A 57671-nucleotide genomic window follows, 5' to 3' on the forward strand; every position below is an offset into this window, starting at 1 on the left:
CAAAGTGGCGCCGATGTATCAAATTCACCACTAAATACTCGTTTTACGATCGGTTCACCTTGCGGGTCCTGCAATTCAATACGTTGGTAGTGCCCTGTATCAAAAGTAGCAGAAATAAGTAGCTCTAATTCAACATGATCTTTATGCAGCTGACTGAGCATTAAAGCCAAGCCATTAGCATTATCAATATTTTTTAAATACAACTGAGAAGAAAAATACTGTTTAGCCGAATACGTACTAATGAGTACACTACTGACGAAACCAATAATTATGACCACTAAAATAGCCAACCACAGTTCTTGGCGTAAAGTGATCTTACTTTCACGTTTAAATAAGGACATAAATGACATCACCAGATAATTCCTTCTTGTTGTGTTTGTTCAATAATTCGTCGCCAGCGAGATAACCTAGCAGTTGGATTGGCAACACTTTGGGTTGAGTTGTTCGCCCACAAGCCTTGGCTGTTAAAACTAAAAACGGGGCTTAGATCGGTGCGTTTAGCGGCAGGCAGTACTTTTGTTATTAAACTATCTAATATCAGCGGTTGTGCATTAGGAGTAACAAAATACCCCAACACCATATGCGCCTGAGTTTGTTTTGAGTTAGGACCGCCGATCTGTGCTTTAACGTAGATCAAACGTAACTTATCATCTTCAATGCCTAGTACTCGCAGACTAATATATTTAGCAATCGCATAATCTTCGCAGTCACCAAGGCCTTTGCCTAATGTTTCAAGTGGCGTTGCCCAGTAATCATTTTGCTGCCATAGCTCAATATCAGTACGATAGCGTAAGTTGCGAGCAAAAAAATCATTTACGATTAAGATTTTTTGTTGCTCAGTTTGATTCTGTGACTGAACCAACATCGTTTGCCAATTACGTGCTACCGCTACGCGCGTTGGTCCAAATTGCAGGTTCATTTTTTCTAAAAAGACATTAAACTGGATGGGGAGACGATCGGCAAAAACCACACTGGTAACTAATATAAACAATAGCGCAAAATGCAGTAACGGGCAGTTACTAAACTTTCGCAAAAGCACGCAGCCAAAGTGCAAAACGCTCACTGACGCGACCATAAGTATATTAATAAAAACCGAGTTATTTTTTTACGTGCCACAAGCTTTATTCAATAAAAAACATTAAATAAAGCATAGCACTGAAGTATTCACTGTGAGATATTTTAGCGTGTCTTTTGTTAGTTACTAACATAACTAACAACTAATTTATTAGATCAAGCGTTTTAGTAATAAGTTACTTTTTTAACTTCGCGTGGTTTAATTTCACCTATGTACAAGTCATGCACCCGCTTCATATCAAGTTGTAACTCAGTGGCATAGGTATCACCTACGGCATAGGTTTTAATTACTTGTGCGCCTTTAATAATCCCTTGTACTTGCCCTTGCAAGTGATCGTTTTGTGCAATACTGCCTTGCACTGTGGTGCCTGCGGTAATTTTTTGCCCATATACTTGCTCTGCCAGCTCACGATACGCTTCTAGTTTTGATGCTTTAATCGCCATTAATGAGCGTTGTGATTGGTTATCACCCGGTTGCGCACTGATCGGCGCATAACCCACGGCTTTTAGAATTGGGTAGTTATCTGGCTCAATATACTTATATTCCACATGTTTATCAAAAATACTGCTACAGCCAGCTAGACCTAAGCTTGCTAATATACAAATTGAAATCACAATACGCATGGCTTCTCTCACGCTTTAAAAGAGTCATTAATAACTAAATCAATGCACGATCAATGCCATAATTAACTGCTATGACGGTTTTAAAGCAACCTTGCAAAACAATTGGTACAGTCCTTGCTCTGTCACTGTTAATAGCAAATGTATATTCATGGGGTTAGGGTAATGAAGCGAATTTTATCAGTGGTAGTAATCGCCAGCAGTTGGCTAAGTATTAGTCTATTTTCCTCCCATACAGTTGCCCAATGGTATGAATCAACCGGCCATGCAAGCATTAAAAATAATGATATCAGTGCGGCAAAATCGGCGGCAATAAAAGATGCTATCACCCAAGCTTTAGTGTTCTCAGGGGCACGCGTCAGCTCAATGCAGACCTTAGTAGATGGGGTGTTAACCCAAGATCAGCTAAAAATAAACAGCCATGGCGAAATTCAAAAGATAGAGATGATCAGCGAAGATCGTAAAGCCGATCAATTTGCAATTACTTTGCGCTTGGATATCTTCCCTCAACAAGAACACTGCCCTGCGAACCAATTTACTAAATTTGTTGCGATCACCCAAACACAATTAAATAATCGCGAACAAGCGAAGATGGGTCAAATATTTGACATTAATAAAGCCACCAGCGAAGCACTCTACAAAACGTTAAATCAATCGGCTATGAATGCTAAACCAACGGCTTATTTTAATTTTCCGATCCGCGTTGGCGAATTTTTTAATCAACAATACGATTACAGTAATGCCCTATTAGAAGAAATATCGAGCCGCAGTAATTCTCAGTATGTATTGTTAAGTCAAATTGTTGATATCTCAAATGGCGATAAACTCAATAACAGTTATGCTTTTTGGCAGGACGAAACCTACCAACGTTCATATAAAATAGATTTTGCCTTATTTGATGGCACCACTTACGAGCGAATGTGGCAAAAAAGTTATCGCAGTCAAGCTATCTGGCCATTTGAAAAAACTGCAATTATTGACGTGTTTAGTGATAAATTTTGGAGTTCAGATTACGGCCAAAATATAGCCGACATAAACCAAACCGTTAGTTACGACTTACAAGCCGCAATGGCTTGCCTTGAAACCCAAGGTAAAATATTACATATAGAAAACAATAAGCTAATCATTAATTTAGGCAAAGCCCATGGTATTGAAAAAGGCCAACGCTTAAATATTGCACATCATAACTATTTAACGGATGCAGCGGGAAATAAAATGCCACACCTGATCACCACGCTCAATCAAATACAAGTTGAGCAGGTATATCAACAAAGTGCGGTTGCCGTCAGTATTGACCAACAACCACTGCCTAATATTCAAATAAATGATGTAGTAGAACTGACTAATTTAGAGCCTTAGTCAATTGTTGGTGTAAGCTTGGGTGCTCAATAAGCCAATTAGCAAGTAATTCAATGCCCGCTAAATGCGGGTAATGTTTACGACAGGCCAACACTACACTTCGCTGTTGAGTTGGGAAGATTGGCAAGTAGCTAATACCTGCGCGCTCTGTGCACGCAAGCTTAGGCACGAAGGTTACCCCATCATCCATAGCCACCAATGCTAATAAGGTTTCTAAGCTATTACCTCGGTACTCATTGGACACATCAACCCCAGCGGCAAAACAAAATTGCTGGGCTTGATCTTTAAAACAATGACCATCGCTGAGCATCAATAAACTGCACTCTTGTAGCTCATCTAACGCTATTTTACTGCGTTTTGCTAAACTATTTTGCGCTGACATAGCGACCAGAAAGTCTTCTTTATATAATTTAACTGTATGATAAAGTTTAAGTTCAGGCACATCTGCTAATATAGCAATATCTAACTCACCGTTATCCAGTGCGCTTAATATAGTCGCGGTTTGCATCTCAACAAAAGCAAATTGGCTATCAGCAAACGCTTCTTTCATCGAGGTGAGTAAGGTGGGTAATAAATACGGTGCAATCGTTGGAATAATGCCTATTCTTACTTTACCTTGTAGTGGCGACGATGACGTTGCTGCTAGCTCTTTTAATATTTGGGTTTGCTCTAAGATCACTTTGATCTGTGTCAACAAACGTTCACCTTGAGCCGTTAAAGTAACCTGCTTAGTAGAGCGGTCAAATAAAGTAACACCCAGCTCTTGTTCAAGTTTTTTAACCTGTCCACTGAGAGTGGGTTGACTGACAAAACATGCATCGGCGGCTTTACGAAAATGCTTAAAGTGCGCAATCGCTTTTACGTATTCAAGATCTTTTAAATTCACTGCAAACTCACAATTAATCGGTAATACCTATCATACTAATATAAACAAACGATTGGAGCTATTATAACTTTCACGACATAATGGCTATCAACAAATCAAGAGGAACTAAAAAACATGTTAAAGAATATTGAAGGTCAAACAATTCCACAGGTTACATTTGCAACACGTCAAAATGACGAATGGAAATCAGTAACTACCGATGACATTTTTAAAGGTAAAACAGTGGTTGTGTTTTCACTACCCGGTGCATTTACACCAACCTGTTCATCAACTCACTTACCACGCTACAACGAATTAGCTGGTGTACTTAAACAAAACGGCGTTGACGACATTGTGTGTGTATCAGTAAACGATACCTTTGTAATGAATGCATGGGCTGAGCATCAAGAAGCACAAAACATTACCTTATTACCAGACGGTAACGGCGAATTCACTGACGGCATGGGCATGTTAGTTGATAAAAACGATTTAGGTTTTGGCAAACGCAGCTGGAGATACTCTATGCTGGTTAAAGATGGCGTAATTGAAAAAATGTTCATCGAACCAGATTTACCTGGCGACCCGTTTGAAGTATCAGATGCAGACACTATGCTTGATTACATCAACCCTAAACAAGTTAAACCAGAGCCGGTGAGCATTTTCACTAAACCTGGCTGCCCTTTCTGTAAAAAAGCGAAAGCATTATTAACAGAGAAAGGCCTAGTATACGAAGAGATCACTATGGGTGCTGGCGCATCACTGACTAGCCTAAAAGCAATTTCAGGCCGTGAGACCGTACCACAAGTATTTATCGGCGGTAAGCACATTGGTGGCTCTGACGATTTAGAAAAATACTTTGCTTAATTAAGTAAATACCTTAAGCAAATAATAAGGGGCAGCAATGCCCCTATCCATACCCTTTTTAAATACCCATTTTAAATACCTATTTTATTAACTAATTTAAAAACCAGTTTTTTAATAAAATTGGTATTGAGGACATCACCATGAAAGAACTAAACACAGACGTTGTTGTAATCGGTGCTGGCACCGCAGGTTTAAGCGCTTACCGCAATGCAAAACAACACACGTCTAACGTATTAATGATTGAAGCAGGCCCATACGGTACAACCTGTGCGCGTGTTGGCTGTATGCCAAGTAAATTACTTATTGCCGCCGCAGAAGCCGCCCATGCAATTGAAGCCGCGCCAGCCTTTGGTGTGCACAGCTCAAAACCAAGCATAAACGGTGTTGAAGTAATGGCACGCGTGCGCAATGAGCGTGACCGCTTCGTAGGTTTTGTAGTAGAAGCCGTCGATGACATTCCAAGCGATGATAAAATAGTAGGCTACGCAAAATTTTTAGATGCCAATCGCGTACAGATTGACGACCATACAATTATTACCGCTAAGCGCTTTGTAATTGCTACCGGCTCTCGCCCTTCATACCCTGGGGTATTTAATAACTTTGGCGACAGACTGATCATTAACGATGACGTTTTCGATTGGCAAGACTTGCCAGAGTCAGTTGCTGTATTTGGCCCTGGTGTTATTGGTCTCGAAATTGGCCAAGCGCTACACCGCTTAGGTGTTAAGGTAAAACTATTTGGTGTGGGTGGCGCGATTGGCCCAATTACCGACCCAGTTATAAAAGACTACGCAAATACTGTATTTGCTGAAGAGTTTTTTGTCGATACCGATTCAAACGTATCCGATATGAAACAAGTAGGCGATAAAGCGCAGCTTACCTATGTCGACAAAAACGGCAACAAACAAACCGAGCAATTTGATTACGTACTTGCCGCGACGGGCCGCGTACCAAACACCGATAAACTCGGTCTTGAAAACACCGGCATTGAGCTTGATGAACGTGGCGTACCAATCGCTGATAAACACACAATGCAATGTGGCGACTCCAATATATTTATTGCTGGGGACGCCAGTAACATGATCCCACTACTGCACGAAGCGAGCGACCAAGGCTCCATCGCAGGGCAAAACGCGGGGCGTTTCCCTGATGTACGTATTGGCCTGCGCCGAGCGCCAATTGCAGCCGTTTTCAGCGACCCACAAATTGCTATGGTCGGTGAAACGTACAAGCAAATAACGGCTCGTTATGGTGAGTGTGGTTGTTTTGAAATTGGCGAGGTCAGCTTTGAAAACCAAGGCCGCAGCCGCGTGATGCTGAAAAATAAAGGTCATATGCGTTTATACGCAGAGCAAGGCACAGGCTTATTTTTAGGTGCTGAGTTTATTGGCCCACAAGCTGAGCATATCGCCCACCTACTGGCATGGGCTGTACAAAACAAAATGACTGTACCACAAATGCTCGACATGCCATTTTATCACCCAGTGATAGAAGAAGGCCTACGTACCGCACTGCGTGATTTAAACGCTAAGCTGAAATTTGGCCCAGATATCATTAACCAATGTATGGAATGTGGCCCTGGGGCATAAATAATAAAAAGCCAGTTAATTTAATTAATTGGCTTTATTACGTATGATAAACTGCCAAATTATTAATTTTTTACAAGGAATGATTACATGGGAACTGACTTTTCTACTTTTGAAGAAGCGTTATATTTAGATAGTAAAAAAGCATTCAAGCAAATTTTAGCTGACTTGGGTGATGATATTTATGTAATCGGTTTTTATCACTCTGGTAGCTGTTCATTTTTACCTATGTTCAATACTCATACTGATTTTCAAAGCACATTTGAAGACGAATATGACTGCGAAGAAGATGACCGTTTACTCGCTAAATGGAACGTCAGTGACTTTCCATCATTAGAAGATTACTCAGAATATTTTGAACACAGTAGTGAAATTCTACAAACACTCGACAATGACGATAGCTATGAAATAGTCAGTGATGAAGAAATCCAAAAATATTGGCAAGCATGGTTATCAACCTTAGAGCGCGTGTTAATTCGCTTAGATAACGAAGGTGTATTTTCAGAAGGTGTAGAGCGAAACTCAATCACGCTTGCCATACTCGCTTACGATGAAACTGAAGATGAGCAATTTTCACGCATTAAACGCATGAATCCGCCCGCTGTTTTAGCAACTATTGAAACCGATTTTGAAACAATGATTGCCAGCCGTAACGAAGCAGAGCAATTAGCGATGGCAGAATTTGAGCGTATGTTACAAGAGCGTTAGTTTTTAATAAATAGCTCTATATTGGCGCATAGTAAGTAATTGAGTAAAGACGAATTCAGCTATGGCTGCATTTCAATAAAATACATTAAAGCGAGCCTTTTTATAGGCTCGCCAAGTAGCTAAAAGGAATTTTATATGTGGTTTGAAAAACTGACAGGCTTTAGTGAAGAATCCCCGTTACAAGTGCATAAAAATTTATCAGTTAACGGTAATATTTTAAAATCTCATATTAATGCAAAGGAATATCATTGCGGCTTGTTAGAAACACCATCATTAGCCGAATTAAGAAATCGCGTTAATTATAATAAAGCGCTAGATACAAAAAACTCTATTCGTGAAATCGTTGCGAATGTTCAAGACCTTCATACTGATAAGAACAATGTCGGCGCATTATTTCAAGTTGCCTCACAATTCAACCTCTTAGAAATGGTTTCTCCTGATGTTACACCTGAGCATGGTGTCGATGGCTATGAGTATGATCGTACTCAAGGACCTGCTTGCGCTATAGCTGCAGGTGCCGGAACTATTTATCGAAACTATTTTGCAAACGTAAATGGTGAAATTGGTCAAACGGCTAATAATCAGATCGATTGCCTGAGTGACATTGGTGCCGCATTAGGAAATAAAAATAACCGTCTTTGGCAAATGAAAAATGGTTATGCTTTGGCATCTGAACAGGGGTTGACAGAAATAAATGAAAAAATTAACTCAACGACTGAATCTGAACTCGACAAATTAAAAGCTTTGTTACGCATTGGCATCCAATGGGATACAGAGGTGACACTAAATACTCAAAAGCAAACAGTCAGCCAAGTTTATTGTTCAGCGCTTCCTGTTGCATATTCACAAATACCTTCAAAGTTATGGGCTAATTTTGCCAAACTGATATTAGAGGCTTGTTACGAAGCAACAATATGCTCTGCTATTTTGAACTATCAAAAAACAGGAAACAATAAAGTATACCTAACACTTATTGGTGGTGGCGTATTTGGTAATGATAGACAATGGATTTTACAAGCCATTGAGCGCGCCTTGAAACTATACGAGTACGCAGACCTTGATATATTTATTGTAAGTTACGGCTCTTGTGATCCTTATGTTCAAAAATTCATAGATAATTTTTCAAAAAATAAATGATAACTACAGTAAAAAGCTAGCGTCATTAATAACGAAACCTTACCAACATAAGCTTTAAGAGCGTTGGTAAGGCGCTAGTCTTTTCATTATTAATCCAACGGCTTTTTATTTCATTAAAAATTGTTAAGGCTAATGAGCAGCACTCTAGGGAAATTAATCAGAGTAAGCATTACAACTTAAAAATATGTGAGTAGGTCAGTATTAAAAACTAACCCAGATAAATTATTATCATTAACTAATTCTTTAAAATCATCGGTGCAGTAAAGTGACAAGCCTGATTGCAATTTCGATTTAAAAATAAGTTTATTTCTTACATCCTCCTTATCGAATGCAAGTGACTTTAATTCATCTTCATAGCCATCCAGATAGGCTTTTTCTGTCAAGCTCAAATCTTCTTGAGCAAAAGTAAGTGGGTTGAATAAATATAATTTATCGCCATCAGTCTTTAAGTTAATAAATTCGCCAAATTCACTTAAAGGAGCGCTTAAATATGTGTAGGCAGTTTTGTTTAACACTAAAAAAGAGCTGTATAAATTAATGTCATAATTCTGCTTTTTTGCTCTTTCGAGATGCTTACATGTAAACCCACGAGGAGATAATGCTGTTAATGTGACGTTTCCTTGAGGAACATCGCTCATAACTGTACGAATAATAGCATCACTCATAGGCTCATTAGCGTTTTTAACTATCTGCTTTGCCATTTCCATTATATCGAGATCAATTACATCATAGGTATTTGTCGGTTTTCTAAGCTGGTACACATTCATTATAGGTCCTTTCCTAGCTATTTCTAAAAGCTAACGGTTAACTTAATTTAATTTAATTTAAAGGCATATTTAGGTATTTACGGTGGAAGATCAAAATGAATGATACGAAAATCTGACACTTATTTGCTTATTCCTGGTATTTTTAAACACTCCTCACTAATAAAGTCAATCAATGCTCTTACCCTCAGTAACTCAGCTTTTTGCGGCACATATAACAAACTTAGCTGCACAGCTGGTAGCGAATAGTCTTTAACAATTTCAAGCAAAGAGTTTGATAACAGATAATCGTTTACAAGCCAGTTATGCACCGGCGCAATCCCTCTCCCATCAGCTACTAACTGTTTGACTGCCAATCCGTTATCAACTTTTAAGTTTCCAGTTAATTTTATATCAATAACTTCGTCATTGCCTCTATTCGTTACACTCAGCTTTTCGCTATTGATAATATTTTTCATTAGCACGCAATCAAGCTTTGCTAAATCATTAATTTTTGGGCTGTACCCTAAGTCGTTTAGATAACTAGGCGAACTTACAAATAGTCGTTCACTATAACCCAACACCTTTAATTTAAGTGAACTATCCGATAAAGGCCCCAACCGAATTGCAATGTCCACATCGTCTTTAACCAAATCAATGCGCTCGTCAGTCAAACTCAATTCAATATTCGTATTTGGATTCATCGACTGAAATTTATTAATGATTTTACAAAAATAAAGAACCCCCAACGACACAGTACAAGAAACTTTTATTTTTCCTTCTGTAGAGCTGTTTTTACCTACCGTTTGCGTTAGATTCTCTACTAAGTTTAGAATTTCAATACACTTATCGTAAAACATCTTTCCTTCAGAAGTTAAAGTTAAACTGCGTGTAGTTCTGGTAATTAATGGGGAGTGCAACTCTTCTTCAAGTTCAGCAATATGCCTTGTCACACTTGGCTGTGCAATACCTAGTTCTTTTGCCGCTTTTGAAAACTTCCCAGACTCAGCAACCCTAACGAATGTACGCATTCTATCTAGTGATAAATTCTTTTTATTCATATTTCAAATAATTAATATACATAAATCCATAATTATAATTTATATGAAACCTCATATAATGTCATTTTTAACTTAGAGTATTTGTATGAACGTTTTAATTATTTACGCACACCCAGAACCAAAATCGCTTAATGGATCTATTTTAAACATACTTAAAGAGCAACTTAACTTAGCCAAATACAATATAAAAATTTCAGATTTATATGCACAAAACTGGAAATCAGAAGTCTCTAGAGAAGATTTTAGCGAGCTTGATGCAGGCTCTCGATTAAAAGTGCCCCATGCGTCGGGAATATCAACGGCTAATGGCAGCCTTAGCGCTGATGTGATACTCGAACAAGAAAAGTTACTATGGGCCGATACTGTTATTTTTTTATTTCCGCTTTGGTGGTATTCGATGCCAGCGATTTTAAAAGGTTGGTTTGATAGAGTTTATTCTTATGGTTTTGCCTATGGTGTTGGTGAACATAATGATACTAAATGGGGAGAGAGGTTTGGCGAAGGCAAACTTCAAGGTAAAAAAGCCATGCTTATTGTCACTGCCGGTGGATGGCAAGAGCACTATTCGAGTATGGGGATAAATGGCTCAATCGATGACTTGTTGTTTCCAATTAACCACAATATGCTTTTTTATCCAGGGTTTGATGTTTTGCCTCCCTTGGTTTTCTACCAAGCAGATAGAACAGCAAAGACTGAATTTGAGATGATCAAGCAAGCCATTATCGAAAGAGTAAATACCTTAGAGGTAACCCAAGCCATAAACTACAGAAAACAGAACTTTGGAGATTACACCATTCCACAAATGCAATTAAAGCCCCATTTAGTTAATGGTAAAAAAGGCTTTAGTATTCATACTAAAGAATAATACAAAACTAAGTCATTGATAGCCTGTGGAAATAACATGTACTGACGGTTAAATCATCAACACAGATAATAACTTTCCTGAGGTGGTGAACCGCTCCTTGATATTAGACCAAGATGCTGCACCACTCCAGGTTTTCAAGAAAAACACCATATAACTGAGCACTTACCAATAGTATTCGCTTACATAATTATACTGAGCCAAAGGTGCATATTCTCCCCAGCGTTGAGGTAACAATAAAACCAGCTCGTCCGCAGCGTAGTTGCATAACTAATGCACTAACCCCGCTGGCACATGTAGGCCTTGTTGCGGGCTTTATATCGGTAACAAAGTCGCCTGCCCATTAAGTACAAAAAAGAACTGCTCTGCAAACTCATGCTTATGCGACTGCTCCCCGTCGGCACTCGCTCTTGGATCACATTCAATGCACTACTCTTCACCAAATGCCAACCATCACAATTATCACCCTTATGCCCCCAGTTATAATGTTCAGCGTTATCGACTGAAATAGGCATTGCCATATCTTCGCTATCCCTTAAAAGCTACTGCACAACAAAGTAAAACATCACCGTTTAAAATAGTAGTCAATTTAATTTATACAAGGAAACCACACTTATTCGCGCATAAAAGTGTGAAAAAACACATTTATTAGCGCGTAAAAGTGTAAAAACTTGCATTTATTCGCGCAATAAAGTGTAATTAATCATCTAGTGAGTAATACGAGACCTGCCATGCAACGATTAATTTTAGAAAAGTTATTAGATTGGAAATCTAAGCCAGCACGAAAACCCTTATTAATTGATGGCGCTCGCCAAACAGGTAAAACTTATTTATTACAAACTCTATTAGGCAGTACCTTTGCAAACGTGATTCGAATCGATTTTTTAGAGTCCCCGCAAATGAGTGAAGCATTCGCAGATTCGTTATCCCCCGAAAACGTACTATCTAATATAGAGCTACTTACAGGAAAAACGTTTGACCCTAATACAGATCTACTGATCCTTGATGAAATAGGCGAATGCCCTAAAGCAGTCACGTCCCTCAAATACTTTGCTGAACAAGCGCCGCATATGCATATTGCCGCCAGTGGTTCTAATATCGGATTATTAAACTCCTTTCCTGTAGGTAAAGTGGAGCAACATAATCTGCGCCCTCTCACATTTCGTGAGTTTCTGATCGCCTCGAAAGAAACCGCTCTAATTAAGGCATTTGCAGCACAAACAAACTCAAGTGCAGCACATAGTAAATTATTCTCAAAACTCACTGATTATTACTTTACGGGTGGTATGCCAGAGGCTGTAAGTACATGGTTCGATTTATCTGATCACAGTATCATTGACCGCGTTCAAGCTGTAACAGACATTCATAAAAATTTAGTACTGGGCTATCAACGAGACTTCAGCAAATACTCAGGAAAAGTAGATGCAGGTTTAATCGAAGCTGTATTTAATAATGTTCCAGCACAGCTATCATCAGTGATAGATGAATCGATTAATCGCTTTAAATTTAAAGGGATGCACGATAAAAAATCTCGCTATAGTGATTTTGAAAGCGCTATTTCTTGGTTAAATAAGTGCCGCTTGATACTCAAAAACCACCCTATTGACGGTACACCTAAAAGCCCATTAGCAGCATATAAAAAAGACAATATAGTTAAATTATTTCTTTTTGATGTGGGCTTATTAAATCATATGCTAAACATTGGGTATAAAGAGATAAAACAACAAGGCTATGAATACAAAGGCTTTGTGGCCGAAAACTTTGTACAACAAGAGCTCGCTGCACAAGGCATTGACCCAACATATTCATGGGGTGATGCAAGAGCGGAGATCGAATTTGTGGTCTCTGATGACGAAGGCAACATACTGCCTATCGAAGTAAAAAGTGGTAAACGCACCAAAGCAAAATCACTACAATCGTACATAAATAAATGCCAGCCCATCAAAACAATTAAACTCACAGGCACGCAAGGCTCATCACCACTGGAAAAGGAGTATATTGTCCTCCCGCTCTACTACAGTGAATATGTAGTAAGCAAACACCTGAGGCTGATGAATTGATAAAAGATAGACCTATCAAACTAGGCAGCAATTTAAACATCGTTGAGGAAACCGCCGAGTGCTTACAAAGCTACTATGATGGTGAACTCATACTCAAAGTAAAGGGCTTATGGTTCGCGGGTAAATTCAGAGGCAATGAGCCACTGTTTAAATTAATTGTTGGAACACCAGGCCTATGGGAAGTCAGATTCAGTGCCTTTTCAGGAGGAGCGATTAGGATGCTTTATAGAACTTACAATAATAAGAATATTCTCTTAGTAGGTTTCATTAAAAAATCTGACAATGAAGGATACAAACAAAATATACAACAAGCTGAAGATATATTTATCAAAACATACGCAGCTTGAGCTACATATGTGCTACACAGAAAGATGAGAAGCAAGGGTTAAAACCGTAACTCATTGATTTAATTGGTAGCCCCTGCAGGAATCGAACCTGCAACTGCCCCTTAGGAGGGGGCCGTTATATCCATTTAACTAAGAGGCCACTCTGATAGCTGATAGCTGATAGCTGATAGCTGATAGCTGATAGCTGATAGCTGATAGCTGATAGCTGATAGCTGATAGCTGATAGCAAAATTATAACGGTTTATCCTATTTACAATCAAGCAGTTAAATGGATTTTATAACGATGCTAGTTAATACTCGCGCGTTGTAGGTGAATATCGGCGTTGTTGAGTACGTAATAAGGCAGTATTTTGTTGCTGCTGGCAACTACGCGTTTGCTGGTGATATCAATAATACGGGCGTTTACTTCAACACCGTTGCTGCGGTAGATCAAGGTGCCTGATAACACATGACTGGCGATGCGTTGATCCGCTAACTGCTCTATATCGCGTGAAAATACAAAGTCACCACGTGGGTTCATAGTTATTTGATCGGTGGTTTTAAAGTCAACAATACCATAACCAAATTTTTGCAGTTGATGAATAAAACTCTCTGATAACTGGTTGCCTAATTGGCTGCTGTTATTAAGGCTGGCATCTAAATCTACAAATGAAGTAACGGCAATCGAAGTATCAAGCTCTGTTTGCATTGTGTCGACTAAGTCTAACGCCATTTGCTCTACGTAATTAACCAGTGTTTTATGATGCTTGTTAGGAAAAAACTGCGCACCACTATCTAATGGCTCGGCACTATTCATTTGTACTTGTTTTAGCATTTGAGTAAGGTCATATCGGCTAGTCGTGCTTTGGACTGGCTCAACTGGCGCTGCATCATTAGTCATACTGCATGCGCTGAGGATGCTGATCACCCCCCCTACGGTTAATAACTTAGTGCTGTGGATTAGCTTACCCATCATTGGCCTCACTTACTCGCTTGTTTTAGCATTACGCCATCAGTGCGATAGCTGCTGTCGAGTGCATCAACAACGGATTGCGGAATAAACCCTTGTGCAGAGCCAACCACAGCCTTACTAGCTAAACCAATAATTCGGGCATTGACTAGTACACCACCTTGGTGATTTACCATAGTGCCCGCCAGTACGTAGTTGAAGTTTTGATCTTGGCTTAGCTCTAAATAGTCGCGACTAAATACAAAGTCGCCAGAGGGAGTAACACGCATGTAGTCGGTGGTTTTAAAGTCGATCACCGGTACGCCAAAACTGTGTAGCTCGTGCATAAAACTTTCGGCGATTTGATTACCTAACAATGTGCCGTCGTTGTAATCATCATCTAAAAAGATAAAGCTTGATACGGCCAGCGGCGTTTTGGTATTTACGTATTGTAAATTTTCAGCCATATCTTGCATTATGCCACGTACATAATGATTAATATTTTTACGTGTTGGGACTGTGACTTGGCTGCTATCGTTCATCACTGGAATATTGTTTTGATAAAATGTATTATTTTGCCCAGGAGCAGCAACCATTCTTTGATCACCCTCTAACTGCGCAGAGTTATCAGTTTGTGCTGTTTTGCCCGGTTCCATCATTTGCGCGCAACCAAAACCCAGTGGCAAACATAAAGTTAATATTAAGCGTTTCATGAGAGCTCCTAATTAGTATTCGCTGCGGTAAATATAACCGTCGCGCTGTTGTATTTTTTCATCGCCCCACATCACATTTATGGGGATCTCTGTACTGGCGGCAGATACAACGCGGCTATCTTGCGTATTTACCATACGGGCGTTAACTATATAGGCATGTTGTTGCCGTGTTAAGGTACCCGTGATAACAAAGTCAATATTCTGACGTTGGCGTAATTTGCTTATGTCGCGACTTAATATACCATCTGCGTTGCTGGCTAAATTAAGGTGTTTTTCAAGGCGATATTCAATAGTGTTATAGCCAAGTTGGGTAAACTGAGTAAGTAAGCTTTCTTGAATTTGCTGACTCAACCCTGCGCCCTGCCCTTGTGCCAGCTCACTGTCTAGCGCGTTGGCTAAGTAAAAGCTAGTAACGGCAATCCGTGCAGAGCTTTTAAACGGCCCTTGCACATGGCTCAATTGACTACTCAAGTCGCTCACATACTGATGCACAGTATAAGGTGCCATTGTTGCTTTTGGGGCATTGGTACTTGGTGCTGGCGGTTTTTCTTGCGTTAAACTACACGCAGTTAGACTCAGCAATAATAAACATAACAAAAGGCGCATAATTGCCATCCTCACTAAACATGGCAATAACAAAGCAAGTATTATGCCTATTTATAATTTTATTGGGTTATCGGTGTAGTGAGTCACCATGCAGTTGAGCTGTTGTAGCTTTAATTTATCACAATCAGCTTGGGCGTTTTTTTGATATTGGTATGCCCCGATTTTTAAGCGGTAATAAGTCATGCCTTTTACCTGAGCAGTTTCGACATTGGTGGTAAATTTATCTGACAATAAACTCGGTACTTTTTGTTGAATTGTTTGCCAGCTTGGAGCTAATTGCGATTGTTGAGTGACCGCAATAATTTGCAGCGCAAAAAGCGCGTTGTTAGTTATGTTTGACTGTGCTGCTATAGATTGCGCAGGCCTATCTGACGGTACTTGCTGTGATGCCAAGGCAGCAGATGAATGGCTATTGTTACCTGTATTCTCGTCATCATTTGCTATCGCGGTTAACTGTGCTATCAATAAATTCAAATCACTTTCAATCAGTAATAATCGTTCAAGATCGGGTTTAATTGCTTGCCACTGTGCAGAGCTAGTTTGTAACTGTTGTAGCTCTTGTTGCGTGATCTGCACATAGGTTTCATGATTAGTTTCAGCTGTGCTGCTGGTACTTTTTTGCGCGCTATCCGTCGTACTGGTACAGCCAGATAATATAATTAAACTCATTATTAATACGGCTGATTGCATTACACTAAACGATTGTTTGATATTCATTGCTATTCCTTTAATGAAGTATTGTTCGTTGTTCAATATCACACTTCAATCTTTGTTTTATTAATGACTGACAAAGCTCCGTAAATTCAGGCTGTGCTTGCTTAGCGTATGCTAAGGCGAGTATATACTTATTTTGCTGTTGATCATGAATGTAAAACACGTCTTGCGGTTGTAATTTTAAGCGTGGGCTTATCAAGCGTAAGTATGCCTTTAACATCATTAACGATGAAAAATTCCCCGCATTCACAATAGTACCCGACACTTCTTCAAGTGATTTTAAAGTAAAATCAACCCCAACCAACACATCCCCTTTTGCTGATAAATCAACTGTTACCTGCTGGGTGTTTTTTAATGCTTTACGTTCTTTAAAGCTATCGTCAACCACAGCCCGATACTGCCCTGGCCGTAGGTCGGTAAACAAATAATAGCCATCATAAGCCGCTTGGGTGTTGGCAACTTCTTTATCATTTTGATCTAATAAGGTTATTTTTGCATAAGGCTGCACATAAGTGTGCTCCCCTTGCTGCTGATACACCACCCCTTCAATTTCGCTGGCGTTATTTAGCGGGTAATCCATGTATTCAATAAATCCTGCTCTTGGCGTGATTGAAAAGCCCTCATTGGCAGGCACAAAAAACGGATCGGGGAAGCTGTCTCTATCGAGCACAATATCTGTGGTGCGATTAGCTGGCATTGAGGTTAACAATGCAATGCCATTTTCATCGGTTATTGCTTGGCGGTAATTTTGCAGCCCTTTTACTTTTATACCAGCAACACCTTGCTCGTCAGGATCCATAATGCCGTTGTTATTTTGATCTAAAAATACCCGTAACATTAATGTGCCGGTCGTTGTTAAGCTTTGCTTGGACACAAAATAGTGATTGTTTTGTGTGTCATAACCAAGGCTGAATCGGCTATATACGCTAAGCTGCCAGTTATCTTCACTGTCGTAGTTTAGATTACTAGTGAGACTAAATTTATTGCTTTGCCAACTTAAGCCTAAATCAGCCGATTGAATATCATTAATACGAGAATCACGTAAGGTGACTTCAGCTTGCAGTTGATTGGTAATACTACGGTTAAACTCAGCCTCGTAGCTGGTGACTTCATTGATAGGAGATAATGTGTAATCAACACTAAAACGGCTATAAATACGACCCAAACGCCCTTGCAAACGTGTTGAGCCATACACTGATCCAACATTATTACTTTGTTGCCATTGTAATTGGTTGCTCAACGCTAAGCCAGCAATCGCATAATTCAAACGGTTTTGTGCTTGCTTATAGATGCCTCGGTTATCTGATGTTTGATACAATAAATTGTTTTGGTAGTTTAGCCGCCCGTAACTGTTTTGCATCAACTCGCCAGCCATATCAAACTGATAACTGTCGTATTTTTGTTTTAATTCATCGGTTCGATTCGTTGCGCTGAAAAGTAAAGATTGATCAGCAAATTGCGTGCGTGCTGTAAGCTCAAGCTCTTGTTCATGTTGATTATTTTTCTGGTAATCTAAGTTTAATAACAGGCGGCTAAATAAGCTAAGGTTAGTCCCCAGTGACATGTGTTGTAGGTCGTCATGTGTTCTTTTTTGTGCCAATGCAGCGGTATATATCGAGAAGTCGTCTGTAATACCTTGCTCGTAGCGCCCTGCTATTTGCCAGCCCGTGCTGTCATTATTGAAGGCAGTATTGCCAAGCAATTTTTTACCCTGCTCAGAGACTGATAGTTCATAAAATCCTTCACCTTGTGCTAATTGGTTACTATCAATAAAATAATATTCGCTTTTTCGCTCGACCTGCCCTTGAGGACCATAAAAAATAAGCTCGAAGTTATTCTCACCATAAAACAAATCAACATTATCAAAAATATAACGACCATCTGATAAGCTTAATTGCTGCGCAATCAATACGCCGTTACGATAAAGCTCAACGTCCCAGCCTAACTGAATCGGACCACTTAAATTAATACGGTTACTATCAAATTGTTGAGTCAGTCCGCGGTTTGAAAACTTAATACCACGACCATACTGACTGTTGTAACGGCTGCCAACTTGTGTGGCCGTTACATCACCAAACTCAACTTCACTGGCTGCTAACACTCCAAGTAATGAGCTTTGCGGGTCTTGCTTAGTAAATGTTAAACGCGAATCGCTGAGTAAATCGCCCTCGCGACCAGATAAAAAGTATTCGGCAGATAAATAAGCAAAGTCTTGTGCACCTAATAATGAGTAACTTGTTCTATTTTGATTTTTATCAGCACTGTAGTTTAATTGTAAATCAGCAACAGGTGATGAAAGCGCTTGATACGGGCTGGCTTTCCAAGGCAAGGTGGGCTTGGCATTACGATTCGAGGGGTTAAGCCTTCTACCATGGCGTTCTCGCTGTTGTTCAATTGGTAATAAGATGGCCGAACTTAACTCTATTTCTAAATCACCATAATCGACTGTAAATTGCAGCCCAAAAACCTCTTTTAACTGCGCCATTTCAATATACATGTCATCATCAATGCTAACATCAGCAGCCGTTAGTTCAAGCATACCTGCGTCAGTTATCAGTGTTGCAGGCAGGGTGCTGGCATCTAAAATGAAAGGCTGTTGATCTCGATACCAGCCTTGAGCAGAACGAGTTGCAAGATCAACTTCTATTCCAAATTGCAATATATCAGCTAGGCTACTAAGGCCAAGTTGAATACCCTGATCACTTTTTAAAGCGAACACTTCGCCTAAGTAGTAATCATTTAAAGACAACGAAAATAATAAAAACTCACCGCTTGCGATCCGCGGTTGGTTTGACGTAACAGGGCTGTTAACGTTAGGCTGAGAAGCTGTTGGTAAGTCGGTTAATTTAGCTTCAATCTTGCGAAGTGTTTTTAATGCATCATTCACAGTTACGTTATTAGTCGCGAATGCATTGTTACTAAGGCATAAACTTAGCCATAGTGTGATGCACTTTAGCCCTGTATTCTTGGTCATGAAGAGTTAAAGTTGCAGCATTTTTGGACTAATCGCTAAAGCATACTCGGCAAAATTTATGTCTTGATATTCATCTGCACCGATATATTTAAAAATAACAGTACCAGGCTTATCTAGGGTTTTATCACTAAATAAACTCAACATTACCTCGGCATTTTTTACATCCGAGTAAATACTTAAATTGCCAATTTCAGCGATAGCTTCCAGCTTAGCATTAGCATTTTGTTGATAAAACGCGGTTAATTTACCATAACTGCTAAAGTGAGTTTCACGATTGAGTTTTAATTTAAATTGTAGTCGTTGGTTGCCCTGGTTTTTAATCACTTGCGCTTGCTCAATGAATACTTTTGGTACTTCAGCATGTTCACGAAGGATGACTGGAATACTGTAGCTCATGATCATATTAATTTTTATTGAACTCGTACTATTTGGGTTTTCATTTGGCAACGCCTGAAATAATAAATGCGAACGATATTCACCATTTGCTAACTGTTTTGGTTTTCGAATTGCAATTTTAACGGTTTGCTTTTCACCAGGCGCCAAACGCATTTGCTTTGGTGATAAGCGCGTCATCGGGCTTAAACTTGTCGCCGTCGGCTCAAGTAAGGTTACATACCCTCCGGTTGATGTGGATTGCTTTTCGCTCCAATGCACTCGGTAAGTTTTGTACTCGTCACTGGTGTTGATCACTGTGACCTTTGCAGTACGTTGACGCTCATCAAAACTAATACGAGTAGGAGAAATAAGTAAATTCGCCATTACCGCCTGGCTAAAAAAACAAAAGCTTAAAAGCAGTATCACGGTTAATTTATTAAACATTTAAATCCTTAATAATCCACTGAAATTTCTAAGTTTGTGGTTGTTGAATAGTCGCCGTCAACATATTGTTTGCTGCTTGTATTTATTTCTAATTTACCACCAATAAATACATGCACTTCGCTAAACTCATCGCTTGTTGCGTCTTTAGGAAAGCCATTTAAGGTCACTCTAAAGTCGGCACTACTACTTCCTTTAGTATTGTGTTGCATAGTTGCAGGAGCCACTAAATTCATAGAGACTCGAGTGCCAGGGGGGATGTCAGTGAGTATCAGCTCAGCTGGGCGACCTTCTTTAAGGATATAGATTTCGCCAGAAGTGCTAATCGAACCATCATCCTTGATAATTACAGAACCTATTTGATCACTTTTAAGAATAACTAAGGTGCCAAAATCAAGCGCTTGTTGCTCTATACTCGCGGCTCTTGTTGACTGTGAATACAGTATTGAAAGCATCGCAAATAACAAGAAAAAACGCATGATTAAATTAATAAGCAACTTCTAATTGAAAAGTGCCTGTGTACTCAGTATCTCGGTACGCTTCGCTAGAAGTTGTTGATGCTGTAGAAAGAGTTGCACCAATATTAAACGATACACTGCCATCACCGTCAGCAGTTAAATTAGGCGTCACTGATGAATAATAAGCGTTTGCATTTGGACCGCTAGTGATAAAGTATGTCCAAGTACCAACCGTAAAGTTTGGCTCATTCAAACCTTGGCCATTAGAGCTCAGGGTTGTTGCTGTTGGGTTAGTAATTGATAAACGAGCATTTGGCACAACTTCCGATACTGTAAAAGATGCAGGCGAACCTTGCTCTATTATTGAAATAATAGCAGGTACGTTATCAGTTCTAGACGATACAGGACTTGCTGTAGGCTCAGGGTTGATAACCAATGTAGCTTGGTTAACACCGTCTGGATCTGCAACCGCTCGAATTGTACCAAAATCTAAGTCAGGTCCTTTTGTCAATACAACTGTATTTTGTACTTTAACTTTCGCATCAAAGCTTTCAGTTGTAGCATAAGTCGCGAATGAGCTTGCTGTAACTGCTGCTGCCAGAAGAGTTGAAAATAATTTCATATTAAATCCTTATAAGAGATGGGACATTACCCTATGTTGCCCCTATCTTAGATATTATCGACACTCAGAACAATTACTTTAAGCTTAATTACTGAAAAATCAGATAAATAGCTTATTTAATTACAAAGGCTGACCAACAAATGGGGCACTCAGGCATTTTTGGCCTAAATTTTGTGCTAATGAACAAAATAGATTGGCCTCGGTATAATTTTGAAATGGCCCAACTCGTAACCCATACAAGGTAACGCCTTTATTGTGACGCTCTGTCATTACAAAATCTAATTGGCTAAATGCCTGCGGATATTGTTGCTGCAACCTTGCTATTTGCGTTCTCACTCTCTGTGGTTTTAAATATAGCCCAAGTTGGGCTCCTGGCAGTGAGTTGCCATACAGTGGCAGAGGGCGGTTTTCGATAGTTTTTGAGGAGTTAGCAGTATCAGGAGTCTGTATTTTTTCAGCATAATGAGCCACCGTAACATTATCTTCGCGAAGCACCGCTGGGTTTTCTGCAATATCAGTTTGAGAGGAAAGTGCCATTATTAATAGTTGCAAGTCTTCCTCCATCGCAGCTAAACGAGTAATACTCTCTTGTTGCGAGTGCCATTGCTGAACATACTCTTTAACTTGTTGATCAGAAATTAATGCAGGCTGCTGTTCCACCGGGTTAGCATTAATACTACTGCACCCACTAAGCCAGACAGTTGCTGTAACCAACACTGTGGTATACCAAGCTTGCTTTTTAAAACACATCATCTGTTAGCATCACAAAATAAATAATGCCATATTATAAGCAAAGTCAGTGCCAGTTTCAGGATTTTTAAGCAATAAAAAAGTGCCACTAAGGCACTTTTATAAGTTAGGCTCAATAAATGAGCTTAAACTAAGGTTTTAATAAACGATTTAAGCTCATCTTTAAATTCATCACGACGCAGTGCAAATTCAATAGTGGCTTTTAAATAGCCCAACTTACTACCGCAATCATGACTACGCCCTTTTATCGCATAAGCAGCAACAGATTCTTTTTCCATTAGCATCGCAATTGCATCTGTTAACTGAATTTCGTCGCAGGCGCCTGCGGGAGTTTTTGCAAGTAATGGCCAAATATTTTTACTTAGCACATAACGACCTACCACAGCCAAATTTGATGGTGCGCTATGCACAGGAGGTTTTTCAACCATATTAAGGATCGCTGCGCTTTGCCCTTGTTCAAGCTTTACGTCGCCTAAATCGACCACACCAAACTTATCAACATCCTGCATAGGCACAGGCTCAACCATAATTTGGCTTTCGCCGTTTGTATTAAAGCGAGTAATCATTTCAGCTAAATTATCTTTTTTAAGATTACTTTCAACATCATCTATGATCACATCAGGTAAAATAACCACAAACGGTTCGTTACCAATAATTGGCGCTGCACAGTTGATTGCGTGCCCTAAGCCTTTTGCTTCACCTTGGCGAACGTGAATAATTGTCACATCTTTAGGGCAAATAGCTTGTACTTCAGCAAGTAACTGACGCTTTACCCGCTTCTCTAGCGTTGCTTCTAGCTCAAAACTGGTATCAAAATGGTTTTCAATCGAGTTTTTACTCGAGTGAGTCACTAATACAATTTCTTTAATACCCGCAGCAACCGCTTCATTAACTACATATTGAATCAAGGGTTTATCTACAACAGGTAACATCTCTTTTGGAATAGCTTTAGTAGCTGGCAACATACGGGTGCCAAGTCCTGCGACTGGGATCACTGCTTTCATTATTCTCTCCTTAAAACTATGATGCTTATTAATTGTTACACTGAAAACGGGTATTTAATTGCTTCATGGCATTGATAGCCATTTACCTCAAAGTCATCACGGGTGACCCACGTTTCGATATCTTCGAGTGATTTAATATTTGGATTAATCGTCAACGTCGGTGATGCAAATGGCTCACGCTGTAACTGCACATCACGCATTAATTCCAGTTGGTTCTCATAAATATGGGCATTAACGATTTTATGGTATGCCTTACCTGCTTTGTGGCCAGTGATCTGCGCGACCAGTGCAAGCAATACAAAACATTGAATTTGATTGAAATTCAAACCAAGTGGCACATCACAACTGCGCTGATACGAGGTTAAATAAAGCGTATCGCCAAGAAGCGAAAAAGTATGCGTGTGCATACATGGGCGCAAACACCCTAACTCAAACTCACCCGGATTATAAAAAGTGATGATCTCGCCTCTGTCATCCACACCATTTTTAAGATTATCAATGACCTTTTTTAGCTGATCTAACGGTGTGCCATCAGGGCGTCGCCAATTACGAGCTTGTACGCCATATACACGGCCCATGTCATCCTCACCTTGGCGGTTCGGATTACTTAACCATGCTTGGTTTTCATTAGCGTTAGCATCCCAAGTCATACAACCTATGTCGCGAAATTGCGCAGCACTGCTATAACCACGTAAATAACCCAACAGCTCTGCGATTGCCGCTTTGTAATAACTTTTTCGGGTGGTGATCATTGGGAACTTGTTGTTCGCAACGTCGTATTCAAGCTCCGCATTAATGACTGTTAAACAACGCGTTCCCGTACGTTTATTCTCAACCCAGATACCTTCATCAACAATGCGCTGACATAACTCTAAATATTGTTTCATTATTCGCTTCTTTTTTATGCTTTACTGGCAACAGCAGGCTGTGGCTTTTTGTATGCCCATATTATCAAACCAAGACCAGCAATGACCATTGGCAATGACAATATTTGACCCATTGATATAAAATCAGCAAACAATCCTAGTTGTGCATCTGGTTCGCGCACATATTCAACGCAGAATCTAAATACCCCATAGCATAGTAAAAATAATCCGCCGACACTACCCGCTGGACGTGGCTTTTTAGTAAACACATACAAAATAATAAACAGCACGAAGCCTTCTAAAAAGGCTTCATACAACTGTGAAGGATGACGCGCCAATGGCCCACCATTTGGGAATACCATAGCCCAAGGCACATCGGTAGTTCTGCCCCATAATTCTCCGTTAATAAAGTTACCAATACGTCCAGCTAAAAGGCCAACAGGCACTAGCGGTGCAACAAAATCACCCACTGCAAGTAACTGTTTTTTACGTGTCCAGGCAAACACACAAATAGCGGTTATCACCCCTAAAGTGCCACCGTGGAAAGACATACCACCTTGATCGATTCTAAATAAATACAGTGGATTTTCTAAAAAATAACTAAATTGATAAAACAGTACATAGCCAATCCGACCACCCAGAATAACCCCTAACATACCGTAGAACAGTAAATCACTGACCTCTTCTTTCGTCCAACCCGAGCCTGGTTTGGTTGCTTGCCTATTTGCCCACCACATCGCAAAAGCAAAACCAATTAAATACATTAAACCGTACCAACGTACGCTAAGAGGACCGACAGTGAAAATGATCGGATCGATCTCTGGAAATTCAAGAGCCATAAAATTAAACCTTAACTAAAAACCATTTGAAGCGCGATGATAATCAGTAACACCGCGAACACTTTTTTTATCGTTGAAACGGGTAAATAATGCGTTGCTTTGGCTCCTATTGGTGCCATAAACCACGAGGTTATTACTATACCTAATAATGCCGGTAAATACACAAAACCTGCAAAGCCATGTTGTAAATCGGTTACTTGCCAACCGGCGCTGATATATCCCACAGAGCCAAATAGCGCAATCACAATGCCACATGCTGCCGCGCAGCCTATAGCTTTTTTAATATCAACTGAAAAATAATGCAGTAGCGGCACAATTAATGCGCCGCCACCAATGCCTATTAAACCAGAAAGTCCGCCCATTATGGCGCTAACGGCTCCAATAATAGGACCGCTTGGCATAGGTTTAGTTGCTACAGGCTTATTACGAGCAGACAACACCATACGAGCAGCAATAAACACCACACTAACAGCAAATACAATACGTAATAACTGTTCTGGAATTAAGCTCGCGGCAAAACCACTGATCAGAGCACCAAGTCCAACGCCAGACATAACCCAAGGCGCAATTTCCCATGGCACATTTTGATTTTTATGGTGTGCTAATGCAGATGACGTTGAAGTGAATAAAATAGAGGCAAGCGAGGTAGCAATAGCAATAACCAGTACATGATCAACCGCAACAACATTAAAATGCACTAATAATGAACTCAGTACTGGCACAATAATCAACCCACCGCCAATGCCTAATAACCCAGCTAAAAATCCAACCACACAACCTAATAACGCGCAGCTGATAATCAGGATGACTAAATCATGCATCGTATACTCTTATAAATTGGATTTATTATATGCATATACTAATCGATTATATCGAATCTTTACAGCACTCGTTTTGGTAATACCAATCGTGTTAAGTTATTAGCCATTTATAGCGACAGATAAATAGAGTGATAACAAGGCATAAATTTCGACATGTAGTTGTCCTACTTGAGAAATTTATAACGCAGTTAGCGCTTTATTTGGCACGCTAGAATGGTTAAATATTTAAGTCGATTGGTATAACTAAGAAGCCTGATTTTGGGTATAAAATAATTCACCAAGTTGATGCTCAATCATAAAATTACGCGTTAACCTAAGCACTTGTTTTGCAGTAGATTGTGCTAAACACTCCGCCAGTAATGCTTCCATATCGCTGGCTTTTAAACGTCTTAATACCCATTTAACTTTACTTAATGATGAGTAGTTCATACTCAAGCGACGATACCCCATCGCAATCAGCAGTATTGCACCTTCAGGATCGCCACCTAATTCACCACATAAACTAAAGGACATCTCATATTGCTGACACTCTTTCGCAACTTTTTGCAATACTCTTAATACCGCTGGATGATAGGGATTAAATAAATCAGCAACACGCGCATTCGAACGATCGACGGCAAGTAAGTATTGCGTCAAATCGTTACTACCTACAGAACAAAAATCTACTTTCTTAGACCATTCAGGGAGCATAAATACACTTGAAGGGACTTCTAACATTACGCCAATCTCTGGGCGTTCAATGGCTTGCTCTGGGTATTTTTCTTCCAGTTCAAAATAGGCTTGCTCTAACAATGCTAAAGATTCATCAACCTCTTCGGTACCGCTTATCATTGGCAGCATAATTTTTAAATTACCTAAACCAATGTTTGCTTTAACCATGGCTTTGAGCTGGTCTAAAAAGATCTCTGGGTGGTCCAATGTGACACGAATACCCCGCCAGCCTAAAAATGGGTTTTCTTCTGTAATATCAAAGTAATCAAGTGCTTTATCACCACCAATATCAAGCGTACGCATCACTACAGGTTCTGGATGATAACTGGCTAATACTTCGCGATACCAATTCTCTTGTTCTATTTGTGATGGAAACTGGCCTTTTTGCATAAACCAGGCTTCAGTTCGGTATAAGCCAACGCCATCACAGACTTTGGTGTTAGCTTTTTCAGTATTGAGTTCCAAACCAGCATTGAGCAACAAACTAATATGCTCGCCATCTAATGTCACTGCATCGCATTCTTGCTCAGCCACAAACTTGTCGTTTAATAGACTTTCTTGGTGCTGTAATTGTAAATATTCATCTTGTAGCATTTGCGAAGGCGAAATATATAATCGCCCTGCGTATGCATCTAAAATCATTGGTTTACCATCAAACTGCAATAGCGGTAAATCTTCAATACCCCAAATTGCAGGGATCCCCATTGCACGGGTTAAAATTGACGCATGACTATTTGCCGCACCGTTAACACTTACTACGCCAACTAAATGGCCTTTAGGCACTTCTGCAAGCATGGCTGGGGTTAAAGTATTAGCGATCAGTACTGTATCTTTAGGATAACTTTTTACTGCGTGTTCAGTATTGACGAGATGATGCAGTACGCGCAGGCCGATATCTTTAACATCAACCGCACGCTCTTTGATATAGGGATCCTGCATGGCATTGAATTGCGAAATCAATCGTTCGATCACAATTTTCAATGCACTTTTTGCACACCAGCCTTCTTGTAGTTGTGCTTCAACATTCTGCCCTAAACTTTTTGCATCCAGTAGTTGCTGATACACCTCAAACACTGCCAACGCTTCTTTAGGGATAGAATCGCTAAGAGTCATCGACAAGGTATTAAATTCTTTGCGGGTTGCAGCAACAGCTTGAGTAAATAAGCGGCGTTGCTCAGTACAGTTATCGTCTTTTTTTAATTCTATCGATTTAAAGTCAAGTTTCGGCAGAATAACAAACGCCTGCCCTATCGCAATTCCTGGCGCACTAGAAACCCCTTTTAGCACCGAGGTCTGATGAGAAAACTCATCTTGGCGTAGAACTTCTTTGATTTCTGCATGAGCTAATTGCGACGCTAGTTGCGCAGATAACGTAATTAAAAAGGACTCTTCATCTTGACTAAATACACGGGCAATTTTCTGTTGTACAACAATAACGCCCAGCACTTTTTTTTGATGAACTACAGGCACAGACAAAAATGCGTTGAAGCCTTCTTCATTCACTTCAGGAGAGAGTTTAAAACGGGGGTGAGACTTGGCAAAGGCAATATTAATAGGTTCTTCTCGTTGTGCTACTAAGCCAACTAAACCTTCGGTAAAACCGATTCTAAACTTACCCACGGCTGCGGGATTAAGCCCTCTGGTTGCCATTAATACAAAATTATCTTGACTGTAATCAGCAAAATAAATGGAGCAGCACTCAGTTTTCATGGCATCTTTCACCATTTCAACAAAACATGCTAGCGCACTATCCAAACTCGCTTGTTGCGAAACGGACTCTGCAATAGCTCTGAGTGTAGCCAGCATAATACTGCTCCTTTATATTATTTACCTTTATGGCGCCACGTATCTTTGGACTGTTCACGTTTATTAAAAGGCATCGCAAAGGGTGCGAATTCTTTCATAACACGGCGATAAACATCGCGCTTAAACGATACAACTTGCCTTACCGGATACCAATAACTTACCCACCGCCAATCATCAAATTCCGGATGATGTGTTTTTAGTAAGTTGACGTCTTCGTCTTTACAACGCAGTTTCAATAAAAACCATTTTTGCTTTTGCCCAATACACACCGGACTGGAGTCTCGGCGGATCAAACGCTTGGGCAATTTATAACGTAACCAATGTTTTGAACTTGCGACAATTTCTACATCTTCAGGGCGCAAGCCGACTTCTTCGTGTAATTCACGAAACATGGTCTGCTCTGCTGTTTCGCCACTATCAACACCACCTTGAGGAAACTGCCAAGAATGCTGACCATAACGTCTGGCCCAAAAGACCTGTCCCTGATTATTGCAAATTACAATTCCGACATTGGCACGAAAACCTTCGGCATCAATCACCTTAGTGCCTCATTTGTAAGTCGATTTTTAATGATTGTTCCACATTACCTGCAATACGGCAAACAATATTCAGAGTTTTACGCATCTTACTCACAGCTTGTGCATAACTTTAGTTTATACAGCTCATTTTGCAAACAAATCCACAATAACAGATCCAATAACTTGCCTTTTCCACAGTTTCTGTGGATAACATTGTTCATAGTTATGTATTTATCCCAACAAGTTTTCAACACAGCTTAAAGGCTTTGCAAATTAAACAGTTAAAAACCATTAAATTCAATACATTAAGCTTAAAGTCAGCAAGTTTCACCTTGTCTAAAAACGCAGCGAACTATCGCTGGACAAAAAACACCCAAACGCAAAGATATCCACGGTTAAACTCTTTTGCTATCATGAGTCGTGAATTTATACAACCAAATAACTCGCTATGAAACCGATAAAACCACATTCAATCAATGAATTAATGCAACGTGTTAGCAACATTGCAGGACTGACATTAGGCCAATTAGCAAGTCATTATCAGTTTAAAACACCTGAGCATTTATTAAAGGAGAAAGGCTGGACGGGGCAATTGATTGAATATGCATTAGGTGCTACAGCAGGTTCCAAACCTACCCCTGATTTTGAAGAGCTCGGGATTGAACTTAAAACGCTACCAATCTCATATAAAGGCAAACCATTAGAGACCACTTTTGTGTCTGTGACACCGTTATTGAATGTCACAGGTATGACATGGCAGCAAAGTAATGTGCGTAAAAAACTCAATCATGTCTTGTGGCTACCCATACTAGGCGAGCGCGACATTGTGCCATTTGATAGAACCATTGGTAGTGGCTTTTTATGGCAACCCTCAGCAGAGCAAGATGCGCAGTTACAGCGAGACTGGGAAGAACAAATGGAGCTGATAGCACTTGGACGTGTTGATGAGATCTCAGGGCATTTAGGGGATGCGATGCAAATTCGCCCAAAAGCAGCTAATAGCAGAATAGTAACCGATGCTATCGGTCCAAACGGGCAAATTATTAAAACCCTACCCCGAGGTTTTTATTTAAAAACCAGCTTTACAGGGCAGATTTTGAAGCAGCAATTTCAGCTTTAACGCCTAAAAATGCGCGAGATAAACTCGCGCCTACAAGGCACTTAAATAAAAATCCCCGCATTTGCGAGGATTTTTCAAAAGTTTAAATCAGCTTCTTATAAAAGAATTACTGACCTTTAACTTCTTTAAGACCATTAAAAGGTGCTTTAGCGCCTAATTGCTCTTCAATACGTAGCAATTGGTTGTACTTAGCTACACGATCAGAACGGCTCAATGAACCTGTTTTGATTTGACCAGCTGCAGTACCCACTGCTAAATCAGCAATCGTTGAATCTTCAGTTTCGCCTGAGCGATGAGAAATAACAGCAGTGAAACCAGCGTCTTTAGCCATTTTGATTGCAGCTAACGTTTCAGTTAGTGAACCAATTTGGTTAAACTTGATTAAGATTGAGTTAGCAATACCGTTGTCGATACCACGCTTTAAGATCTTAGTGTTTGTAACGAATAAATCGTCACCAACTAATTGGATCTTATCGCCAAGTAATTTTGTTTGGTGTGCAAAGCCGTCCCAATCAGACTCATCAAGGCCATCTTCGATAGACACGATTGGGTACTGTTCAGTTAGATCTTTTAAGAAGTAGTTAAACTCTTCTGACGTGAATTTTTTACCTTCGCCTTTAAGGTCGTAGATATTTGCTTCTTTGTCGTAAAACTCAGACGCAGCACAATCAAGTGCTAGAGTAATGTCTTTGCCTAACTCGTAGCCTGCATTAGCAACAGCAACTTTAATTGCTGCAAGTGCCGCTTCGTTAGAGGCAAGGTTTGGTGCAAAACCACCTTCATCACCCACTGCGGTTGAATGACCATCAGCTTTAAGTACTTTGGCAAGGCTGTGGAATATTTCTGCACCCATGCGAAGCGCTTCACGGAAGTTGGCAGCGCCAACTGGCTGGATCATGAATTCTTGAATATCAACTGAGTTATCAGCATGCTCACCACCATTGATGATGTTCATCATTGGTAACGGCATAGAATAAACACCTGGTGTACCGTTTAAGTCAGCAATGTGCTCATAAAGCTCTACTTTTTTAGATTGTGCAGCAGCTTTTGCAGTTGCTAATGACACTGCTAAGATTGCATTTGCACCTAATTTTTCTTTATTTTCGGTACCATCTAAATCTAGCATTACTTGGTCAACAGTGCTTTGCTCTAGTGCATTTTGGCCAGCTAAGGCTGTCGCGATTTCATTATTAATAAAACCAACCGCTTTTAATACACCTTTACCTAAGTAACGTGCTTTATCACCATCACGTAATTCTAGTGCTTCGCGAGTACCTGTTGATGCACCTGATGGTGCAGCAGCGCGGCCCCATGAACCGTCAGCTAAATGAACATCAGCTTCTACAGTTGGGTTACCACGCGAATCCATAATTTCGCGACCGATCACTTTTACGATATTTGACATCTTGATTCCTCTTTTCCCAAAATGGTGAGTCTACTCCGACTTTATTAATTTTCCTTAATGCCGTCGGCTTTAAAAACAAATAAGCCGTGCATAGTGCACGGCTTATTCACATTATGATGACGCTTTTTGATGAATATGCGCAGCGGCAACAAACCCTTCAAATAGCGGATGACCATCACGCGGTGTTGAGGTGAATTCCGGGTGGAATTGAGCCGCAATAAACCACGGGTGATCTTTATTCTCGATGATTTCAACTAGCTTTTTATCTTCCGATAAACCTGTGAAACTCAAGCCAGCTTTTTCAAGCTGTTCAACAAAATTATTGTTTACTTCGTAACGATGACGATGACGTTCAACAATCTCATCACTACCATATACTTCACGTACTTTTGAGCCTGGTGTTAAATGACATTTTTGTGCGCCTAAACGCATAGTGCCACCTAAATCAGATTTTTCGCTACGTGTTTCAATATTGCCTTCAGCATCTAACCATTCTGTGATCAAACCAACCACAGGGCTTGACGAGTTAGCATTAAACTCGGTTGAGTTTGCATCTAATAAGCCTGCAACATTACGTGCATACTCAATTAGCGCAACTTGCATACCTAAACAGATACCAAGGTAAGGTACTTTATTTTCACGGGCATATTTTGCCGCTAAAATTTTACCTTCAACACCGCGACCACCAAAACCACCAGGAACTAAAATAGCATCAAGGTTAGCTAGTAACTCAGTACCTTTACTTTCAACATCTTGTGAATCAACATATTGAATGTTTACTGTTAAACGATTTTTAAGACCTGCATGTTTAAGTGCTTCGTTTACAGATTTATAGGCATCAGGTAGTTCAATGTATTTACCAACCATACCGATAGTCACTTCACCCGTTGGGTTTGACTCTTGGTATAACACTTGTTCCCACTCAACTAAATCAGCTTCAGGGCAATCAAGATGGAAGCGACGACATACAAAGTTATCAAGCTCTTGCGATTTTAATAGCGCAGGAATTTTATAAATGCTGTCTACATCTGGTAATGAAATAACCGCTTTTTCTTCAACGTTAGTGAAAAGAGCAATCTTTGCACGTTCGTTATTTGGTAATTTACGATCTGAACGACAGATAAGAATATCTGGTTGAATACCAATCGAGCGTAACTCTTTAACAGAATGCTGTGTTGGTTTGGTTTTCACTTCACCCGCAGGGCCTAAGAATGGCACTAACGTTAAGTGAATAAACAATGCGCGCTCACGGCCAATCTCTGTGCCAAGCTGACGAATTGCTTCTAAGAATGGTTGTGACTCAATATCACCAACCGTTCCACCAATTTCAACGAGTGCCACATCATGGCCTTCAGCACCGTCATAAACACGTTGCTTAATATCGTTGGTAATATGTGGAATAACCTGAATTGTTGCACCAAGGTACTCACCACGACGCTCACGACGCAGCACATCTTCATATACACGACCTTGTGTGAAGTTGTTACGGCTTGTCATTTTGGTACGGATGAAACGTTCATAGTGACCTAAATCAAGATCGGTTTCAGCGCCGTCTTCGGTGACAAATACTTCACCATGTTGAATTGGGCTCATTGTGCCTGGGTCAACGTTGATATAAGGATCCAGCTTTAAAATGGTAACATTTAAACCACGGGCCTCTAAAATAGCTGCCAACGATGCTGCTGCAATACCTTTACCCAACGAGGAAACAACCCCGCCGGTAACGAAGATAAATTTTGTACTCATGCGAACCCTAGAATATCAGGAATTAAAAGGAAAAATATAGAATCAAGACGGGGCGAAATTATAGCAAAGGCACTGCCATCAATCCAGCGAAAGTTAGTAATTCTCTGCACAAAAAACGCACTCAGCGTTTCGCATTATTTACTGCTGCTTTTTTATCGCATCCCATGCGGCATCCATTTCAGCAAGGGTTGCTGTATCAAGCGATTGCCCACGCTCACATAAATAGGCTTGTACTTTTTCAAATCGCGCTGAAAACTTATCGTTGGCGCTACGTAATAATTGCTCTGGGTCACGTTTAATATGCCGTGCTACATTAACTGTAGCAAACAATAAATCGCCGATTTCTTCTGCACTGTGTGCTGAAAATGGATCAACGGCTAACGCTTCTTTTACTTCATCAACTTCTTCAGCCACTTTATCTAATGCACCATGATAACTAGGCCAATCAAAACCTAATCCTGCAACCCGCTGCTGAATTTTTTTGGCTTTACTCAAACTAGGCAGATTTGCAGGTATATTTTGCCATAATGTGTTGCTCTGCGGTTCAGCTTTTGCTGCCCGCTCCTGTGCTTTTATAGTTTGCCACTGCTCACTGAGTTGTTGTTCAGTCAGCCCTTGCTGATCGGCAAATACATGTGGATGGCGACGCACTAACTTATTATTCAGCCCAGCCATTACATCATTAAAATCAAATAACCCTTGCTCTTGTGCCAATTGCGCATAAAAAATCACTTGAAAGAGTAAATCACCCAGTTCATTTTTAAGCTCACCGAAATCACCTTTTTCAATGCAATCGGCTACCTCGTATGCTTCTTCTAAGGTATGCGGTACGATGGATGTAAAGTCTTGCTTTAAATCCCACGGGCAGCCTGTTGCTGGGTCACGTAATTTAGCCATAATGGCTAATAACTCAGTTAAGGTATTCGTCGAGGTATTAGTTGTCTGGTTCATTTACATTCCTAGTGACTACGTTTTGCTTCATGCACGCCTTCGATTTGGTCTAATTTTGATAGTAATCGATTGGTACTTGATAAATCATGTACTTCCACTTGCATGGTAAACAACGCTAATTGACGGTCATCTACGGTTTCCATATTCATATTCAGCACATTAACTTTTTCATTGGCCAGTACCGAACTAATATCACGTATAAGCCCAGCTCTGTCACTTGCTTCAATTTTAATACACAGAGCATAAGAGCCGTTAATTTCGTCTGACCAACTAACCGCAATAACACGCTCAGGATGTTGTGTTCTTAGATTATTAAAAGAATCACAATCAGTCCTATGCACACCTATGCCACGCCCTTGCGTGATATAACCGATTATTGACTCACCAGGAACTGGGCGGCAACATTTAGCCACATGGCTCATTAAACTACCAACCCCATCAACCACGATACCATTTTTATCACCGCTGATTTTAGTCGGGTTCTTAAAGCGGATGACGGGCTCGTCATCAGAGCGATCCGTGATAAAATTCAGCAACTGATTTAAACGCACATCGCCGGCGCCAATCGCAACCATTAAGTCATCTAACTCTTTAAAGTTATAGCGAGTAATAGCCGGCTCTAAGTTTTTGTAGGTCAGATCGAGCTTTTGCAATTCGTTATCTAGAATTTCTTTACCAGCACTGAGATTTTTATCGCGATCGAGTTGTTTAAACCAGTGGTGTATTTTCGCTCTCGCGCGGGATGATTTAATATATCCCAGTGATGGATTTAACCAATCGCGGCTAGGATTCGGTTGTTTTTGGGTTAAAATTTCAACCTGATCGCCGGTGTGTAATTGATGGGTAAAAGGCACAATTTTGCCAAATACTTTTGCACCAATACAACGATGACCGACATTTGAGTGAATATAATAAGCAAAATCCAGTGGTGTTGCGCCCAGCGGTAAATCAAAAATATCGCCACGGGGGGTAAAAATATACACCCGATCTTCGACCACTTGATTTTTTAGCTCTTCGGCTAAATCGCTGCCATCAACCACTTCTTCTTGCCATTGCAATAATTTACGCAACCAGCTAATTTTTTGCTCATACCCAGAACCACGCCCAGGTAACGCCCCTTCTTTATACATCCAGTGCGCAGCGACTCCGAGCTCAGCATCTTGGTGCATCGCGTGGGTACGAATTTGGATTTCAACCGTTTTGCCTTCTGGGCCAAATACTACGGTATGAATAGATTGATAACCATTTTGTTTAGGGGTGGCAATATAATCATCAAATTCTTTATTTAGATGGCGCCAATTGGTGTGTACGATCCCCAGCGCACCGTAACAATCTTGCAATTCATCCACCACAATACGCATGGCGCGAATATCAAATAACTGGTCAAACTCGTAATTCTTTTGCGCCATTTTTTTGTAAATACTGTAGATATGTTTTGGCCGACCATATACCTCGCCTTTAATACCTGCTTGAGCCAGTTTAGTTTTAACTTGCTCAACCATATCTACCATATAAGCTTCGCGACCTAGGCGCTTATCATCCAATTGCTTGGCAATATTTTTATACACATCAGGGTGCAAATAGCGAAACGATAGATCTTCCAGCTCCCACTTTAATTGCCCAATCCCTAACCGGTTAGCAAGTGGCGCAAAGATATCAGCGGTTTCTTTTGCAGCAATCACCCGCTCTTCTTCGTTGGCGTTTTTAACCTCTCGTAAATGACATACCTGCTCAGCAAGTTTAATAACCACAGCGCGCACATCTTCAACCATCGCCAATAACATACGGCGTATATTATCAACTTGAACGGTGCCAGTACCTTGATGAGCCAAAGTGCTAATAGTAGCCATTTGTGCAACACCCGTTAGCAGAGTTGCCACATGGCTCCCCATCACATCGCTTACTGTATCGATGTCGATTAGATTAGCCAAAAAACTCGGCGTAATATATGCGGTAGCGAGGGTGTCTGCATCGAGATTCATTTCCACCAAAATTTCGACCATTTCCATGGCAATATTTTGTTGCTGATGATTATGCAGTTCAGCGCAAAGGGTATTAGCTTTACTTAATAGTTCGCGCTTTTCTTGCGTTAAGTTAAGTAAACCAAGTCGTGTGCTAAAATCACCCGGTTTGTCGTGTTGGTGTGATTGCCGAGTAGCTACCATAATGCGCTCTACCTCCGTTGAAATAACGCCATCGTTTCGATATGCCCCGTGTGTGGAAACATATTCATTAGCCCTATTTTTTCAAGTGAAAATGCAGCTTGCGTAATAATTGCGCTGTCACGGGCTAAAGTCACAGGGTCGCAAGATACATATAAAATCGTTTTAAATTGCTTCAGAGGCAGTTGCTCTAAAATAGCTAAGGCACCGGTACGTGAAGGGTCCAGTACTAATACATTCAACTCTTTACTAAACCACGGAGCTTGCTGCATTGTTTGCGTTAAATCAAAACAATGAAAATGAGCATTGGCTATATGGTTAGTTTGCGCATTTTGCGCCGCCATTGCAACCGCAGAAGCCACTCCTTCAACACCAATTACACTTTTTGCGTTGTTTGCCAGCGCTAAAGCGAAGTTACCAATCCCACAAAATAGGTCTAGTACCTGTTCGTGCCCTTTTAAATTCAGCCAGTCAACCGCTTGAGAAAGCATCGCTTGATTTACCTGCGCATTGACTTGAATAAAGTTTTCCAGCCCAAACGTAAATTTTAGTCCAAGCTCAGGTAAGCTATAAAAAGGCATAGGTAAATGGCTGTGGTTAATTTGCTGAGTATCTCCTTGCCATATTATTTGCCACTGATGATCAAGCCCCTGCTGTTCAATAGTTGCTTTTAGCTTATCACTGATGCTTTTAGTGTGGCGGATCACCACAAAATTTTGCTCATCTGCTTGGCATAATTGTATATGGCTAACACTGCGAAGTTCGCCATATTGGTTCAATAACTGATCAAAAACAGTAAAAATTGCGGCAAAATCGTCACTCAGTACTGCACACTGCTGCACACTGACAATTTGTTTAGAACCTTGCGCGCGATAACCAACCCGCATTTTTTTTGCGGTTTTATCAAACATCACCGCTAACCGCGCACTGCGACGGTAGTGTGTCGGCTCACTCAATAACGGGGCTTGCCAGTTCATTGCGTCAAGCTTGGCAAACTTTGAAAACAGCTGGCTCACCGCCACTTGCTTTTCAACTAATTGTTGGTCAAGTCGCAAATGCTGTAATTGGCAACCACCACATTGTTGATAATGTTCGCAAAACGGTTTAACCCGTGCTTCACTGGCCTGCTCAACTTTTATCGTTTTAGCCGCGCTATAACGAGCTTTATCTTCGGTTAGTTTGGCCTTAACCGTTTCACCTGTCAGTGCACCGCTAACAAAGCACACTTTATTATTATGCTTGGCAATCCCCCGACCTTGATGATCCATTCCTGAAATGGCTAATGTTAACGACTGCCCAGAAAGGGTTTTCTTTTTTGCTTGGAAAAACTGCGCCATCGGGCAACACCTTAAATATTGATTCTACGAGGGTGATTGATTACTAGCTTATAAGTATATACTCTTTAACTAACTAATAATGATAACAACGTTCACTTATGACTAAACTTGGTTTGCGCGACTCAGTTTTAACGCTAACACTTATTCCCACAGTGATTATCGGATTACTACTTGGCGGCTATTTTACAATAAATCGTTACATTGAGCTTGATGAAATTTTATATCAGCAAGGTGCGACTATCTCCGAGCCCCTGTCGATTGCCATTGAACAGCCATTATTAGCAAAAAATAAACAGCTACTAAACCGTTTGATCAGCCATGCGCATAATAAACACTCTCCAGCAATTAAAACCATCGCCATTTTTGACGAGCATAATGAACTGGTATTAACCAGTAACTATCACCGTGACTTTGATGATCTACTGCACAGTGAGTACTTGCAAGCAGGAAAAAACACCAAAGTAGTGCCCAGCGACCACTTAATTACATTTTTTACGCCGATCATCAACCACTCAACGCCAGACGCACAGTGGAATAATGCAACGTTTCAAACATCCCTTGGCACTGTGGTTATTCAGCTCAACAAAGACCAAGCGATTATTGGTCAGCAACAGGCATTACTAGTCAGCGGTATTGTCATTATTTTAGCCTTAGTGTTGGCGGCTATTTTAGCCATCAGGCTTAGCCATATGTTTATGACCCCATTAAATAAGTTAGTACTGGCTACCGACAAATTAATCGAAGGGAAAAGAGAAACCGGCCTAACCGCTCCGATGATGGGCGAGTTTGAATTATTACGCCAAGGGCTAAACACCATTTCTGATACTATGGTGATGCAAAAAGATGAAATGCAAAAGCACATCGATCAGGCGACCAGTGACTTGCGCGAGTCGTTAGAATTATACGAAACACAGAATATTCAGCTCAGTATTGCTAAAACCGATGCCCAAGACGCCAACCGCGTAAAGTCGGACTTTTTAGCGAAAATGAGTCACGAACTACGCACACCACTCAATGGTGTAATTGGCTTTACTCGTCAATTACATAAAACACCGCTTAATAAACACCAAAAAGATTACCTCGATACCATCGAACTCTCAGCCAATAGTTTAATGACTATCATCAGCGATATTTTAGATTTTTCGAAGCTTGAAGCAGGCGCCATGGAACTTGAGTCCATTCAATTTCAACTACGTGACACAATAAACGAAGTACTTACGCTACTGGCCCCCAGTGCGCATGAAAAACAATTAGAGCTATCGATTTATATCAACTCACTGGTGCCTGATAACATTACTGGTGATCCGACCCGCTTTAAACAAATTCTGATCAACTTGATTAGTAATGCAATTAAGTTTACTGAAAAAGGCTCAATTAAAATTGATGTTGGCCATCGTTTACTTGATGAAGAACGGACCTCAGTGTTAGTGTCGGTAACCGATACAGGCGTTGGCATTCCAATGGATAAACAAGATGCCTTGTTCACTCCTTTTGGACAAGCTGATTCAAGCATTACCCGTAAATTTGGTGGCACAGGCCTTGGCTTAATTATTACCAAGCACATAGTTGAAACCATGGGTGGCCGCATTACCTTAAACTCAGCACCTGGTAACGGCACCTGCTTTACTTTTAATGGTGTATTTAGGCTTCCAAGCCATATTTATAACAGCGACTTACCAAGTAGATCTCTTGCAAATAAACGTATTTTATACCTAGAACCGCATGAACATACCCATAATGCGGTGCTCTCTTTACTCACCGAGTGGCAAACAAGGGTTACTGCGTGCTTTGACCAAGAAACCTTTTTACAAGAGTTAAACAAAGAGTTTAATTACGATATTTGTATTATTGGTCATGTTGCCGCTGTTGACGAAATGCAACGCTTAAAAAGCTATATCAAAGCAGTCCGTGAATCGACTGACTACCTGTATTTAATGCTTAATTCGGTATCGCATAATATGCGCGAAGCATATATTGGCTGTGGTGCAGATGCGTGTTTAAGTAAACCGCTGAACCACCGCAAGCTCTGTGAAGTGCTTGCAGCACCTTATCGACTCGATCATCCCGTACACAATATTGAAGAAAATGACGAAAAGTTATTACCGCTAAAAGTATTAGTCGTTGATGATAATGATGCCAATTTAAAGTTACTTTGTACTTTATTAGAAGAGCAAATTGAAACTATCGATACCGCTCATAATGGCTCACAAGCCTATAGTTTGAGCAAAAGCCATAAATACGACATTATTTTTATGGATATTCAAATGCCCATTATGGACGGTATTACCGCCTGTAAACTGATCCTAGAATCATCCTTAAACGAAGATACCCCTATTATTGCAGTCACAGCACACGCCTTAGCAGGCGAGAAAGAGCAACTTATTACCGATGGCTTTAAAGGGTATTTAACTAAACCTATTGATGAAGATATGCTGAAACAAATTATCAGTGATCATAGTCCACAATCACCGCTGCGACGAGACAAAAGCCGCAATGAGCTAGTTGCTATTGAGCCTCCTTTTGTAAGCTCTTCACTGGATTGGCCATTAGCACTGCAACGTGCCGGCGGTAAAAACGAACTGGCGCTTGAAATGCTTAATATGTTGTTACTCAGTGTGCCAGAAACCCTGCGACTACTTGAAGAAGCAACCGCCAGCCAAGATTGCGAACATGTGCTAAGTATTATTCATAAATTTCACGGTGCTTGTTGTTACACAGGCGTACCCAAGCTCAAAGCACTCGCTGAAGCACTGGAAACCGCGTTAAAAGGCGATTGTGATTTAAGTTATATTGAGCCTGAGCTTTTTGAGCTGCAAGACGAACTTGAAAACCTGATGACCGATGCCGGCTTAGCCGAACATTAACGGCAGATCTGCTTAAGTGATTTACCACTTTTTAAGCTACTGATCTGCCAAGTTACATCTGTATCTTGTTGCACCAGACTTACTTTGGCAATGTCACTAAACATAAAATCACCGGGTACATTAAGTCGCGTTAAATTTTGTGATAATGGTTGCTGACAATAAGGGCCTGTATCACCGTGGATCACTAATACCGGCTTTTTTACTGTGTTTGCAAATTCCGCCAAAGCATCACGATACACTTTAAAACCATCACACTGTTCTGGCTGAGTTTTACTGCATGCCGGTTGTGCTGTTTGATGGGTGTAAATATCTGCCTGAAAAGCAATCACATAACCTTTGGCTGCTGGGTTTGCTTGCGCTAACCAGTTAAGGTTGTTGCCGTCTCTTGTATCAGCTTGTTGATAAGCAAGTTGTTTATCACTTTTTAGCACCTCTCGACGGCCATTGTGGGTGCCTGCAATATGCAGCGTTATAAACTCTACATCAGCGAACCGCCAACGCGCATTTTCGTGCATGCTAGGCTGTTGCTGAAAATCAACTAAGGTATTGGCTTTTTCAAGGTATTTATCATCAAACATCAAGGTTTTTAAAAATACCAAGCGCTCTAATTCATCATAACGAGGAGTTAAATTTTTGCGGTCGCAATCAGTCCATTCATTGTCACCGGGGGTGTAAATGAATGGCTGCGTAGTTAAAGAGGTAAGTAACTGTTTATGCTTCTCAAGCAACTCATTGGTGCAAGGCTCAGAACCGGATTTCATATCGCCAACATGGATCAAAAAAGCATGCTCAGTCGTTTTTATTTTTTTACCCAAAGCCCCTGTTGGCGCTAAATTCATTTCATCAATTGGAGTATATGGCATATCCCCCATCACCAAAAACACATTACTGGACAGTGCCCAAGTCAAACCAATTAAACTAAACATCACCATCCCCTATCACGCAAATAGATCTTAAGCTCTCATAGTAACAAACAAATGAACAGTTAAAAGAACGGCTTTTTGCGACTAAGCTTGCTAAAATAACCGCACAGTAATCCTGAATTTATTAATCATGTCATTTAGCACCACTTATACATTAGATAAACCCTACTTTTACGAATGTTTTGATGAGTCTCTGCCTTACAGCGCACAAGCAAAGCCGAAATATGTTTTTTTAGTATTATTGGTTAGTTTAGGACTTACAGCTATTTATTGGTTAGAAAAACACTATTTAGGAAATTTCTTGATCATGGCCGCAGTACTTGAATGTGTTGCTTTTTATTATCGCAGGCCTTGGTGGGTAACGCGGCAAATGCTTAGTCGAGCATCAGGCTCTGAGGCAACGTTAACTATTGATGAAAGCGGTTTTAAAAGCGAAAACCCACATAAAAGCTATCAGCTAGCATGGCAAGATATTGATGAAGTAATTTTTACTGTTCGCGGTATTATTTTAAAAAGTCGTCGCGGCATGCAGTACGTTTCAAACAGTGTACTGAGTGATGAGATTATTGAATACATAAAAAAAAGAGCCACTAAATAGTGGCTCTTTCATATCAATTAAATTGATTAAGCATTGCCCGGATTCGGGTTAGACTTTTCAGCTTGAATACGCATGTAAATTTCTTCACGGTGTACCGAAACGTCTTTAGGTGCATTAACACCAATACGTACTTGATTTCCTTTAACACCTAGTACAGTGACAGTTACTTCGTCACCAATCATTAGGGTTTCACCTACTCGACGAGTTAGTATTAGCATTCTCTTGCTCCCGTATTCCAATAAATTAAAAGATTCCGCGTCTGTATATTAAAGAAAATAAGCCTTAATAGTAAGTAAAAACTCTAAATCGATTCATTTTCTGTTAAAAAAACTCTTTATAATGCGCCTATTGCCAATTCTAAGTATGTTTCATCTATTCAAACTAATATTTTAATATCAGATCTTGATACGTGTTTACGTTAATCTATAAAAACAAACTTACTACACTAGGATATGATTTCATAGTCACTGCCTCAATAGCGACTTTAGCAACTTTAGCAACTTTAGCAACTGAGCAACCAACAGAAATCTCTTTACTGTTAATATAATGGTGGTTGTCATTTAATACTTCAAGTCGTTACTAAAATCTTTTCTGTGCACTATAACGGTAGTCGATATAAGCATAGCCTATTTTTTCAAAGTTATGATTAATCTTAACTATTTGGACGCAGTTATCGAGAAAAAGTTTCAATAAAAATTAGTTTTATCATCGCTGTGGAGAGTTTATGGAGATGGTTCCGAGTTTTTTCGTAATTAAGGTAAATCCAGTGGCAATAAAAAATGCGGTAATGTGTATTTAGTAAGGTATGCCGTTTTAGCTATAAATTTAGGACGTGGCTTAGCTGTTAAAGCAGATTTAGAGTGAACACCTTAAGAGACTCAATTGAGCCTCCTAAAGTGTTAAATCAACTTTACGTACTGAGCTATTAAGTACGCTCAGTTAACCAAGCGGTTACGCTATCAAGTGCTGCAGTTAAGTTTTGCGGCTCAGAGCCACCAGCTTGCGCCATATCAGGACGACCGCCGCCTTTACCACCAACTTGTGATGCCATGTGATTTACCAGCTCACCGGCTTTCACTTTGCCAGTTAAGTCTTTAGTCACACCAGCAATTAAGCTTACTTTGTCGCCATCAGCTACACCAAGTGCAATAACACCTGAGCCAATCTTGTTTTTAAGGTCATCAACCATGCCACGTAAGGCTTTTGATTCAGTGCCTTCAACGTTTGCCACAAGTAATTTAACACCGTTAATTTCAACAATTGAATCAATTAATGATGCACCCGCAGCACTGGCTAGCTTGTCGCTTAGCTGTGCTATTTGTTTTTCAAGCCCTTTTGACTTTTCAAGCAAGGCTGTTACTTTTTCAAGTACTGATGCGCTGTCGCCTTTAACAAGAGCCGCTACGTCGTTTAGGTGTTGCTCTTGCTCACTTACATAAGCAATTGCATCAGCCCCTGTTACCGCTTCAATACGACGCACACCGGCAGCAATACCGCTCTCAGAAACTATTTTGAATAAACCGATATCACCAGCACGATTTACGTGAGTACCACCACACAGTTCTATAGAGTAATCACCAATCGTCACTACGCGAACTTCATCATCGTACTTCTCACCAAATAACGCCATTGCGCCTTTTTCTTTGGCGGCATCGATTGCCATCAGCTCAGTATTTAGTGCAAAGTTACGACGGATCTCGTCATTCACAACTCGCTCAATTTCACGTAGTTCAGCTTTCGTGACTGCTTCAAAATGCGAGAAGTCAAAACGTAAACGTTCAGGGTCTACGAGTGAACCTTTTTGCGACACATGATCGCCCAATAACTGACGTAGTGCTTCGTGTAAAATATGCGTCGCTGTATGATTCTTTTTAACACGATCACGGCGCTTATCATCAATGTTAGCGTCAACTTTATCATTCACACCAATACGCCCCATCACTGTTCCGTGATGCGCGAATGCATTACCAAGTTTAGTAGTATTAGTTACTGTAAACTCACCGCCAGCTACCGTTAATGTGCCGGTGTCGCCAACTTGGCCACCAGATTCAGCGTAAAACGGTGTGCGATCTAGTACCACAATGCCTTGTTGGCCATCTTCAAGTACTGATACAGCTTCACCTTGCGCGAACATTTCAATCACAGTGCCACTATAGTGCGTTGCGTCATAGCCTTTAAAGTCAGTGTGTTTGTCAGACTTTAATTGCTGGTTATAGTCAGCACCAAATTTACCAGCTTGTTGTGCAGTTTTACGCTGTACAGCCATGCACTCTTGGAAGCCTTGCTCATCAATCGTCATAAAGCGCTCACGCGCTACATCTGCGGTTAAATCGGCAGGGAAACCATAGGTGTCATATAATTTGAATACCAATTCACCTGGGATCACATCGCCAGTTAAATCAGTCAGGCTTTCTTCTAAAATAGCTAAACCACGCTCAAGAGTTTTGCCAAACTGCTCTTCTTCAATGCGCAGTACTTTTTCGATGATTTCTTGCTGTTTTGCAAGCTCTGGATACGCTTGACCCATTTGTTCGATTAGCGCAGCAACTAACTTATAGAAAAACGAACCTTGTGCGCCAAGCTTGTTACCATGGCGAACTGCACGACGAATGATACGGCGCAGTACATAACCACGGCCTTCGTTTGATGGCATAACACCATCAGAAATTAAAAACGCACATGAACGAATATGATCCGCCACTACGCGCAGTGATTTATCATCCATATCTTGTGCATTGGTAACTTCTGCAGCAGCTTTAATTAAGCCTTGGAATAAATCGATTTCGTAGTTTGAATGCACGCCTTGTAAAATTGCAGCAATGCGCTCAAGACCCATACCTGTATCAACAGACTGCTTAGGAAGCGGCTCCATCGTACCGTCACTTTGACGGTTATACTGCATAAATACCAGATTCCAAATTTCAATGAAACGGTCGCCATCTTCTTCAGGTGAGCCAGGAGGTCCGCCCCAAATCTGTTCGCCATGATCATAAAAAATTTCAGAACATGGACCACACGGGCCAGTATCACCCATTGACCAGAAGTTATCTGAAGTAGCAATACGAATAATGCGATCTTCAGGCAAACCAATTTCGTTAGCCCAATAACCAAATGCTTCTTCATCATCATGATAGATAGTAACAAGCAGTTTTTCTTTCGGCAGTTTTACAACGTCAGTCAAAAACTCCCACGCAAACTTAATCGCGTCTTGCTTAAAGTAATCACCAAAGCTGAAGTTACCTAACATTTCGAAAAATGTATGGTGGCGTGCTGTGTAGCCTACATTTTCTAAATCGTTATGCTTACCACCGGCACGCACACAACGTTGTGAGCTAGTTGCGCGGTTATAAGGGCGGCTTTCGGCGCCTAAAAATACATCTTTAAATTGCACCATGCCGGCGTTATTAAATAATAACGTCGCATCGTTACCCGGAATAAGCGAGCTTGATGGAACAATTTGGTGTTGTTTAGAGGCAAAAAAATCTAAAAACTGTTGCCTGATCTGTGCGGTAGTCATGTGCTGCATGTGAACGTCTCACCCATTTTTACTGTGCTTGCATTGCAAAATCTATTTGTTCGTAACTGAACCCTCGATACATTAAGTAGCGCACGCGCTTAGCTTTTTCTTTGTGATCGAAGTCGTCCTGTGAATTTGAATACTTCTTTAAATACGCATCCTGCGCTAACCCAAACCAATCAATTTCGAATGATTCAATCACACTTTCTAACAGTGCTCGGTTAATCCTTTTGCCCATGGCTTCGCTTTGAATACGTTTTAAGCCATGTTTTTTAGCAATGTGGCGACGTACAAAACCTTCAACATAACGCTGCTCATTTATAAAATTGTGCTCTTCACACCAATCTAATAAAGCTTCGATAAATTCAGGCGTAGCCTCTTTTTGCTGTAATTTTTGGGTTAACTCTCGACGCGAATATTCTTGGCGCCCGAGTAACCAAAGTACATAATTTTTTAACTTCTTTTGTAATGCTTCATCCATTTCTTCAGCCATTATGCGTCAAAACGACCGCTTTGATCATTATGCTGCGGCGCAACAGGCTCTGCCTCTGCAGGCGGTACGATCGGCATAAAAATAGCTTGATAAGAAACAAAAAAGCTAATGTAGCAAATTGGCATTAAAACCAACAGCGGCAAGAATGATAAAAACATTGAAAGCATCATCAAGCCTGCAGTAATTGCCCCATATACACTCAATGGTGCCATGTTGTGGTAAAACACCATAAGTGAGCTTTTTAGCACCTCAAAAATACGTTTTTGTTGATTAAAATAAACCAACGGCACTGCATAAGAAAAAGCCGTTAAATACACCGATAACGCAATTAAAAACAGCGCCAAATTTGCCATCGAGATGCTATCAATTACTTGCTGCAAGGCAATGTTAGGATCGACATTCGGATTACTCATAATCTCAACAGCTTCAGCAAATAAGCCAGCAGCTAACAAGGCCATTAGCACACCTGCCGCCATTTGATAAAGCGCTAAACGAAGCAGCCCCATGCGATTACCCTTGGCGGTAAACGGCTTTAGGATATCGGCCAACATAATTTTGCCGCCTTGCTGTTTGGTGATCACCGCTTGATAAAACCCCGCAGTTAAAAATGGCGTGGCAATGGCTGCTATAATTTGTAAAAAAGGTAAAAATAGCGATAGTAAACCAATAATACCTATAAATAAGTGCATAAAAATAAAGGTAAAAGGCTGAGTTTTAAAAATAAGCCAGCCTGCTTTAAACCATTTCAGCCCTGCATCGGCCTTAAATACTCGTAATTCAATTGACATACTTGCTCTTAAATTAACAACAAAACACGCCGAGTATAACTCGGCGTTGGATGGGATTACATAGACGACAGCTTAAAATTACGGTTTTTTAATCTTCTTTATATCTAACATATGCGCACCATGCTTAATTTTCGTCTCTAGGTATGCTTTATTGCCCGCTAAACCAGCTTTAATGTGTGCATGCGTGCCAACCACTGATTCAACTTCAATACCTGCATCTTTCAAGGCATTAAGCTTTTTAGGATTATTGGTCATCAGCTTTACGTGAGCCAACCCCATCGCTTCTAGCATTAATACCGCGTCAGAAAAGTCACGTAAGTCATCAGCAAAGCCCAAATGATTATTTGCTTCATAGGTATTCATACCTTGTGATTGCAATACATAGGCGTCAATTTTATTGTATAAACCAATACCACGCCCTTCTTGGCGTAAATAAAGTAAAATACCACCTTGTTGATGCATCATTTCAATACATTCGTTGAGTTGTTCACCACAATCACACCGTGATGAATGAAATACATCACCGGTTAAACATTCAGAATGCATACGAATAAGCGGCACAGACTGCTCGCTATCAGCACGATTAAACACCAAAGCAACATGCTCTTGGCCATCTTTTAAATCGCTAAATGACACGATTTCTGCGGGTATATCACTGTTTTTGCCAACATTTAGTTGGACTCTAGCTCTTACTTGCGCCACGACAAATCCAAAATTAAAAAGTAATGCGATAATGCAAACGTGATAATATCACAAAAATAAACTGCATTGAAAATAATACAACACCGCAATGAGTAATAACTATATTGAGGCAGTTACTCGCAATTCAAGCATTGCCCTGCGCTAAATCGACAATTCCACCCCACCAAAAACAAAATTCTTACCCGATACTCTAAATCAATGACATGGTTGTACCTATTTGGTATAATTTAATTAAACATAATAATAAGTAACATTATGAAAGCCTCCTCTTTACTACTTTGTCTTGCCATCGCCTATTCTGGTTATAGTCACGCCGATGAATCTATACATAGTCAATTTAAAATAGTTTACCAGCAATACCTTGATGCACAGCAACAAGGCAAAGGCGCAGAAGATAAAGCTGAACAAGCCTATTTGCTAGGTAAGCAAATCTATGGAGATAAATCAGATAACACTGCAAATTTAGCCATAAACTATGCTAATGAGCTTCATCAATACCCTGCAGAAAACAAACAAAAACGTTTTACCTTGTTTGAGCAGGCTTACACTATTTTAGCGGCTAATCATCCAGCAAGTAGCATTGAACTCATCGATGCATTGCTTGGTATGGCAACCAATACTGATTCGGTAAATAGAGCCGACGCCCTATACAAACAAGTTATTGAAATCGCTGCAGTCCAAAAAGTCCCAAAATTAGTAGCAGATATGAAACTGGCTGCTGCACAAGGATTAGCGTATGGCTTTCAAGGGAAGAAATACAACCAAGCCAAACGTTACCTACTTGAGGCAGACGAGTTTTACAGCCAAAACTTACCTGAGAACTCAGTAGAGCGGATCAAAGCTGACTTTTTAGTTGCCGCTTTTGCCGAAGGTAAAAGACAATATTCTAAAGCGATTGAGCGTTTAAATCGAGTTGTAAGTGTATTTGATAATGCACTTAGCTTCGATCATGAAACAGAGCTTAGTGCTCACTCTAAATTAGTTCACCTTTATGAAAAAACAGGTAAAAGTGACGAAGCGACCAAACATTGTTTAGCTATAGCTAAAATGGTGCCGTGGCAAGAAAACCAGCAACAAACCCCACTTTATCGTCAAGAACCTAACTACCCAGATAGTAAAGCAAGGTTTAGGCAAGATGGTTCAGTGCAAATGGAATTTGACGTTAACACCGCTGGCTTTGTAAAAAATATCACTATCATTAAATCTGAAGGTGGTGAAGCATTTGAACAAGAAGCCATTAAAGCAATGGAAAAGTGGCGTTATGCCCCTAAGTTTGAAGATGGAAAAGCAGTGGTTGCAAAAGCTCAAGTGCAGCTAGACTTTAAAATTGGCAGGTAAATACACGTAATTACTAATAACATCAGTGTTTGTAATACTGTTTATAAACACGTTTTAAGCCCAGCATGACTGGGCTATTTTTGTAAGGTATCGAGTATTTTGTCACTGGCATCCTCGATTAAATCAAGTACCTGTTCAAAACCATTTTCGCCACCATAATAAGGGTCGGGGATCTCATCAACGCAGGTTCCATAAGCTAAAAATAACGACAGCTTATACTGCAAATGCGCCGGACAAAGTGCTGTTAGATCAGCTAAATTGGCTTTATCTGCAGCGAGGATCAAATCAAAGTACTCAAAGTCATGAGCGTTAACTTGTCGTGAACGTATCCCCTCAAAGCTATAGCCACGTTTAAGTGCCGCCGCTTGCGAGCGTTTATCTGGAGGATTACCAATGTGGTAGCCTGCGGTACCTGCTGAGTCAATTTCAAACTGTGATCCACGCTGTAATGCTTTAGCCTTTAACACCGCCTCCGCAGTCGGTGAGCGGCAAATATTACCTAAACAAACGATCAGTATTTTTTTCATGTTTATATTTCATCCACTAGCATCAATATGCATTCATAAGATACCAATAAAATTAAAACCTGCATACCTAGGTTACTTCCAACCTTGTAACCAGCGCTGTTGATCTTTTAAATCATGCCAATTTATTTCCATCGAACGCTTTGACATCACCGCTTCAATAACACAGCTGATAACAACGCCCTCTTCGTCAAACTCCATATCGGTAATCATAAAATGCTTTTCTTTATTGACGGGGGAAACTGCCGTCCATTTACTGTTTAATAGTTTTCTGTGGTTAATTTTATTCATATGATTCCTATCTAACATCATTACGCATTGATCATCGTGATACGTAAACACCACCCACTGCGTTTACATTTAACTGAATGAAATGTGATTTTACAGCTAACTAATCACAGCTGCATAGAGGTATAAGTCTGGCTCGACCATCAAGTGGGTTGTCTATTTTCAGGTAGTATTTACCAAGCAGGATTGGAATTTACGGTGCTAGTAAGAGGAATTAAATAACCAGTTACATCAGATGACTCACTATGTATTACAAGGTAGAGGTAGGCTTTAATTTATCACTAAAGCCTACATAAGCTAATGCAATTATTAAAATTCGTAACTAATACTCACGCCACCATCAGCGCGTTTTTCATTACTGTTGCTGCCTTCACCGTAGCCTAATTCAAAACGAACGCGCCAACCGCCTTCATTTAAACCACTAAAAAGGTAACTATAACTCACGCCTACACCGTTGGTCGTTTCTGTATCAAACATACCTGATAGTGCACAGCCAAAAATATTACCAAATGCCTCACCAATGTCTTTATCATCAGTATCCGAACACTCACGACCATCATCTTGTGCACCAATGGCGCCAACAACTAAGCCTAAAGCATGCTTTTTATCGCTCGTTAGCGCATGTTCAAACCCGACAGAAAAACCATCATCTAAGCCTATTTTATAGTTAGCATACCAGCGCTGTGTACCTTGTGCTGCTGATAATGATACCTCTGGTATAACAAAGTAAGGGTAGCCGCCACCGATTGAAAAATTAACATCGTTTGCATTAGATGAAAAAGTACAAATCGTTAGCAAAGCACCTAGGCAAAGCTTGTTTAATGTCATTAAAGTTCCTTTTAAGTTTTTTATTATAAAGCGAACGCTACTTTACACATTTTAGAAACAAAAAGGCAACTAAAATTGCTTCAAAATAACATCATCATAATCATCAACGTTTAACGTCACATTAAACTTAGCCGCCACACTGTCAAGCTCAGCTTGCTTGATAGCTAATTCATCCATGGTGATAGTGTTATCGTCTAGTTGCCATAATAACCGCGAGCCCGCATAACTATAATGAATTGCTAACAATGCCTGAGGATTTCCCTCTCGCCCCGCCGCTTTTAATTTTGCCATTTTACGGGTGATTTTATTCAATGCTTGTTTGAGATCCCACACATACACCACTTCGGTCATATAATCATGCGTGCGGTATTTATTCAGCGCCCAGCCAATTGTTAGGCTAGTAATAACTACACCTATTAAATTCCAATGAAAATGACTGCCACTTTCATCAGGGAATAACGCGATTAGTAGTTGTGAGATTGCTAAACTGCCAATAGCCAACGCCAAGCCGCAGCCGATAATAACGCGGTTTAAATGCTTACGATAACGAGCTTTATCAATTTGAATAAGTTGCATAACTGCCTAATAAAATAAAAACCAAAATTCACGGCCGCTATTGTAACCAATGCCCATAAGCAAACACGAAACTTTTTAAAAATATTTCACCCCTTTTTAATCTAGCGCACGTTTTAGTGATGAATACCACTTAACTTATCGAGGATTTGCTTATGCAAACAGTAGCTTTACCACACACTAATCATGCTTTAAAAACATCAACGGCCATTGTTGGTGGTGCAGCCATGACCTTTGCGGCATTTGCATTTATGCAGTACTTAATTAGTGGCGAGCAACGCGCGCCAAGCTTTATTGATGACGGCATCAATGTAGAAATATTCCAAGCGCCAGAAGATTCTAAAGTGCAGCACAAGCAAACCTTGCCGCCGCCACCTAAAATGCAAACGCCGCCTAAAGTGCTGCCGCGTACACCGCCAAGTACTGATACTAATATAGTAACAACCGCAATAACGCCAGATATAAGTATTGATAAAATAGGTGGCGATATAAAAGCTAACTTACAGCGACCTACCGGTGATGCGACCCCCATAGTACGTATAAATCCTAAATACCCGCCCATTGCCGCACGAGAAGGCATTGAAGGCTGGGTACAATTAAGCTTTAATGTATCTCAAACTGGTGAAGTAATAGATGCACAAGTAACAAACGCAGAACCAAAACGCATTTTCGACCGTGAAGCACTACGGGCAATAAAACGCTGGAAATACCGCCCAAAAGTGATTGATGGCGTAGCACAAATGCAAACGGGGCAAAGTGTACAACTTGATTTTAAGTTAGACCAAACGCAATAAAAGCTCATTAACGGATAAGGGTGCCTATGCTTACAAGCTTAAAGTCATGGTTTATCAGTCAGCCCAGTAACGACTACTTGGCTGACTACGCAAAAAGTGGCGACAATCGCCACTTAACTAAACTCGTTACCTTGTTTGGCAACGATTTGTATCATTACTTAGTCACGCAAAGTAATGAGCAACTCGCCTTTGATATAAGCCAACAAACATGGTTAAAAGTGATGGAAAAACGCCATTATTATCAACCGCAAGACAACCCGAAAGCCTGGTTGTTCCGCCTTGCCCGTAATGCGTTAATCGATGAGTTTCGCAAACAACAGCGTTTTGTTGAATTAGAAGACGATACTGCAATTGCAGCACCTAATACTCAGCAAAGCTTTGATTACGAAGCCTTTAACCACGCTTTAATGCAACTAAGCTTTGTACAACGCGAAGCGCTCAGCTTACAGCAAGAAGGCTTTTCGCTTGAAGACATACAACAGATCACCCAAAGCAATCATGAAACCGTAAAAACGCGGCTACGTTATGCAAAACAAAACTTAAAAACATTATTAGGAGGCTACCATGAACAAGCATAACGAACAGTTTGAGCAGCAACTTAACCAGCATTTTAGTGAGCGTAAAAAACGCCACACACTGACGCCAGAACAACAGGCATTGTTTACGCAAATGCCGAATCAAAAAGCTAATAAAAAGCCGACTCGATTTTTATTACCCCTGCAAATGACCGGCCTCGCCTGTGCTCTGGTAGTACTGGGCTTTACCATTTTTAACAACACAGAACAACAACACACACTTAACAACGCCTTTGCCGTACAGCAAAGCAGTTACCACTTTATAGAAATACACCAAGTAGATAATGCGGGCAGTTATTCAAGTGAAATCACTAGCCAAAAACAACAACTGGACGACAAACTCGCCGCAGACCTACGCCTGCACCAACAGCGCTATATTGAATACGGGCAATTAGTCAAAGTAGATAACGACTGGTACATCGCCAGCTGCCACAGCGAAGTGCTCATTCAAATAAAAGACTCGTTATTAAATAACTTAAAAACCAAACACGCCGTAGCGAGTGATATTGTAAAAGGCGACATGCTCGCCATGGCACACAACAGCCAAGGCCAGATTATCGCACTCAAACATGCGGGAGATGGGGTAAAGGTTTGTAGAGGGTAGGGTTAAGAAGATTTAATGAAAAAGAGAGAAAAACCAAACACACAAAAATCTCCCTTAAAAGCAACCGCATAGGTTTAATTAAAAGAAATGTATTGGTCAACTATTGTTTCTAATATCTTCTTCTAAATCTTTTATCAAGTGCCGAACTCTTTTGGTGAATAGTGAATGAATAATATCATTACTAAGCGTTTTAATAACCTCTACATCCATATAGTTTGATAATAATTCCTTCTTTTCAGATAACGAATATCCATCAAAGTTAATAATATACTTATGATTTTTAATAACATCTCTGGAGCACTCTTTATAAGCTTTAGAAAACTTCTTTGGAATAATAATTGCGTTTAATTTGGTCTGTTTAAGTAAAGTCTTTACAGTCGCATCTAGTTTGTAAAGAATTGTCTCATCTTCCATTTGAGAGTAATAAAATAGCCACCCCCTACGCTTACCCTCGTAGATACAACCCGTAATTCTTAAATTTAACTTATTTTCAGTTATGTATGATTTGGCATTTGTTACATATTTATGAGCATTAATAATTTTAGCTAGTGAATTTTCAATTCTCCAAATAGATTCTTTTTTAACTGTCAGTTTTCGTTTTTCAATCCAATAACCTAAGAAATCGAAACTTTTATCTAAATTATCTATTATAGTTTTGCTACCAATTTCATCGTAAGGGTGACACTCTAATTTCAGTGTATCGAAATCACTTATAACACTATTTAAAAGCTGTAGAGGCATCTCACCTTCAGAAAAGATTAAAATATCATCAACATAGCGATTGTAAGAAGTTTTTGCTAGTTTTATATAGGTATTATCAATCTCACTGACATACATTTCAGCCAATATATTTGATATTGAGAGCCCTTGAGGTACGCCACACACATTAACTTTTTTTCCTGTAGGGTTTACCAGAGCCTTGTTAATTAAGTCACGGGCTTCCTTACTTTTTATTTTATTGAAAGCTTTATTTAAGAGTAATTCATGCCTAATACTGGGATAGAAATTTTTTATATCTATTTTTATGAATGATTTAAAGTTAGGATTCTTAACGTCATTTTTTATCTTATCTAACATTATCTGGGGAATGAGGGTACTGGAGTTTTCAGGGAAAATATCTTGCAGAAATAAATGCAATGCTTTTAAAACTAATCGATCTCTTACTGTCGGTATAGAAATCACCCTTGGATATTTTTCAACTCCTTTTGAAATTAGTTTTTCCTTATACCTACTGAACTTATACCCCCCAGTGTATACTTTTTTAAGTATTAAATTAATTTCAGCCATAAAGTCATATCTATCATTTGCACTAATACCATCAACACCAGTTGACGGAGTGAAATGAATGTAACTCAGGTAAATATCTTTTAGGCTTTGTTCATTAAACCTTGATTTAAATAAATCATAATCGCTCATAGCATCACCACAAAAAGAATAGGCAAAGCATAAGCTAATACTATTAATGAAGTCCGTATACAAAGATAAAAATAAAGCCTAAAGACTTCAGTTATAGATAGTTTCCTACTGCAGTTTTTATCTGCATCAAAATAGATAAAATAAAACAAATCAAAAGATATATGATTCTCTACTGAATCGAGAAGTTCTAGGTAATAATCTTGAATCTCTAAAAAGTTATTTTTTGATTCGCACAAGCTAAGTTCAGTTGATAAACCTTGCATTGTAATATAGTTTTTCTTTAACTCCTCATATCTTGTCTTTAAATTTAATTGGGGAATAAACAGTGAAAGAGTAAATACCGAACCTGTTGTTAAAACCATAACTATATCTGTACTTTCACTAAAAAAATGAGGCTCTTTAATAAGATATATAGAAAAAGAAAAGGTAAGAAATGAGTACCAAACTAAAATTAAACTTGAATGGAAATAATTAGACAAAAGCCTCTCTGAGGCTCTAATTCTACACTTTCGAGTAAACCATATCTGATTTCTCAAAGCACCTATGCTTTTAGTTAATTCTGTACTTTCCATATTTGACATAACTCCATGAATAAAAGCTCAAGGTGGGTGTAGATACTTTTAGATAACACGTCAATAAACATGACATTTTGGATAAACCAAACACGTTAGTGTAGAGATTAGATTTGCCCACACGGATAACGTGTGAACCTTGTTTTAAAATAAAACAAATTGAAGCAATTATTTTGACCTCAATCCCACCAAGAGCTGATTTATCATAGTGGAAAAAATTCACTACATCAACAATATAGATAACACAATCTGAGGAAAAGGTCCTGCATCTAGCTAAACTCAAACACCAATCTCACGTTTAACACCCTTCCCCCGTCATCACGCCCTGAAAATAAGTAATTGATGAGTAATATCGCGCATGGCAGGATTTTGTTCCCGACAAATCCTAAGTACCTACATCCATGTAGGCAATGCGCGATAAGGCGAAACTAGGCCATGGGTGAAAAGCGTAGCTTTGAACGAGAGGCCATGGATGGCCGAACTGGGGAGCGTACATGGATGTGAAAGTTGGCCTATCTTCGTCGTTTACGTTCACATCAATTATGCGTTGAAGGATTAAGCGTGATGCTCGGGGCGCCGTGGTGTTCCAAGGGGCGACCGGCGGCAGCTGCCAGCAATCTGGCAAAGAACCTTGAATAAGGTTTCTTTAAACAGTTAGCGAGTTTGAAAGCGACAAGTTAGCAAGCAATGACCAACAGTTACACGCGCCAGCAAGCTTAGCGCCTACGGTGATGAACTTATCACTGGTGTTAAACCCTTCGGCTGAAGCCATCTCCTACAACCAATATTTAAGCTCTGTGCAGCGCAGCGCCTCTGTGCTCTCGGTGGTGATATTCACTTTTTCACCCTAAAGGGCAACCTACAATTTAAACGCCCCCATTGGTTTTATCGTTGCACTTTAGCCAACCAAACCTCGCGCGCCAGCAAGCTTAGCGCCTACGGTGGTGAACTTATCACTGGTGTTAAACCCTTCGTGGCTAAAGCCATCTCCTACTTCCAATATTTAACTTCTGTGCAGCGAAGCGCCTCTGTGCCCTCGGTGGTGATATTCACTTTTTCGCCCTAAAGGACGACCTACAATTTAAACGCCCCATTGGTTTTATCGTTGCACTTTAGCCAACCAAACCACGCGCGCCAGCAAGCTTAGCGCCTACGGTGGTGAACTTATCACTGGTATTAAACCCTTCGTGGCTAAAGCCAGCTCCTACTTCCAATATTTAACCTCTGTGTAGCGAAGCCCCTCTGTGCTCTCGGTGGTGATATTCAATTTTTTCACCCTAAAGGGCGACCTACAATTTAAACGCCCCCCATTGGTTTTATCGTTGCACTTTAGCTAACCAAACCACGCGCGCCAGCAAGCTTAGCTGCTACGATAGTTAACTCTATCACTGGTGTTAAACCCTTCGTGGCTAAAGCCATCTCCTACTTCCAATATTTAACCTCTGTGTAGCGCAGCGCCTCTGTGTTCTCAGTGGTGAAAATTCACTTTTTTCGCCCTAAAGGGCGACCTAAAATATAAAGTGGCTAGGCTCTAGGAAGTGACTAGGTACTAGGATTGTTCCGTAGTTCGTCGCCCGCCGCACGAAGCCATAGCCACACGCGCCAGCAAGCTTAGCGCCTACGGTGGTTAACTTATCACTGCTGTTAAACCCTTCGTGGCTAAAGCCATCTCCTACATCCACTATTTAACCTCTGTGCAGCGCGAAGCGCCTCTGTGCTTTCGGTGGTGAAATTCACTTTTTCGCCCTAAAGGGCGGCCTACTTTTTAAACTGGTAATCTTTTATATAACGATAATCAAATTCAGTATCGTCTAACACTTGGCAGTGGTCGTTAAAATCATCGCTGAGCATGCAATAGATATCAATTTTTACTGATTGTTCTTCAATATTTTTAGCAAAGCTGGTGAGTAACTGCCTGCCTTTTTTAGCGTCCATATAACAACCAAATTCATAAATACTGTAAAGCCTTGCAAAGGTATCGCCGCCCTCTTCTGCTTGCGAGATAAGTGCGTCACCGGTTTTACTATCGAGTATTTTTCCTAGTATAAATTGAGCGCGCGGGTTGCTTTTTTGCTCTGCTAAATAACGCAGTATTAATTGCGCTTGATAGCTATCTTGCGGGTAATTACCTAAGTAGCGCCCTTGAACATCAAACTGCCTACCTGAATAGTAAGCAAAAGCATAAGTAAGTGCTTTATGCTGGCTTATTGCAGCGAGCGCTTCATCACTGGTATCAATGTGCTTATCGCGAAACTCGGCTGCGCGCGCTGCTTGCTGATTTTTTTCATTTTCCATGTACTGTACCCTTGAAAAATGAGCACCGCAATGGCAACAATATAACCAACCACAAAAGTCAGCACTAGCAACAAAGGTAAAACAACAAACCACCTGTTTTTTAACTTTTTTTGTTGTATATAATCAGGGCACGCAAAATAAGCATCAAATGCTTTATAGTCATGCATTGAGATGTTGATACGCGATAGATAGGCAGCGCTCCAGGCGCCGAGTACATAAACGCCAATCAAAATAACGGACAGCACATTGCCGCCGACCACTATTTGAAAATCCCATGCGAGTAAAACAATACACGCATGAGACACAAAACCTATTACAGAGAATAATCGTTCATAGCCACGACCATGAAATCTAACAGCTAAACCTATTAACGCGCCGCTGAGCCATAGCATAACAGCTCCTGCTGCTGGCTTTAATTCATAAATAAATACCCACAGCACTAAAATAGGTATACACCAAAAGACTGTGCCTAATGCGGCTGCCAATGCATTTTGTTTTGTTATTTTTTCTATTACATTGTTTTGAAAGTTGCTCTGAGCTGACACGGTAAATCCCTATACGATTGTAAAAATTGTTAATATATTCTATTTCTAACTTCAATACATCCCCAGTACAACGCAAAGCATAAGTAGCAACTTACTGAACCCTTCTATACTTCCTCCTATCTCATTTTTTCTGTTACTAATCGCACTTTTGTGAAAGTTAATAACAATTAAACTATTAACACGCTACTCTATTTACATCGTGTTTAAAAAATTGGAGTCATCATGAAGACGTCTTTTTACACCAGTTTAGCTATTGCTATGGTCAGTTTATCTACCTTGC

Annotated in this window: 58 protein-coding genes and 1 tRNA gene (2 of these 59 cut by a window edge); 16 read left to right on the plus strand and 43 right to left on the minus strand. The window is 40.2% G+C overall.

The window, feature by feature from the left end:
• The 3 genes from PSR9079_RS11215 to PSR9079_RS11225 form a co-directional block, all read right to left on the minus strand.
• Positions 1-350, minus strand: the 5' portion of a protein-coding gene (locus tag PSR9079_RS11215; protein ID WP_246175532.1) for a bifunctional diguanylate cyclase/phosphodiesterase. 1627 nt of this gene lie to the left of the window's left edge; 350 of the gene's 1977 nt are visible here — the first part of the coding sequence; the start codon lies at positions 348-350; the stop codon falls past the left edge of the window.
• A complete protein-coding gene (locus PSR9079_RS11220) occupies positions 350-1039 on the minus strand; it encodes a transglutaminase-like cysteine peptidase (RefSeq protein WP_182740707.1) in 690 nt (229 codons plus the stop codon). The genes PSR9079_RS11215 and PSR9079_RS11220 overlap by 1 nt, the downstream gene beginning before the upstream one ends.
• Before the next feature lie 200 nt (positions 1040-1239).
• Complete coding sequence (locus PSR9079_RS11225; protein WP_145239567.1) at positions 1240-1698, minus strand: LPP20 family lipoprotein; 459 nt, start codon at positions 1696-1698, stop codon at positions 1240-1242.
• A 162-nt stretch (positions 1699-1860) separates the two neighbouring features.
• Between PSR9079_RS11225 and PSR9079_RS11230 the strand changes: the two genes are divergently transcribed.
• Positions 1861-3054 carry a flagellar assembly protein FlgT gene (locus PSR9079_RS11230; protein ID WP_149981617.1) on the plus strand — a complete coding sequence of 398 codons (1194 nt, stop codon included), beginning with the start codon at positions 1861-1863 and terminating at the stop codon, positions 3052-3054.
• Here PSR9079_RS11230 and PSR9079_RS11235 read toward each other — a convergent pair.
• The gene (locus PSR9079_RS11235) at positions 3038-3940 is read right to left on the minus strand and encodes a LysR substrate-binding domain-containing protein (RefSeq protein WP_149981619.1); all 903 of its coding nucleotides are present in this window, start codon (positions 3938-3940) and stop codon (positions 3038-3040) included. The genes PSR9079_RS11230 and PSR9079_RS11235 overlap by 17 nt on opposite strands.
• A 114-nt stretch (positions 3941-4054) precedes the next feature.
• On the opposite strand from PSR9079_RS11235, the gene PSR9079_RS11240 reads away from it, so the two are divergent.
• The 4 genes from PSR9079_RS11240 (at position 4055) to PSR9079_RS11255 (ending at position 8214) form a co-directional block, all read left to right on the plus strand.
• The gene (locus tag PSR9079_RS11240; protein WP_149981621.1) at positions 4055-4783 is read left to right on the plus strand and encodes a glutathione peroxidase; all 729 of its coding nucleotides are present in this window, start codon (positions 4055-4057) and stop codon (positions 4781-4783) included.
• A gap of 140 nt (positions 4784-4923) precedes the next feature.
• Positions 4924-6372 carry a dihydrolipoyl dehydrogenase gene (locus PSR9079_RS11245; RefSeq protein ID WP_149981624.1) on the plus strand — a complete coding sequence of 483 codons (1449 nt, stop codon included), beginning with the start codon at positions 4924-4926 and terminating at the stop codon, positions 6370-6372.
• 87 nt (positions 6373-6459) lie between these two features.
• Positions 6460-7077, plus strand: a complete 618-nt coding sequence (locus PSR9079_RS11250) for a DUF4303 domain-containing protein (protein WP_149981627.1) — start codon at positions 6460-6462, stop codon at positions 7075-7077.
• A 135-nt stretch (positions 7078-7212) separates the two neighbouring features.
• The gene (locus tag PSR9079_RS11255) at positions 7213-8214 is read left to right on the plus strand and encodes a hypothetical protein (protein WP_149981630.1); all 1002 of its coding nucleotides are present in this window, start codon (positions 7213-7215) and stop codon (positions 8212-8214) included.
• 176 nt (positions 8215-8390) lie between these two features.
• Here the strand turns inward: PSR9079_RS11255 and PSR9079_RS11260 are convergent, their stop codons facing one another.
• The gene (locus PSR9079_RS11260; RefSeq protein WP_149981633.1) at positions 8391-8981 is read right to left on the minus strand and encodes a hypothetical protein; all 591 of its coding nucleotides are present in this window, start codon (positions 8979-8981) and stop codon (positions 8391-8393) included.
• 119 nt (positions 8982-9100) lie between these two features.
• Positions 9101-10018: a LysR family transcriptional regulator gene (locus tag PSR9079_RS11265; protein WP_149981635.1), complete on the minus strand. Its 918-nt coding sequence runs from the start codon at positions 10016-10018 to the stop codon at positions 9101-9103.
• An 85-nt stretch (positions 10019-10103) separates the two neighbouring features.
• Here PSR9079_RS11265 and PSR9079_RS11270 point away from each other — a divergent pair, with 85 nt between their 5' ends.
• The 3 genes from PSR9079_RS11270 (at position 10104) to PSR9079_RS11285 (ending at position 13287) form a co-directional block, all read left to right on the plus strand.
• Complete coding sequence (locus tag PSR9079_RS11270; protein WP_149981637.1) at positions 10104-10883, plus strand: NAD(P)H-dependent oxidoreductase; 780 nt, start codon at positions 10104-10106, stop codon at positions 10881-10883.
• 728 nt (positions 10884-11611) lie between these two features.
• Positions 11612-12940, plus strand: a complete 1329-nt coding sequence (locus PSR9079_RS11280; protein WP_149981639.1) for an ATP-binding protein — start codon at positions 11612-11614, stop codon at positions 12938-12940.
• Positions 12937-13287 carry a type II toxin-antitoxin system RelE/ParE family toxin gene (locus PSR9079_RS11285; RefSeq protein ID WP_179959174.1) on the plus strand — a complete coding sequence of 117 codons (351 nt, stop codon included), beginning with the start codon at positions 12937-12939 and terminating at the stop codon, positions 13285-13287. The genes PSR9079_RS11280 and PSR9079_RS11285 overlap by 4 nt, the downstream gene beginning before the upstream one ends.
• 64 nt (positions 13288-13351) lie before the next feature.
• Here PSR9079_RS11285 and PSR9079_RS11290 read toward each other — a convergent pair.
• From PSR9079_RS11290 to rppH, 16 genes are all read right to left on the minus strand, one after another.
• Positions 13352-13426: transfer RNA gene (locus PSR9079_RS11290), tRNA-Arg, on the minus strand.
• 147 nt (positions 13427-13573) lie between these two features.
• The gene (locus PSR9079_RS11295; protein WP_404699682.1) at positions 13574-14239 is read right to left on the minus strand and encodes a FlgO family outer membrane protein; all 666 of its coding nucleotides are present in this window, start codon (positions 14237-14239) and stop codon (positions 13574-13576) included.
• An 8-nt stretch (positions 14240-14247) separates the two neighbouring features.
• On the minus strand, positions 14248-14928 hold the full coding sequence (locus PSR9079_RS11300) for a FlgO family outer membrane protein (RefSeq protein ID WP_149981648.1): 681 nt from the start codon (positions 14926-14928) through the stop codon (positions 14248-14250).
• A 12-nt stretch (positions 14929-14940) separates the two neighbouring features.
• Complete coding sequence (locus PSR9079_RS11305; protein WP_145240937.1) at positions 14941-15534, minus strand: FlgO family outer membrane protein; 594 nt, start codon at positions 15532-15534, stop codon at positions 14941-14943.
• A gap of 51 nt (positions 15535-15585) precedes the next feature.
• Positions 15586-16251 (minus strand): SPOR domain-containing protein, encoded by a 666-nt coding sequence (locus PSR9079_RS11310; protein WP_149981650.1) that lies wholly within the window; start codon positions 16249-16251, stop codon positions 15586-15588.
• Between the two features lie 10 nt (positions 16252-16261).
• Complete coding sequence (locus tag PSR9079_RS11315; protein ID WP_149981652.1) at positions 16262-19135, minus strand: hypothetical protein; 2874 nt, start codon at positions 19133-19135, stop codon at positions 16262-16264.
• Between the two features lie 93 nt (positions 19136-19228).
• Positions 19229-20041, minus strand: coding sequence for a fimbrial biogenesis chaperone (locus PSR9079_RS11320; protein WP_149981655.1), 813 nt, complete (start codon positions 20039-20041; stop codon positions 19229-19231).
• Between the two features lie 8 nt (positions 20042-20049).
• On the minus strand, positions 20050-20517 hold the full coding sequence (locus PSR9079_RS11325) for a DUF4402 domain-containing protein (protein ID WP_149981657.1): 468 nt from the start codon (positions 20515-20517) through the stop codon (positions 20050-20052).
• 7 nt (positions 20518-20524) lie between these two features.
• Positions 20525-21118 (minus strand): DUF4402 domain-containing protein, encoded by a 594-nt coding sequence (locus tag PSR9079_RS11330; RefSeq protein WP_149981659.1) that lies wholly within the window; start codon positions 21116-21118, stop codon positions 20525-20527.
• A 120-nt stretch (positions 21119-21238) separates the two neighbouring features.
• A complete protein-coding gene (locus PSR9079_RS11335) occupies positions 21239-21871 on the minus strand; it encodes an SPOR domain-containing protein (protein WP_246175535.1) in 633 nt (210 codons plus the stop codon).
• 122 nt (positions 21872-21993) lie between these two features.
• On the minus strand, positions 21994-22872 hold the full coding sequence (gene galU / locus PSR9079_RS11340) for a UTP--glucose-1-phosphate uridylyltransferase GalU (protein ID WP_149981663.1): 879 nt from the start codon (positions 22870-22872) through the stop codon (positions 21994-21996).
• Positions 22873-22907: 35 nt separating this feature from the next.
• Positions 22908-23759 carry a thymidylate synthase gene (locus PSR9079_RS11345; RefSeq protein ID WP_149981666.1) on the minus strand — a complete coding sequence of 284 codons (852 nt, stop codon included), beginning with the start codon at positions 23757-23759 and terminating at the stop codon, positions 22908-22910.
• Between the two features lie 14 nt (positions 23760-23773).
• Positions 23774-24577, minus strand: coding sequence for a prolipoprotein diacylglyceryl transferase (gene lgt / locus PSR9079_RS11350; RefSeq protein ID WP_149981669.1), 804 nt, complete (start codon positions 24575-24577; stop codon positions 23774-23776).
• 11 nt (positions 24578-24588) lie between these two features.
• Positions 24589-25398, minus strand: a complete 810-nt coding sequence (locus PSR9079_RS11355; RefSeq protein ID WP_149981671.1) for a sulfite exporter TauE/SafE family protein — start codon at positions 25396-25398, stop codon at positions 24589-24591.
• Positions 25399-25641: 243 nt separating this feature from the next.
• On the minus strand, positions 25642-27915 hold the full coding sequence (ptsP, locus tag PSR9079_RS11360) for a phosphoenolpyruvate--protein phosphotransferase (RefSeq protein WP_149981674.1): 2274 nt from the start codon (positions 27913-27915) through the stop codon (positions 25642-25644).
• Positions 27916-27932: 17 nt separating this feature from the next.
• Positions 27933-28454, minus strand: coding sequence for an RNA pyrophosphohydrolase (gene rppH / locus PSR9079_RS11365; protein WP_145240920.1), 522 nt, complete (start codon positions 28452-28454; stop codon positions 27933-27935).
• A gap of 427 nt (positions 28455-28881) precedes the next feature.
• Between rppH and mutH the strand changes: the two genes are divergently transcribed.
• Positions 28882-29553 (plus strand): DNA mismatch repair endonuclease MutH, encoded by a 672-nt coding sequence (gene mutH, locus PSR9079_RS11370; RefSeq protein WP_149981676.1) that lies wholly within the window; start codon positions 28882-28884, stop codon positions 29551-29553.
• Between the two features lie 106 nt (positions 29554-29659).
• On the opposite strand, the gene eno is transcribed toward mutH, so the two are convergent.
• From eno to rlmD, 5 genes are all read right to left on the minus strand, one after another.
• On the minus strand, positions 29660-30958 hold the full coding sequence (gene eno, locus PSR9079_RS11375) for a phosphopyruvate hydratase (RefSeq protein WP_145240917.1): 1299 nt from the start codon (positions 30956-30958) through the stop codon (positions 29660-29662).
• Between the two features lie 111 nt (positions 30959-31069).
• The gene (locus tag PSR9079_RS11380; protein ID WP_145240916.1) at positions 31070-32704 is read right to left on the minus strand and encodes a CTP synthase; all 1635 of its coding nucleotides are present in this window, start codon (positions 32702-32704) and stop codon (positions 31070-31072) included.
• A gap of 138 nt (positions 32705-32842) precedes the next feature.
• Positions 32843-33655 (minus strand): nucleoside triphosphate pyrophosphohydrolase, encoded by an 813-nt coding sequence (gene mazG / locus PSR9079_RS11385; protein ID WP_149981678.1) that lies wholly within the window; start codon positions 33653-33655, stop codon positions 32843-32845.
• 8 nt (positions 33656-33663) lie between these two features.
• Positions 33664-35820, minus strand: coding sequence for a GTP diphosphokinase (relA, locus tag PSR9079_RS11390; RefSeq protein WP_145240914.1), 2157 nt, complete (start codon positions 35818-35820; stop codon positions 33664-33666).
• An 8-nt stretch (positions 35821-35828) separates the two neighbouring features.
• Entirely contained in the window at positions 35829-37154 is a 1326-nt protein-coding gene (gene rlmD, locus PSR9079_RS11395; protein WP_149981680.1) for a 23S rRNA (uracil(1939)-C(5))-methyltransferase RlmD, read from the minus strand.
• Positions 37155-37252: 98 nt separating this feature from the next.
• Between rlmD and barA the strand changes: the two genes are divergently transcribed.
• Positions 37253-40018, plus strand: coding sequence for a two-component sensor histidine kinase BarA (gene barA, locus PSR9079_RS11400; protein ID WP_149981683.1), 2766 nt, complete (start codon positions 37253-37255; stop codon positions 40016-40018).
• Here barA and PSR9079_RS11405 read toward each other — a convergent pair.
• Positions 40015-40944 carry a hypothetical protein gene (locus PSR9079_RS11405; protein WP_149981686.1) on the minus strand — a complete coding sequence of 310 codons (930 nt, stop codon included), beginning with the start codon at positions 40942-40944 and terminating at the stop codon, positions 40015-40017. The two genes, barA and PSR9079_RS11405, sit on opposite strands and share 4 nt — an antisense overlap.
• A gap of 127 nt (positions 40945-41071) precedes the next feature.
• Between PSR9079_RS11405 and PSR9079_RS11410 the strand changes: the two genes are divergently transcribed.
• Positions 41072-41539, plus strand: coding sequence for a YcxB family protein (locus PSR9079_RS11410; protein WP_145240906.1), 468 nt, complete (start codon positions 41072-41074; stop codon positions 41537-41539).
• A gap of 26 nt (positions 41540-41565) precedes the next feature.
• Here the strand turns inward: PSR9079_RS11410 and csrA are convergent, their stop codons facing one another.
• The 5 genes from csrA to PSR9079_RS11435 form a co-directional block, all read right to left on the minus strand.
• A complete protein-coding gene (gene csrA / locus PSR9079_RS11415) occupies positions 41566-41757 on the minus strand; it encodes a carbon storage regulator CsrA (protein ID WP_004587515.1) in 192 nt (63 codons plus the stop codon).
• A 707-nt stretch (positions 41758-42464) separates the two neighbouring features.
• Positions 42465-45065 (minus strand): alanine--tRNA ligase, encoded by a 2601-nt coding sequence (alaS, locus tag PSR9079_RS11420; protein ID WP_145240904.1) that lies wholly within the window; start codon positions 45063-45065, stop codon positions 42465-42467.
• Between the two features lie 19 nt (positions 45066-45084).
• Positions 45085-45537 carry a regulatory protein RecX gene (locus PSR9079_RS11425; protein WP_149981788.1) on the minus strand — a complete coding sequence of 151 codons (453 nt, stop codon included), beginning with the start codon at positions 45535-45537 and terminating at the stop codon, positions 45085-45087.
• An 11-nt stretch (positions 45538-45548) separates the two neighbouring features.
• Positions 45549-46337, minus strand: coding sequence for a BPSS1780 family membrane protein (locus PSR9079_RS11430; protein ID WP_149981689.1), 789 nt, complete (start codon positions 46335-46337; stop codon positions 45549-45551).
• 78 nt (positions 46338-46415) lie between these two features.
• Positions 46416-47039, minus strand: coding sequence for a GTP cyclohydrolase II (locus tag PSR9079_RS11435; protein WP_145240900.1), 624 nt, complete (start codon positions 47037-47039; stop codon positions 46416-46418).
• A 255-nt stretch (positions 47040-47294) separates the two neighbouring features.
• Between PSR9079_RS11435 and PSR9079_RS11440 the strand changes: the two genes are divergently transcribed.
• Positions 47295-48377 carry an energy transducer TonB gene (locus tag PSR9079_RS11440; protein WP_149981692.1) on the plus strand — a complete coding sequence of 361 codons (1083 nt, stop codon included), beginning with the start codon at positions 47295-47297 and terminating at the stop codon, positions 48375-48377.
• Between the two features lie 74 nt (positions 48378-48451).
• Here PSR9079_RS11440 and PSR9079_RS11445 read toward each other — a convergent pair whose 3' ends face one another.
• The 4 genes from PSR9079_RS11445 to PSR9079_RS11460 all read right to left on the minus strand — a co-directional run bounded on the left by PSR9079_RS11445 (position 48452) and on the right by PSR9079_RS11460 (position 50593).
• Entirely contained in the window at positions 48452-48904 is a 453-nt protein-coding gene (locus PSR9079_RS11445) for a low molecular weight protein-tyrosine-phosphatase (protein ID WP_145240896.1), read from the minus strand.
• Between the two features lie 72 nt (positions 48905-48976).
• A complete protein-coding gene (locus PSR9079_RS11450; RefSeq protein WP_149981694.1) occupies positions 48977-49192 on the minus strand; it encodes a TIGR02450 family Trp-rich protein in 216 nt (71 codons plus the stop codon).
• A gap of 306 nt (positions 49193-49498) precedes the next feature.
• Positions 49499-50017, minus strand: coding sequence for a hypothetical protein (locus PSR9079_RS11455; protein WP_149981696.1), 519 nt, complete (start codon positions 50015-50017; stop codon positions 49499-49501).
• Between the two features lie 69 nt (positions 50018-50086).
• Positions 50087-50593: a DUF3087 domain-containing protein gene (locus PSR9079_RS11460; protein ID WP_149981698.1), complete on the minus strand. Its 507-nt coding sequence runs from the start codon at positions 50591-50593 to the stop codon at positions 50087-50089.
• 152 nt (positions 50594-50745) lie between these two features.
• Between PSR9079_RS11460 and PSR9079_RS11465 the strand changes: the two genes are divergently transcribed.
• The 3 genes from PSR9079_RS11465 to PSR9079_RS11475 are packed head-to-tail and all read left to right on the plus strand — an operon-like array spanning position 50746 to position 52563.
• Entirely contained in the window at positions 50746-51384 is a 639-nt protein-coding gene (locus tag PSR9079_RS11465) for an energy transducer TonB (RefSeq protein WP_149981701.1), read from the plus strand.
• Between the two features lie 26 nt (positions 51385-51410).
• The gene (locus tag PSR9079_RS11470) at positions 51411-51962 is read left to right on the plus strand and encodes an RNA polymerase sigma factor (protein ID WP_149981704.1); all 552 of its coding nucleotides are present in this window, start codon (positions 51411-51413) and stop codon (positions 51960-51962) included.
• Positions 51949-52563, plus strand: coding sequence for a hypothetical protein (locus tag PSR9079_RS11475; protein WP_149981708.1), 615 nt, complete (start codon positions 51949-51951; stop codon positions 52561-52563). Before PSR9079_RS11470 ends, PSR9079_RS11475 begins: the two co-directional genes overlap by 14 nt.
• A 96-nt stretch (positions 52564-52659) precedes the next feature.
• Here the strand turns inward: PSR9079_RS11475 and PSR9079_RS11480 are convergent, their stop codons facing one another.
• From PSR9079_RS11480 to PSR9079_RS23965, 6 genes are all read right to left on the minus strand, one after another.
• The gene (locus tag PSR9079_RS11480) at positions 52660-53979 is read right to left on the minus strand and encodes a reverse transcriptase domain-containing protein (protein ID WP_149981711.1); all 1320 of its coding nucleotides are present in this window, start codon (positions 53977-53979) and stop codon (positions 52660-52662) included.
• Positions 53976-54551, minus strand: coding sequence for an SLATT domain-containing protein (locus PSR9079_RS11485; protein WP_179959175.1), 576 nt, complete (start codon positions 54549-54551; stop codon positions 53976-53978). The genes PSR9079_RS11480 and PSR9079_RS11485 overlap by 4 nt, the downstream gene beginning before the upstream one ends.
• Before the next feature lie 646 nt (positions 54552-55197).
• Complete coding sequence (locus tag PSR9079_RS24150) at positions 55198-55323, minus strand: hypothetical protein (RefSeq protein ID WP_281290909.1); 126 nt, start codon at positions 55321-55323, stop codon at positions 55198-55200.
• A gap of 736 nt (positions 55324-56059) precedes the next feature.
• Entirely contained in the window at positions 56060-56233 is a 174-nt protein-coding gene (locus PSR9079_RS23660; RefSeq protein WP_179959176.1) for a hypothetical protein, read from the minus strand.
• A gap of 76 nt (positions 56234-56309) precedes the next feature.
• Positions 56310-56846, minus strand: coding sequence for a hypothetical protein (locus PSR9079_RS23960; RefSeq protein ID WP_246175536.1), 537 nt, complete (start codon positions 56844-56846; stop codon positions 56310-56312).
• The gene (locus PSR9079_RS23965; RefSeq protein WP_246175537.1) at positions 56756-57238 is read right to left on the minus strand and encodes a hypothetical protein; all 483 of its coding nucleotides are present in this window, start codon (positions 57236-57238) and stop codon (positions 56756-56758) included. Before PSR9079_RS23965 ends, PSR9079_RS23960 begins: the two co-directional genes overlap by 91 nt.
• 375 nt (positions 57239-57613) lie before the next feature.
• Here PSR9079_RS23965 and PSR9079_RS11495 point away from each other — a divergent pair, with 375 nt between their 5' ends.
• Positions 57614-57671 carry the 5' portion of a PQQ-dependent sugar dehydrogenase gene (locus tag PSR9079_RS11495; protein WP_149981715.1) on the plus strand. 1088 nt of this gene lie beyond the right edge of the window, so the window shows 58 of its 1146 coding nt (coding positions 1-58); its start codon is at positions 57614-57616; its stop codon lies off the right edge, out of view.

It is taken from the genome of Pseudoalteromonas rhizosphaerae, assembly GCF_902498845.1.
GTDB classification, from domain to species: domain Bacteria; phylum Pseudomonadota; class Gammaproteobacteria; order Enterobacterales; family Alteromonadaceae; genus Pseudoalteromonas; species Pseudoalteromonas rhizosphaerae.

Excerpts from the sequence above, each read along its gene's own strand:
- PSR9079_RS11260 (WP_149981633.1), bottom strand. The coding sequence starts at position 8,981 with ATGAATGTGTACCAGCTTAGAAAACCGACAAATACCTATGATGTAATT.
- PSR9079_RS23965 (WP_246175537.1), bottom strand. The coding sequence starts at position 57,238 with ATGCTATGGCTCAGCGGCGCGTTAATAGGTTTAGCTGTTAGATTTCAT.
- rlmD (WP_149981680.1), bottom strand. The coding sequence starts at position 37,154 with ATGGCGCAGTTTTTCCAAGCAAAAAAGAAAACCCTTTCTGGGCAGTCG.
- relA (WP_145240914.1), bottom strand. The coding sequence starts at position 35,820 with ATGGTAGCTACTCGGCAATCACACCAACACGACAAACCGGGTGATTTT.
- PSR9079_RS11230 (WP_149981617.1), top strand. The coding sequence starts at position 1,861 with ATGAAGCGAATTTTATCAGTGGTAGTAATCGCCAGCAGTTGGCTAAGT.
- PSR9079_RS11240 (WP_149981621.1), top strand. The coding sequence starts at position 4,055 with ATGTTAAAGAATATTGAAGGTCAAACAATTCCACAGGTTACATTTGCA.
- PSR9079_RS11430 (WP_149981689.1), bottom strand. The coding sequence starts at position 46,337 with ATGTCAATTGAATTACGAGTATTTAAGGCCGATGCAGGGCTGAAATGG.
- eno (WP_145240917.1), bottom strand. The coding sequence starts at position 30,958 with ATGTCAAATATCGTAAAAGTGATCGGTCGCGAAATTATGGATTCGCGT.
- PSR9079_RS11335 (WP_246175535.1), bottom strand. The coding sequence starts at position 21,871 with ATGATGTGTTTTAAAAAGCAAGCTTGGTATACCACAGTGTTGGTTACA.
- PSR9079_RS11345 (WP_149981666.1), bottom strand. The coding sequence starts at position 23,759 with ATGAAACAATATTTAGAGTTATGTCAGCGCATTGTTGATGAAGGTATC.
- PSR9079_RS11470 (WP_149981704.1), top strand. The coding sequence starts at position 51,411 with ATGCTTACAAGCTTAAAGTCATGGTTTATCAGTCAGCCCAGTAACGAC.
- PSR9079_RS23960 (WP_246175536.1), bottom strand. The coding sequence starts at position 56,846 with ATGGAAAATGAAAAAAATCAGCAAGCAGCGCGCGCAGCCGAGTTTCGC.
- PSR9079_RS11410 (WP_145240906.1), top strand. The coding sequence starts at position 41,072 with ATGTCATTTAGCACCACTTATACATTAGATAAACCCTACTTTTACGAA.
- PSR9079_RS11300 (WP_149981648.1), bottom strand. The coding sequence starts at position 14,928 with ATGAAACGCTTAATATTAACTTTATGTTTGCCACTGGGTTTTGGTTGC.
- mutH (WP_149981676.1), top strand. The coding sequence starts at position 28,882 with ATGAAACCGATAAAACCACATTCAATCAATGAATTAATGCAACGTGTT.
- PSR9079_RS11405 (WP_149981686.1), bottom strand. The coding sequence starts at position 40,944 with ATGTTTAGTTTAATTGGTTTGACTTGGGCACTGTCCAGTAATGTGTTT.
- PSR9079_RS11450 (WP_149981694.1), bottom strand. The coding sequence starts at position 49,192 with ATGAATAAAATTAACCACAGAAAACTATTAAACAGTAAATGGACGGCA.
- PSR9079_RS11440 (WP_149981692.1), top strand. The coding sequence starts at position 47,295 with ATGAAAGCCTCCTCTTTACTACTTTGTCTTGCCATCGCCTATTCTGGT.
- PSR9079_RS11485 (WP_179959175.1), bottom strand. The coding sequence starts at position 54,551 with ATGGAAAGTACAGAATTAACTAAAAGCATAGGTGCTTTGAGAAATCAG.
- csrA (WP_004587515.1), bottom strand. The coding sequence starts at position 41,757 with ATGCTAATACTAACTCGTCGAGTAGGTGAAACCCTAATGATTGGTGAC.
- PSR9079_RS11280 (WP_149981639.1), top strand. The coding sequence starts at position 11,612 with ATGCAACGATTAATTTTAGAAAAGTTATTAGATTGGAAATCTAAGCCA.
- PSR9079_RS11480 (WP_149981711.1), bottom strand. The coding sequence starts at position 53,979 with ATGAGCGATTATGATTTATTTAAATCAAGGTTTAATGAACAAAGCCTA.
- PSR9079_RS11380 (WP_145240916.1), bottom strand. The coding sequence starts at position 32,704 with ATGAGTACAAAATTTATCTTCGTTACCGGCGGGGTTGTTTCCTCGTTG.
- PSR9079_RS11460 (WP_149981698.1), bottom strand. The coding sequence starts at position 50,593 with ATGCAACTTATTCAAATTGATAAAGCTCGTTATCGTAAGCATTTAAAC.
- PSR9079_RS11225 (WP_145239567.1), bottom strand. The coding sequence starts at position 1,698 with ATGCGTATTGTGATTTCAATTTGTATATTAGCAAGCTTAGGTCTAGCT.
- galU (WP_149981663.1), bottom strand. The coding sequence starts at position 22,872 with ATGAAAGCAGTGATCCCAGTCGCAGGACTTGGCACCCGTATGTTGCCA.
- PSR9079_RS11245 (WP_149981624.1), top strand. The coding sequence starts at position 4,924 with ATGAAAGAACTAAACACAGACGTTGTTGTAATCGGTGCTGGCACCGCA.
- ptsP (WP_149981674.1), bottom strand. The coding sequence starts at position 27,915 with ATGCTGGCTACACTCAGAGCTATTGCAGAGTCCGTTTCGCAACAAGCG.
- alaS (WP_145240904.1), bottom strand. The coding sequence starts at position 45,065 with ATGCAGCACATGACTACCGCACAGATCAGGCAACAGTTTTTAGATTTT.
- PSR9079_RS11250 (WP_149981627.1), top strand. The coding sequence starts at position 6,460 with ATGGGAACTGACTTTTCTACTTTTGAAGAAGCGTTATATTTAGATAGT.
- PSR9079_RS11355 (WP_149981671.1), bottom strand. The coding sequence starts at position 25,398 with ATGCATGATTTAGTCATCCTGATTATCAGCTGCGCGTTATTAGGTTGT.
- PSR9079_RS11330 (WP_149981659.1), bottom strand. The coding sequence starts at position 21,118 with ATGAAATTATTTTCAACTCTTCTGGCAGCAGCAGTTACAGCAAGCTCA.
- PSR9079_RS11305 (WP_145240937.1), bottom strand. The coding sequence starts at position 15,534 with ATGCGCCTTTTGTTATGTTTATTATTGCTGAGTCTAACTGCGTGTAGT.
- PSR9079_RS11255 (WP_149981630.1), top strand. The coding sequence starts at position 7,213 with ATGTGGTTTGAAAAACTGACAGGCTTTAGTGAAGAATCCCCGTTACAA.
- PSR9079_RS11320 (WP_149981655.1), bottom strand. The coding sequence starts at position 20,041 with ATGTTTAATAAATTAACCGTGATACTGCTTTTAAGCTTTTGTTTTTTT.
- PSR9079_RS11270 (WP_149981637.1), top strand. The coding sequence starts at position 10,104 with ATGAACGTTTTAATTATTTACGCACACCCAGAACCAAAATCGCTTAAT.
- PSR9079_RS11455 (WP_149981696.1), bottom strand. The coding sequence starts at position 50,017 with ATGACATTAAACAAGCTTTGCCTAGGTGCTTTGCTAACGATTTGTACT.
- PSR9079_RS11475 (WP_149981708.1), top strand. The coding sequence starts at position 51,949 with ATGAACAAGCATAACGAACAGTTTGAGCAGCAACTTAACCAGCATTTT.
- PSR9079_RS11265 (WP_149981635.1), bottom strand. The coding sequence starts at position 10,018 with ATGAATAAAAAGAATTTATCACTAGATAGAATGCGTACATTCGTTAGG.
- PSR9079_RS11445 (WP_145240896.1), bottom strand. The coding sequence starts at position 48,904 with ATGAAAAAAATACTGATCGTTTGTTTAGGTAATATTTGCCGCTCACCG.
- PSR9079_RS11325 (WP_149981657.1), bottom strand. The coding sequence starts at position 20,517 with ATGCGTTTTTTCTTGTTATTTGCGATGCTTTCAATACTGTATTCACAG.
- PSR9079_RS11295 (WP_404699682.1), bottom strand. The coding sequence starts at position 14,239 with ATGGGTAAGCTAATCCACAGCACTAAGTTATTAACCGTAGGGGGGGTG.
- PSR9079_RS11465 (WP_149981701.1), top strand. The coding sequence starts at position 50,746 with ATGCAAACAGTAGCTTTACCACACACTAATCATGCTTTAAAAACATCA.
- lgt (WP_149981669.1), bottom strand. The coding sequence starts at position 24,577 with ATGGCTCTTGAATTTCCAGAGATCGATCCGATCATTTTCACTGTCGGT.
- PSR9079_RS11310 (WP_149981650.1), bottom strand. The coding sequence starts at position 16,251 with ATGAATATCAAACAATCGTTTAGTGTAATGCAATCAGCCGTATTAATA.
- PSR9079_RS11425 (WP_149981788.1), bottom strand. The coding sequence starts at position 45,537 with ATGGATGAAGCATTACAAAAGAAGTTAAAAAATTATGTACTTTGGTTA.
- PSR9079_RS24150 (WP_281290909.1), bottom strand. The coding sequence starts at position 55,323 with ATGGCTTCAGCCGAAGGGTTTAACACCAGTGATAAGTTCATCACCGTA.
- mazG (WP_149981678.1), bottom strand. The coding sequence starts at position 33,655 with ATGAACCAGACAACTAATACCTCGACGAATACCTTAACTGAGTTATTA.
- barA (WP_149981683.1), top strand. The coding sequence starts at position 37,253 with ATGACTAAACTTGGTTTGCGCGACTCAGTTTTAACGCTAACACTTATT.